Genomic DNA, 54,345 nt, shown 5'->3' with positions numbered 1-54,345 from the left:
GGTGGATGCGATGGTCCACTGCGTCTGGCACGCCCGCCGGATCGACAAGGAACGTCTGAAACGTGCGCTGGAGCTGGCACGCAACACCACGAACATGGACTATTCCATCGAACACATGCGTGAAGCGGCCGAACGCGCGGATCGCATCATCATACCGAATAATTTCAGCTACATGGCCGAGGGTCTGACCCATGCTGAAAAAATGGTCGTCTTCAATTCGTCCGTTTCCGTCATGCTGGCGGATGGTCCGCTGACGATGTCGGATCGCAAGATGCTGCGCACCATTTCACGGGGCCTCAAACTGCGGCACGAGGATCTCAGCTACCTCGGTCGACTGATCCCCGAATAGGGCTATCCCGCCAGCAGACGAAGGCCCTGCGTCACGTCGGCCCGGACGGCCAGGCGCAAGCCCGGCTCGTCCCCCGCGCGCAGGGCCGCCACGATCAACCGATGGTTCTTGGGCAATTCCGTGCGGTTCAACCGCCCGTAAAGCGACCGCATCGTCGGCCCCATCTGCAACCAGACGGTTTCGACCATGGCCAGCATCGCGGGGGCCTGCGCCCGCAGATAGAGCGTGCGGTGAAATTCGAGGTTGGTGCGGATATAGCCGGACGCGTCGTGCTTCACGATCTGCTCGGCGATGGCCACATTCGTAGCCTCCATCCGGTCGATCAGGGCAAGATGCGCGCGTGGCAGGGCACGCACCGCCAGTTCGGGCTCCAAAAGGGATCGTAGGGCCGCCAGTTCCTCGATCCGGTCGTTCGACAGGGCCGGCGTGGCGATACGCCCCGACGCGGACAGCGACAGCGCCCCCTCGGCCACCAGACGTCGCAATGCCTCGCGCACAGGGGTCATCGACAGGCCGTAGTCCCGACCGATCCCCCTGAGGGTCAGCGCCTGCCCCGGCAGCATCTCTCCGTGCATGATGCGGGTGCGCAGGGATCGATACAGGCGTTCATGCGCGGCACCGGTGCCATCGGGGAGAGGGTTGAGCAACATGCCGTCAACTGTCCCCTGCCGAAGGCCCCGGTCAAGCGCCATGTCGTGCCGGGCGCAGGATTAGATCACCGATGACGGCTTTGGGTCGAAGCTGACGGCATGCAAACCCGCGCCGTGCAACCGCAGCCAGTCCCGCCTCGGTCGCCAGTCCGGCATCAGGGCCTCGACCTGCGCCCAGAAGCGCGGCGAATGATCCATGTGACGCAGGTGCGCCACCTCATGCGCCGCGACGTAGTCCAGCACGTCGGGCGGGGCCATGATCAGACGCCACGAGAACATCAGGTCGCCCCGCGACGAACAACTGCCCCAGCGGGAGCGTGTGTCGCGCAAGGTCATCTTCTGCGGATGCCGACCAAGGGCGGTCGCATGACGGTTGACCGCCTCGGACAGATGAGTGCGGGCCAGAACCTGCAACAGGGCCTTGATCCGCGCGCCCGCCCTTTCGTCATCCGCCACCGCGATCTGTCGACCTGTCCAGCGCGCCGCTCGCCCCGTGCCCGGAACGATCGCGACCTCTTGCCCCATCAGGGGCAAGTCGGCGCCAACGGCGACGACGCGCGCGGGTGGCGCGGCGGTCACGTGCCTGATGATCCAATCGGCTTGCTGTGCGATGAAGGCCTGCGCGTCCGACAGGGGCATCCGCGTGGGCATCGACAGCGACACGCGCCCATCGGATCGCCCCACCCGCAGCGACATGCGCCGCGCGCGCGCGGAGCGCCGCACCGCGACCTCGACCCCCGGTGCGCCGGGAACGCAGAGTGTGTCGCCCATGGCGGCCCCTTTCCCCAAGGGCTTGCCACGCGAATTGCGCTGTGGCATGGCACCCCATTCCCCTCCCCGGCGGTGGTGCCGGAGCGATATGAAGGAACCGACATGCCCAAGGAAGAATGGGGCGTCAAGCGGGTCTGCCCGACGACCGGCAAGCGCTTTTATGACCTCAACCGTGATCCGATCGTCAGCCCGTACACGGGCGAGGTCGTAACCGTCGATACCAGCTCCAAGACGCGTGTCCTGGTGGCCGACAAGGACGACGCCGAATCGAAGATCAAGGACGATGAGGATCTGCTGCTGGACGACGATGACGTCGATCTGAGCGATGACGATGCCGATGACGCCGACGCCGATGACGCCGTCCTCGACGACGATGATGACGACACCGTCTCCCTCGAGGAGATCGCCGACGTCGAGGACGGCAAGGACGACGACTGATTATCTGGGGCGCGGGTGGTTTTCCACTTGCGCCCCCCCGGAGGCTGTCTTAGGACGCACTCCAGTTTGGGGCCTTAGCTCAGTTGGTAGAGCGCTTGCATGGCATGCAAGAGGTCAGGGGTTCGACTCCCCTAGGCTCCACCATTACCCCTATCGATGAACTGGCATTGTCACGGCATAGCGATCGCCAGACGTTCTCCCATGCATTCGTTTTGCGTCTGGTTCGCAGACGGCTTACCACCACGATACCCGCTGGCAGGGCCTACCTGCCGTTTCGGCATGCGCGCCTGATTTTGCGAAGCGCTTCGTCGGGTGGTTCGCCCTCAGGGGGCTGACGGGATCGCACCACGCACGATCAAGGCGCGCAGGGATGTCCCGGCGTGGCATTGGATCAGCGTATCACCCGCCAAAGGGCCGCCCTGCCACGGCCATGCGGTCTTGCCAGCCCTGCCGGGACAGGGCCGGCATATCATCCGGTATGAGTCTCAGGCATATTCGAAGCTGATGTCCTGTGCGCCTTGCCAGAGCACGCGGTTGCCGAGGTCCATCAGATGTTCGTGGCCGGACGTCAGCGTGATGAAATGGTTGCCCGCCAGCTGGCCCATCTTGGACGAAAAGTCGACGCCGCCATAGGCCAGCAGGATCTCGGTCTCGCTGATTCCGCCGGGGTAGAGGATCACCTGCCCCGGTGCGGGATGGCTTGTGTGATTCTCGTAGCCAACCCCGAAATCTCGGTCGCCCAGAGGCACCCAGACGCCTTCGCCCGACCAGCGGACGTGGACGATCTGGCCAGTGAAGGGCATGGCCGCCTCGAAGGCCGCGCAGGTCTTGGGCGCGGCGTCCCGTTCCAGCCGGGCATCGAATTCATAGGGGCCTGCCTTGATCTTTAGTGCTGTCATGAGTCTTCCCTTGGTCTGTGGTGTCAGTTGAAGCGGTCCATCGAAAAGGCCGCCAGATCCTGCCGCAGCCGTCCCGACAGGGCCGCGGCCGCGGCCTCCCGGCCCATCAGGGGGCCGAGGGTATAGCCGTTGGCGGTCGCCGCGATCGTCACGCCCGGCAGGCCGGGAATGGCGCCGATCAGGGGGGCGCCGTCGATGTCGATGTTCATGGCGGCCCAGCTGCGGATGACCTGAAGACTGCCGACCTGCGGCACGGTCCGGGCCGCAACCCAGAGGTTGCCCTCCAGGCTTTCGGGCAGGATCTCGGCCTGGCCGGCAGCACCGGTCGCGGCGGGCCAGGCCCCGCCGATGATGACGGATCCGGCGGCGGCCTGCTTCATCGTCAGATGGCGGTCGGCGTGGGCCAGCAGGCAGGGCACGAGGGGCGGGCCGGGCGCAGTGACGACCATCTGCAACGGCGCCCCACGGACCGGCAGGGACGCGCCCAGCATGGCCGACAGCTGGGCCGACCAGCCGCCTGCCGCGATCAGGATGCGTTTTGCAGTCACACGACCGCGCGGGGTATCGACGACATAGCCATCCCCGTCGCGCGTGATGCCGCGCACCGGCGCGTATTCCGCGATATGGGCGCCGGCGGCGCGCGCGGCCTCGGCCAGCGGCGGGGTTGCGGCCAACGGGTTGATCTTGCCTTCGCCCGCGCACCATGCGGCCGCGACGATGTCGTCCGAGACGGCAGGGGCGATCCGGCGCACGGCGTCCCCGTCGATCACCTCGGTATGGATGCCGACACGCGCCTCGGCGGCGGCCTTCGCCTCGAGGAACGTGATCTGCTCGGGGTTTTCCGCGACCATCAGGCCGCCGGTCACCTGCATTTCGAAGTTTGCGCCCAGCTGCCGTTCCAGATCCTGCCAGAGCGCGATGGATTCCTGCTGAAGCGGCAGGGTGCGCAGTTGCAAACCGCCATCGCCCACGGCCTTGCCGCCGAAGTCCCATGACAGAAGCTGCAGGTGCAGGCTGCCCGCGTTGCCGCCCGAGGCCTCGCCGTTTATCCGCCCGCGGTCGAGGCAGATGACCGAGGCCCCCGCCTGCGCGGCGTGTAAGGCGGCGGAGATCCCGGTCACGCCACCCCCGATGATGATCAGGTCGGCGGTGGTGACAGGCAGGGGCGTGCGTGCTTCGTGATCCGGGCGGGCCGCGGGGGCGCTTTCGCGGTGGCCACCCCATTCGGATTTCTCCAGCGCCAATGCGCCGACCGGCACCGGTCGCGCGGGGATCTGGGGGGCGAACAGGGCTGCGGGGGCCGTGGGATGGCCCTCTGCCGCCAGCATCCGCATCACCGTCGGCAAACAGCCACGACCCTGACAACGGCCCATTCCGATCCGGGTCTTGCGTTTGAGCATCGCCGGATCGTCCGCACCTGCGGCGATGGCCGCCGCAACGGTATCGGCGGAAACCTCCTCGCAGCGGCACAGGATCGTCGGCCCCTCGGGCAAGGCACGCGGAGGGGCGTCATACATCGACCAGAGTGCTGTCTGGAAACGTCGCGCGCGCGCCATCCGGGTGCGCGCACCATTGGTGTCGGACCTGTCGGTCATCCCAAGATACGACAGGGCGCCGGCCCCGCTCAACGTTCCCTGGGCCAGAGCAATCTCTGCACCGCCAAGCCCGCCTGCGTCGCCCGCGATCCAGACCCCCGGGACGGGGGTGGCCCCGTCGGGCGCGCGCTGCGGGCGGATATCGCCGGTTTCGGCGTCGCCCGTCAGCGGAACGCCAAGCAGACGCGCGAGGTCGAGCTGTGGCGAAAACCCGTCACCCGCCGCAACGATGTCTGCGTCGAACCGGCGCGTGCGGCCGGTCGCGATTTCGCGCAGCACGGCCCCTTCGGCACGACCTTCGCCTTCCACGTGCGAGACCTCCCACCCGGACAGGACGGGTATGCGGGCGCGAAGCGCGGCCAGGCGATACCGTGCCCCGTCAACGACAAGGCGAGGCGCGGCCACGGCGCTGCGGATCAGCGCGGGCCCGATACCCGGCCGCCCGCGTTCGGCCAGCGCCACGACATGGGTGCCAAGTGCGGTCAATTCGGCAGCCAGTTGCAGGCCAAGCGGCCCGTGCCCCGCGATCAGCACGCGGTGCCCGGGCGGCACACCATAGCGGCGGGCCATCGTCTGGGCCGCGCCGATCGTCATCACGCCGGGCAAGGTCCAGCCGGGAACGATGGCAGGCCGCTCGAATGCGCCGGTGGCAAGAACCACCGCGCGCGCCGAGATGTGCAGGCCGACATCGCCCCCGAGACTGCGCAGATCGAACCCGCCGTCCCGTGCGCGGGCGAACCACAGGGTCTGACCCGTCTCGATCCGGACGCCCGATGCCTGTGCCTGCGCGCGCAGGTCGTCCCCCCGGCGGTGCTGTCGGTCCCGTTCGGTACCGCCACGGTATCCCGCGCTGCGCGGCTTGAAGTACTGCCCGCCCGGCTCACCACGTTCGTCCAGCACCAGAACATTGGCGCCCCCTTGGGCGGCCCGCACGGCGGCCGACAGACCCGCGGGCCCCGCACCCACGATGGCGATGTCGACAGCAACCTGCGCGTGGGCGGGTGCCGTGGGGGGGGTGGTGCCCGGAGATAGCGCGCGCTCATCCTCGCGCTGAACGGTCATTCCGTCCCTGACGGAGACCATGCAGGCGCGCTGTCCGCGCCGACCATCGACCGTCACGAGGCAGTCGTGACAGATCCCCATGCCACAGAATTGTCCGCGCGGCGCCCCGCTGCGCCGTTGCCCCAGTTCGACGTGCCCCGCCGCCGCGAGGGCGGCGGCGATGCTGTCCCCCGGTGCGGCCTCGCAGGGGGTGCCGTCCAGACTGAAGGTCAGGCGGTTCATTCAGGCAGCGTCACGCGGCAGCAGCCCGACGGTTTCAAGCGCATTGGTGACCTCGGCCATCTCGGAGGCGGGCAAGGGCAGGCGCGGCGCGCGCGGGGCGCCCATGGGCTGTCCGATCAGGTTCAGCGCCGCCTTGCTGCCCGAGACGTAGCGGTGCCCCGCCACGAGGCGGATGATCGGCAGGATATCGGCATAGAGCGCGCGGGCGGCCGCATAATCCTGTGCATCGGCGGTCAGGGTGAACAACCTGGCGAGGGCGGCAGGCATGATGTTGGATCCCACGGCGACCCAGCCCTCGGCCCCTTCGACGAAACTCTCGAACCCCATGATGCCGCCGAACACGGTCATCCGGCCGTCGCACATCTCGAGGATGTCGCGGATGCGGGTGACGTCCATCGTCGATTCCTTGATGTAGTCGATCTGCGGCAGGCGCGAGAGTTCGGCCACCAGCGGCGGCGTCAGATCGACATTCGCGGTGGCCGGGTTGTTGTAGATCATGATCGGTTTGGTCGCGGCCTCGCCGATGCGTCCGAAATGGCCGATCAATTCGTCCCATGTCGGGGTGGAATAGAAGGGTGGGATGATCATGGTGCCATCGGCGCCAAGCTCTTCGGCCATGGCGACATTGTCGATCACCTCGTCGGTCCATTCCGCGCCTGCGCCCACGAGGACCGGCACGCGCCCGGCAACGGTATCGATCACGCATTTGGCGACGGCGCGGCGTTCGTCGGGGGTCAGGGACAGGAATTCGCCGGTGGAGCCCAGCGGGATCAGCCCGTGGATGCCTTCGCGCACCTGCCAGTCGGTAAAGCGGGCCTGCGCGTCGAGGTCGAGTTTTCCATCAGCGTCGAACGCGGTGACCATCACGGTATAGGTGCCGCGGAAGGTGTTGGTCATACGAGGGTCTCCTCAAGGGTCAGAAGGCGGATAGGGTTGGCGGACAGAAGGGCGTCGATCAGCGGGACGTCACAGCCCAGACGACGCATCAGGGGAATGACATTGCGCATCAGGTGGCCGTAGCCGTGCCCACCCCAGCGGCGCAGGCGTGTTCTGGTGCAGATGTCCTGCGATACGAGGATGCGGTCTGCATGACCGGCCTCGGCGAAATGCCGGATCAACCGGATGCGATCGCGGTCCATCGGCAAATCGACCTCGCCCATCCAGTAGTGCGATTGCTCGATGCCGAAGAAGTCCCATTCGACGCAGGCGCCCCGGTCCAGCAGGGCGGCAATGCCGGTGCCGTCCGGGTGGGTCCTGTCCATGTGGCACAAGACCGTCCGGGCGGGGTCCAGCCCTTCGCCCTCCGTGATGTCGAGGATCCGGGCGCAGGCTTCGGGCGCCCGGCCGGGATGCACCGACAGGGACGCACCGGTCCGCACGGCCGCCCGTGCGCCGGCCTGCACCGCGCGACGCTCGAATGCGGTCATCGGCCAGGAGCATCCGATCTCTCCGATCAGGCCTGCGCGGATCGTCGTGCCATCCAGCCCCTCCGTCACCTCGGAGACGAACCGGTCGGTCAGCGCATCGGTATCGAGGGCAAGGACGGGCTCCGACAGATAGGCTTCCGTGTAGCATCCCGCCGCCGCGACGACGCGGACACCGCTTTCCTCAGCGGCGCGCGCCAGCCCCGCGGCATCGCGGGCCAAGCCGTGCACGGATTGATCGACGATCAGACTGCCGCCATCCCCGGCGAAACGGCGCAATTCGGTGATCGCGACATCGACATCCGTCTGATGCGCGTTGGCCGGCACCTCGTTGGAGCGGTAGTCGACCTGCCACCGGTCTTCGGGGCCGATGGGGGTGTCCCGGTCCCCGGCGGCACCGGGGGGGACGATATCGAACAGCACATGCTCATGAAACGCCACCTGCCCGATGTGGGCCGGATCGATATCCCCGGTGACGGTCCGCACGCGCGCCATGATCAATGCGACAGGATCTTGGACAGGAACAGGCGGGTATGTTCGCTGTCGGGGTTTCCGAAGAACTTCTCGGGTGGGGCCTCCTCCACGATGTCGCCGCCATGCATCAGGATCACGCGGTCGGCGGCAGCGCGGGCAAACCCCATTTCATGGGTGACGACGATCATGGTCATGCCCTGTTTCGACAGGTCGACCATCACATCCAGCACCTCCGAGATCATCTCGGGGTCGAGCGCGCTCGTCGGTTCGTCGAACAACATGACCTTCGGCTTCATCGCAAGGGCCCGTGCGATGGCGACGCGCTGCTGCTGGCCGCCGGACAGCTGCCTTGGATAGGCGTTTTCCTTGTCGGGCAGGCCGACGCGGGCCAGCAGGGCGCGCGCTTCCTCGCGGACCTCGGCCTTGTTGCGGCCAAGGATGCGCACCGGGCCTATGGTGATGTTGTCGATCACGCTGATATGCGGGAACAGGTTGAAGTTCTGGAACACCATCCCGAGGTCACGCTGCTGCACGGCGATCTCGGATTCCCGCATCGGCACGCGGACACCCTTCTTCTCCTTGAAGCCCATCAGGTGACCGGCCGCGCGGATCGTGCCGCCGTCGATGGACTCCAACTGGTCGATGCAGCGCAGCAACGTGCTCTTGCCGCTGCCCGAGCGGCCGCAGATCACGACCACCTCGCCCTTTTTCACGTTCAGCGAGACATCTCGCAGGACATGATTGTCGCCAAAGGACTTGGTCACGTTCTCGATGGTCACGATGGGCACGTCCGCAGACGCCGAAAGATGGGGGCTGTTGTCTGTCATGGTCTTTCTCCCTCAGGTGGCGCCCGATAGCTGCGTGGCCTTCTCGATGTCTTTCTTGGCATCGGGCGAAACGGCGGCGGCAGGGCCGAAGGGTTTTTCGTAATGCGCTTCGATGCGGGCTTGCACGAGGCCCCAGATCGACACCAGCACGAGGTACCAGACCGCGGCCACGACGTAGGCTTCAAGGACGCGGAACTCGGTCTGGGCGAGCATCTGCGCGCTGCGCATCAGCTCCTCCATCGAGATGACCGAAGCCAGCGATGTCGTCTTGAGCATGCCGTTGAACTGGTTTCCGAGGGGCGGAATGATGGTGCGGGTGGCCTGCGGTATGATCACGAGCCACATGCGCTGTCGCCAGGTCATGCCGATGGCGCGGGACGCATCCGTCTGGCCCTTGTCGACGGACATGATGCCGGATCGCATGACCTCGGCCAGATATGCGCCTTCGTTCAGGGCAAGGCCAAGGATGGCGGATTCGATCACGTTCAGCCGGATGCCCAGCTGCGGCAGGCCGGTGTAGATGATCACCAGCTGAATAAGGATCGGCGTGCCGCGGAACAGCCAGATGTAGAATTCGGCCGTCCAGCGCAGCGCGCGGTTGCCATACATCTTCATCATCGCGGCAACCACGCCCAGGCCCAGCCCGAGGATCATGGATATGACGCTGAGCCAGATCGTGGTCCAGGCACCGCGCATCATCATGCCGTTGGTAAGATAGGCGAAAAAGAACTCCCAGCTCCAGTTCATGGAAGCCTCCGGGTGTCAGGGGATATTGTCGGTTCGGCCAACGACTTGGCCGAACCCGGTTCGCAGGCCGCAGATCACTCCGGCGTGTAGTAGATCGCGATGTCGCCGGTGTAGTCGGCCCAGTGCTGGATCTGGGTCGCGCCGTAGCTGCTCATCATCTCGTCGTAGGTGCCGTCTTCGACCATGTCGCGCAGGACCTGTGCGACGGCTTCGGCCAGGACTTCGCCGGTTTCGCCGTCAAACCCGAAGGAGGAGGGCAGACCGGGGTTGAGGCCAGAGGCGCCGACCTCGAAGGCCCCGCGTTCGGCCAGATACGCAGCCGTGGCATCCGGGCCGAACACGGCCTTGACCTGACCGGCACCCAAGGCGGCAAAGGCATCGCCGAAGGTGTTGAAGGCCTGGATGTCCATCGGCTCCATGCCGTCGGCGACCTGTTCATCGTTGATCGTGCGGATCAGGTTGTCGGCGAACCCCGAGATCTCGGTGCCTACCGGCTGACCGGCAAGATCGGCGTAACCTTCGACACCCAGGGGGTTGTCGCGTTCGACCACGATGGCCAGGGCGTTCACGACATAGGGCACCATGCGCATGATCTTGGCCCGGTCCGGGTTGTAGTACATGCCGGTGTTGACCATGTCCCAGCGCTTGCTGGCGAGGCCGGGGATCTGCACCTCGAAGCCGACGTTCTGATAGACCGGCTCGAGGCACAGGCGCTTGGCGATTTCGTTGCCGAGATCCGGATGAAGGCCCTGCAGGTTGCCCGAGGCATCGAGATACTGCCGAGGTGGCAGCGTCGCGTTGATCGACATCGTCAGCTTGCCCGGCTCGATCGTCGGCAGGTCTTCGGGACACTCCTGCGCGGTCGCCATTCCGGCGGTCAGGGCAAGGGCGATGGTACTTGCTGTCAGATATTTCATGTTACTTCCCTTATGGTTGCTGAGTGACATGGGCCGTTTCCCGGCCTCTGGGTTTCAGGTCGGCGCGGGCGTCCTGCCGCTGCACCAATTGGTGACGATGGCGGTGGTGACGTCGATCATCCGTTGGAAATCGGCGACATCGATCCATTCGTCGTGTCGGTCGTTCTGGGACAGGTCGCCGCCCAGACAGCCCAGACCAACGCAGGGAATGCCTGCCTCGACGATCGGGTTGCGGATGTCGGACGACGTATGCATCGGGTTCACGTGCGGCGCCTCTCCGGTCACCTGCGTCACGGCGGCGGCGGCCGTTCGGTAAAGCGGGTGGTCGGCCGCGACTTCTCCGCCGGTCACACCCGTCAACCAATCGATCCGGGGCGGATTCTCTGCCAGCCAAGGGTCAGCAGCGGCGGCCTGCTGCACGACCTGCGTGATCTCGGCGCAGATGTCGTTCAGGGTTTCGCCCGGCGGGAAGGAAATCGCACAGCCCAGCGTGCATTCTTCGGACATCCGCGCAAAGCGGCGCATCTCTCCGGCGTCGATGCGCGAGACGTTGATGTTCGTCGCGCGCCCGACGACACCTTCGATCAGCGGATGACGCACCCGGGCGGCACGCTCCTCGGCCAGTGTCATCAGGGCGGCACGGATCACCAGCGCCTTGTCGATCGGGTTCACGCCCAGATGCGCAAAGGCGGTGTGCCCCGGTTCGGTCGTATCGGGCGCGCGGCCCGTCACGGTGACGCGAAAGTCGATATGACCCGAGGCGACCGCCTTGATTTCGCGCATCCCGACCCCGGATTCGGCAGGATGCAGATAGAGCGAGGCATCCGCGCGCAGACCGTCATGCAAAAGGGCCGCAACCCCCCGCGCATAGCGTTTCGACGGGGTGGAGGCGAAGACCACCCGCCCCATCGGGACATTGCTGGCCGCCGCCTGTTCAAGCGCAAGAACCGCAGCCGCACATCCCGCCAGATCATCGGCAACACCCCAACCGTAGAAGCGGCCGCCATCGACGGTCCCGGCAAAGGGGTCGTGCGTCCATGCGGACGTATCGAGCGCCGGCTCCCCGTCGGGGTGGGCGAAGATCAGCAGGCTGGGCAGTTCCGGATCACCGGGCAAGGTGCCGACGATGGCGCGGCGCCGTTCATCTGCGCGGGCGGGGTCGAGCGCGAACTCACCGATGATGTCGACATCGGCGGGGGTGTAATCATGTGCCAGCACGTCGCAGCCGGCGTCGGCGAGGCGGCGGGAAATGACGCCCTGCACGGCGACTTCGCCATCGACCTGCGCGGCTACAAGCTCTTTAATCAGGTCTATGGCTCGGTCGTTCATGTCTAGGATACCCCTCGTTCATTTCTGTATACAGTCGGTATACAAACACCCTCGAAGGGATTACCTTCTCAGTGCAAGAGGTTTTTTCGCAATCGTTCGGCCTTGGCCTCGCGGATGGACCCAAACGGCAGGCGAGCGGGGCCGAGCGGCGCAATATCGCGCGGTGACGTCACTAATTTAGGCGAATTTGAAACGAGGACGGCGACCGATTTGAACATGGCAGAAAAACAGACCCACCCGATCCGCCCACCACAGGGAAACACGTCCGATACCCCATCGACCCTGTCCGAGACGGCCTATGTCGCGTTGTCACAGATGATTCAGGAGCGGTCGCTGCCTGTCGGGCGGCCGATCGTCGAAACACAGCTGGCCGACATGCTCGGGGTGTCGCGCACCCCCCTGCGACAGGCGCTTCAGCGGTTGGAGGCCGAGGGCCTGCTGCGCAAGTCCGAGAGCCGGTCCTATGTGGTGCGGCGGGTCGAGCTGCGCGAATATCTGCAAAGCCTCAAGGTGCGGGAGGTTCTGGAGGCCGAGGCCGCCGAGATGGCCATCGGCCGTATCGCGCCGGAGGCCATCTCGCGCGCACGCGCCCATGTTCAGGCGGTCCAGGGGCGTAAACCCTACGACATGCTGGCGCATTGGGCCTCGGACGACGAGATCCACGACCTGTTCATCGACGCCTGCGGCAATCAGGTGATCATCAACATCCTCAAATCGCTTCGCGTGACGACGAAGCTGTTCGAGATCGAACGCCTTTCGGAACGTCTGGAACCCGACAGCAGCCAACACGAGAGCATCCTCGATGCACTCTACAGCGGGAATGCCGTCGCCACGCGTCAGGCGGTGGTCGACCACCTGCGATCGCTCGCGGATTTTGCCGTCCGGGTCCTTTAGCGGGCCCACCCCGAACCTGCCCCGCGGGTCCGCCGATCATGCCCGCGGGAGGATGACCGGTTTTCCGAACCCGCGGGCAGGTTCCGGTGCGCGCCTACACCGTCAGTGCCTCGCCCGACCGCGCCCGCCGCTGATAGGCCCCGACGCCCTTGTCGGCCCGCAACTCCCCATCCGCGACGATCGTCTTCCCGCGCAGCATCGTATGAACAGGCCAACCGGTGACGGCGATCCCTTCGTAGGGCGTATAATCAGCACCGTGATGCAGGATTTCCTGACGCAGCACCTCGGACCGGTTCGGATCCCACAGGACGATATCCGCATCAGACCCCACCGCAATCGTGCCCTTGCGCGGATAGAGGCCATACATCTTGGCATGGTTGGTCGAGCTGAGGGCCACGAAACGGTTCAGGTCGATCCGGCCCTTGCCCACGCCTTCGGAAAACAGGATCGGCAGGCTCGTCTCAACGCCCGGAATCCCGTTCGGCACCCAGCGAAAGCTGCGCAGGCCCTGAGGGTGTTTCTTGCCCTCGGCGTCGTCGTAGCGGAACGGGCAATGGTCCGACGAAAAGACGTCGAAGACCCCGCGTTCGATCCCCGACCAGCAGGCGATCTGGCTGTCCGTGTCGCGGGGCGGCGGGGAACAGACATACTTGGCACCATCGAAGCCGGCCGTGTCCAGATCGTCGGCCGTCAGGACGAGATACTGTGGGCAGGTCTCGGCGTGGACAACACTGCCGCGTGCCCGGCCCGCCTCGATCTCGGAAATGGCGTCCCCGTTCGAGACATGGACGATCATGATCGGAACATCCACGATCTCGGCCAGGGCGATGGCGCGGTGCGTCGCCTCGCGCTCGGCCGGGATCGGGCGGGTCGAGGCATGAAACTTGGGTGCGGTGTCGCCCTGATCGGCCGCGCGATCACGCAGGTATTCTATGGCGTCGTCGTTCTCGGCATGCACCATCGGCAGGGCGCCGCAGGCCTTGGCGGCCTCCAACGTGTCGAGGATTTCGCGGTCGGTCAGCTTCATGCCCTCGTAGGTCATGAAAACCTTGAGAGAGGTATAGCCGTCCTCGACCAACGCGGGCAGGTCCTGATTCAGCGTCTGAGGCGTCGGATCGGTGACGATCAGGTGAAAGCTGACGTCCGTGTAGCAGTTCCCCTCCGCAAGTCCGTGGTACCATGACACCGCATCGCGCAGACCCTGTCCCTTGGCCTGCAGGCAGAACGGCAGAAGGGTCGTCATGCCCCCGAAGGCGGCGGACCGTGTCGCGCTTTCGAAGTCGTCCGCCATCGTCACCCCCTCGCCCGAGGGCTGGGAAATATGGACATGGCTATCGATGCCCCCCGGCAGGACCAGAAGACCGCTTGCGTCGATCGTTTCGGCCGCATCGCCCAAATCCAGCCCAAGTGCCGCAATGCGCCCGTCGCGGATGCCGATATCAGCACGAAAGGTATCAGACGACGTGGCAATAGTGCCGCCCGCGATGATGGTGTCGAAAGGGGTCATGCGGGCACCTCGGCAGAGACCGGACGGCTTCCGGAGCGGTAGGTGGCATGGCAGGCGGCAGAAACGCGGGTCGTGGTTTCGGCGGGTCTTGTGACGGTATCAGTCATGACATCTCTCAGGCTGTCAGAAAAATATTCCTCCCGTGGCGTGACGTTAGGCGGCACGATCACCGGCAGCAAGGGGCGCGATCGCGCCGACATGCGCCGACATGCGCCGACATGCGCCGGTGCGGGAACTCCGGACGGGCGCTGGCGCGACCCTCGCCCGACCGCGGCACCGTCATGTTCGGTTCGGCCGATGCCGGTTCCCGGGCAGGCCCCCATCCGTCGGCGCGACCCTGCCAGCGGCGGAAAACAGCTTGCCGAACCGGTTCTTCCTTCTGACCTGCGTGGAACCGGTTTGGCCCTTGGTGGGTTGTCACTCCAGATATGCAGCGGCCATGCGAAGCCGCCCCACATGCAGGAGATCGAAGATGACCGGCACAACCGCACAGACGTCGAACGCCACGAAGAAAGAACAGGTGTCCGAGACCGTCGACACCGTGAAGGAGCGCGTAGGCGCGATCGGCGACAACGCCAAGGAAGCGGCAAGCGCCGCGGCTGGCAAGGCCCGCGATGCCGCCAGCGAGACCGTAACGGCCAAAAGCAACGAGGCCAAGGCCGCCGTCGCGGACCGCGCCTCGACTACGGCCAGGAACCTGCTGAATGCAGCTGAGCAGATGGAGCCCGGGTCGCCGCAGGCAGAAGCCACCTTCCGCGCCGCCAAGGCAGCAGAGGACGTCGCCGTCGCGATCCACGAAAAGGATCTCAACACGCTGACGAACGACGTGGCGGCGCTTGCACGCAAGCATCCGGGCCCGTTCCTTGCCGTTGCCGCAGTTGCCGGTTTCGCCGTTGGCCGCTTTCTGAAGTCGAGCGCGCGCAACTCCGCATCGCGCTACGAGGCCTGATCCATGATCGATCCGACCCGACCACAGGGCGTAGACCCCTCGCCCGTACAGACCTTGCTGTTTCACCTGCAACGTCTTGTCCAAAAGGAAATCGCCTTGCTGCGGGCCGAGATGTCGGCCCGCATATCCAAGGCGGCCGCCGCCGCGGGGCTGGTCCTGTTCGCGGTCGTCATCGCGCTCACTGCCCTGCACGTTCTGGCAGGTGCCTTGGTCGCGGCGATCGCCGCCACGGGTCTTGCCGCCGGCTGGGCCGCGCTGATCGTGGGTGGCGGCCTTCTGGTCGTGGCATTGATCGCCGCGATGATCGGTATCCGCACCTTGTCGAATATGTCGCTGGCACCGCGGGATACGCTTTCGACCCTGCGCCGCGACGCAGAGACCTTGAAGGAGACTCTCGATGACAAATGACTCAAAACGCGACACCCTCAAGGCCGAAATCAACCGGGAGCGTGCCGCCCTTGCCGACAGCATCGGCGCCTTCGCGTCCGGCTTTTCGTCCCGCCCATTGACAAGCACGGTTTCGGACGCGGTGTCCCCGCATGCGGCGGATATCATGCAGACCGTCGTGGCATCGGCCCGTCGCAATCCGGCCGCCGTCGCGCTGGTCGGTGCGGGCGTGGCCTGGTTGCTGATCGGCGGGCAGTCGTCCCGCAGTGAAACGCCGGTTTCGGTGTCTCCGCGTTCGCGGCAGCCGGTGGCGGGTTTCCGTCATGATGCGCCGAACGCCGGGTCGTTCGAAGCCCGCGTGGCCCAAGCCGAAAGCGTTCATCGACACGAGATGGCACATGATGGCCTCGACGGGGAAACGATGGACATGTCTTCGGCAGAACGCATGCGCGCCACGCTTGCCGCTGGCACCAGCCAATTGACCGAGGCCGCCAAGGCCCGTGTGACCGAAGCCCGCGTAAAGGCAATTGCGGCGCAGGAGAAGCTCGAAGCCCTGTCGGGCGCAACCGTGCGCAAGGTTCGCAAGGCGAAATCCGACGCGGCGGACAATCCTATGCTTCTGGGGATAGGCGCCGCGATCGCCGCGATGGCCGCCGCTTTCGCCCTGCCCCGCACCGAGACGGAGGATACGTATCTGGGCGCACACCGCGACGCCTTGCTGGCCGACGCGGAAATCACGTTGCGCCGCGAAGTGCTCGCCATGGCGCAGGCGCAGGCCGATGCGATCTTTGCCGAAGTGCAAAATGGCATGGAAGACATCGCCGAACCATCAGAGGCGACGAAGCAAAGCGCATCGGACGAACAGGCAACGTCCGCGGCGGACGACGATCGGCGCCCGGTTCAGGCGCCGCCGCCTGCATCGTATGAAGTTTCGGTCTGAAACATGAAAGCGTCAGACCCCGTAGCGGGTCGTGACACAAGTTGATTATGGTCAGGCTGGCGTGGACAACACGCCAGCCTGTTTCGCGTGTCCGAGATGCCCCGAACGCGCCTTTGAAAAGGAAGAAATGATGTCATTGGCCCGTGCGACCTCCGCACCCCTTTGGATACTGGCGGTCGTCGCCCTCGCGTTCCTTCTGCACTCGGCCGCCAGCCTGTTTTCTCCGGTGGTCATGGCGCTTGTCCTTGGCGTCGTCCTGTCGCCCGTGACACGCAGGATCGACCGTCTTGGCGCGCCCCGCGCGCTCAGCGCGTTCCTGACGCTGGCCCTGATGCTCGGTCTCGTGGTCAGCCTTCTGGTCCTCGTGGAACCCGTCCTCAGCAGCCTGATCGCGCGCGCCCCGATCATCTGGTCCGAGATGAGCGACATGATCGCGGCTGTCCGATCGACTGCCGAAGGCCTCGACCGTGTCAGCGATCAGGTCGAGGATGCCCTGCGCGAGCCGGGCGCCAACGCCGTCAGCGACGATGCCGCGCTGATCGTGCCGAAGGTCAGCGACGCCCTGTACCTGGCGCCCGACCTGGCCGCGTGGATCATGATCATGGTCGGAACCTTGTATTTCTTCCTTCTGGCAAGGCGGGACGTCTACAAATGGATGAGCATCAGCCTGTCCCTGACCAGTGAACGCCTGTTGCGCGCCGAACAGGAAGTCAGCCGCTATCTTTTGACGATCACCCTGATCAACGCGGGGTTCGGCGCCCTGCTGGGCGCGATCCTGTGGTTGCTCGGCATGCCCTATCCTGCGTTGTGGGGGTTCGTTGCGTTCCTCGCGAACTATATCCTCTACCTTGGGCCCGCCGGATTTGCGGTCTCGCTGTTCATCGGGGGGGTCGTTGCCTTCGACGGGCCGATCAGCTTCGTACCCGCCGCGATCTACGTCAGCCTGAACCTGACCGAGGGACAGTTCGTGACGCCCAGCCTTGTCGGACGACAGATGGCCGTGAACCCCCTCTTGGTGTTCCTGTCGCTCGTCTTCTGGCTGTGGCTCTGGGGTCCGGTGGGCGGGATCGTCGCCATTCCGCTCCTCGTCTGGAGCCTTGCCCTGCTAGATGACAAGCCGACGTCCGACGCGGCGCAAAGCGGACGGTCTTGAAACCGTCGCACCGGACCGATCTCAGTAGTCTTCGGGTTCCTGTGAAAACGACTCCAGCTTGAAATCGAGGGTGACGCGATAGGCATCCTCGGTTTTCTCTTGCTTGATCGTCCCGCTGAGCTGGCTTGCGAAGGCGCGGATCAGACGTGCCCCGAGGCCACTGCTTTCGGCGCCATCGGCCGTCCCACGATCCGATCCCAGCGAGTTTTCGCAGACGAGCTGCGCATGGCCGGGTTCGGTCATGCGGAAGATGACGTCAATATACCGTTCACCGCTCGATGTCGTTCCGACGTTCTTGATCGCATTCGTTGCCAATTCCGACGCGAGCAAGGACAGCGGCAATGCCTGATCGGGATAGAGCGTGATATCCTCAAGGCTGTGACGGTAGTCGACCTCCTCACCAGCCTCGGAACTGGCGACGACCAGTTCCGCGAACAGGTCCCTCAGCAAACCACCCGCACTCGTGCGGCTCAGGTTCTCGGCCTGGTACAGGTTGCGGTGAACCGTAGCCAGCCCGAGCACACGTTCCTGCACGCGCCGCAGAACGCTGACGGTTTCGGGCTGATGGGCACCGCGGATCTGCATGTTCATAATCGAGGAGATCAGCTGGAGGTTGTTCTTGACCCGATGGTGTATTTCCTTGAGCAGCACGTTCTTTTCGCGCAGCGATCCTTCCAGTTTGGCCTCGTCGCTGATCAGATCGAGCGCCATTTCGGCAAAGCCCTGGCGCAGTTCCCTGATCTCGGTCGACAGGCCACGATGGTCCGTGAAGGCGGGAACGACGCGGCGCTGGGCAAAACTGCGCATGTTCGCGCGCAGGCCGCCGACGTGACGCACGACGAAACGATCCACGGCAAAATACGCCACCGCGATACTGGCAAGCAGCATCAGAAGGGGCGGAAAATAGGGCGGTATGACAAACAGGCCCAGCAAGGAACGTGTTTCCTTCAGCGGCCAGACGCCCAAGGCATAGACCGTCCCCGGAATGATGGACACGAAGGCATAGCTGTATTCCCGGCCATCGGCGCCTTCATCGACAAAGACGTTCCCGTTGGTCCCGAGGATCGAAGCCATTTCGAACCCCTCGGGAAGATACGACTCCATCCTGTCGTCCGCCGAATCGGAAAGCAGGATCTCGGCCTCGCTGTTCAGGGTGATGACCGCCAGTGGGCGCGTATCGGCACCGGCACCGCGATCGTATTCCTCGGCCACGCTGCGCACCGGCACGGAGATCGAGACATACCCGACGAAGACTTCGCTCTCACGAACGGGCAACAGGATGTTGAGGACGGGTTCACTGCTGACGCGGGGCGTCGGCAACAGGTCGATCCAGGCACGCGGATCCTGCAACCGGCTGATGATGCGCTCGTTGTCGGACAGATCCATCCGTTCCGTCGAGGATGAACAGGTTACATCACCATCCAGAGGCACGAATCCGACGAAGGAAAAGCGGCTGGTCGTCTCGAGGTAGTTCTGCAGGTAGGCACGACAGGCGACAGGATCGTCGCGCAACAACTTGAGAACCGGGTTCAACGCCTCGGCCGCGCCAAATCCGCGTTCTATCGCCTGGCGTTCCCGGTAGGTCGCCTTTGTCGTCAGGTCCAGCAGCACAAGCTCGGCCCGACTCGCCACTTCACGTGTCAGGGCCTGCGTCTGGAACACCGCTACCGCGCCAAGCGGCAAAAGTGACAGCGCCAGAAGCGCTGCCACTTGGACGCGAAGTCCGCGAAAGACCGCTGGCAAGCGGACCTTTTGCCCGGACGCGCCAGACATCAAAAAGCGGTGGTGCCGTTCGCCGTGACGACGGCCAGGGTCGCGTTGTCGGTCAGTTCGACCGCTTCATCCTCATTGAGATGCATCAGTTCCGACAGACGCTTGCGCCCGCGGTTCGCCCGGCTCTTGATCGTGCCGACGGCAACGCCGCAGGTTTCGGCCGCCTCTTCATAGGAAAACCCGGAGGCCCCCACGAGGATCAGCGTCTCGCGCTGTTCATCGGGCAGTTGCTGAAACGCCTTCCAGAAATCGTCCATCTGGAGGCGCCCGTCATGGGCAGGTTTTTCGGCCATGCTCTCGGTCATGATGCCGTCGACGTCCGCAACCTCACGCTTCACCTTGCGGCGACTGGAGTAATAGGTGTTGCGAAGGATGGTGAACAACCATGCGCGCAGGTTCGTCCCGACCGCGAATTTGTCGATGTTCGTCCATGCCTTGACGATGGTGTCCTGCACCATGTCGTCCGCGGTCGCGCCATTGCGCGTGAGGCTGAGTGCGAAGGCACGCAGGGCTGGCAGATGATCGACCAGTTCGTCCCGCGGATCGCGATGCGCCTTTTTGACGGTCAAGCTTCACCACCCGACTTTTCGGACCCGTCCGACCCATCCTGCGCGCGCAGTTGATTCAGAAGGGACGTGAACCGATCAGGCAAAGCCTCATCTTCCTTTTCGCGAAACACGCGGCGCAGGTTTTCGTCGATTTCCTGCGTCGTTCGCTTGTTTGGTGTCAGGCCTGTCATGCGATATATATCGTCCTCGGAGCACGAATTAATTCAGCTTTGCTGGAACCGAACGCAAAACCCTGCGTTAGGTTCCCAGGAAATGTGCCTTTGCAGGAAAAAAATGACAATGACCATCGACACGACGGACAGGGACCTCTCCTCTCTTATCGCGAGCAACCTTCCCTACGTCCGCAGGTACGCTCGCGCGCTGACCGGCACACAGGACAGCGGAGATCGCTATGCAGTGGCGACACTGGAAACGATCCTTGCGGATCGTAGCGCTCTCGACCCGACCCTGTCGATAAAGACCGCGCTTTTCAAGGTTTTGCATTCGATCTGGCAAGCCAGCAAAGTCGGATCCGATCCGAATGACGACTTCATGGTCGAAGCCGCGCTCAAGCATCTGTCGCGCCTGACCGACAGCACGCGTGAAGCCCTTCTTCTACATACGATCGAAGAATTCACCTACGAGGAAATCGGTGCAATCATGCAGATCGACGCCAGCGAAGCTGAGCAGCTGGTCTCCATCGCGCATGCCGAGATGGCCGACAGCGTGTCCGGACGCATCCTCATCATCGAAGATGAACCCGTCATCGCCATGGATCTCGAGAATCTCGTCTCCGATCTCGGCCATCAGGTGACCGGGATCGCGCGCACTCGGGACGAGGCCGTCAATCTCGGCGGTCAGGACCGTCCGGACCTGATTCTTGCGGATATCCGCCTTGCCGACAGCTCCTCGGGGATCGATGCGGTGAATGACCTGTTGTCCCAGTTCGGCGAACTGCCGGTGATCTTCATCACCGCCTACCCCGAACGCCTGCTGACCGGTGACCGGCCGGAGCCTGCGTTCCTGATCGCGAAACCCTACAAGGAAGATCAGGTCCGCTCGGCAGTCAGCCAGGCGATGTTCTTCGCCACGACCGCGACACTGCACAGCTGACACACAGGGCTGCCCCTTCGCGGGGCGGCCTTACACCCGGTACGCGGCGAGATGCGTTAGAACCGACTCGTTGGTGAAAGGCGTCTGCAAGAGCCTGTCCGTATCCATCTTGACCGGGTCCCGTGGCAGGGACTGTCCGATCCAGATCACATCAGTCCCGCCAGCACGCAAACGGTCGAACGCCTGCTGATCCGCGGTTTCGGCGGCCTTGATGTCGATCAGGGCGCAGACCAGCCGAGCGATGTCATGGTCCGCAAGGCTGTGATCCTCCAGACACTGGACATACTGGACCTCAGCGTTCGGGACAGCCCCCTCGATGATCTCCCGCAGGTCAGCGGCCGTGAAATCATCGGTATCCGTTATGATGAACAAGGGTGGCATCAGGCACGTCCCAAAGCAAAAATTCTTGACCCCATATGAAACCTTCCGGGTTGGGTGGCATTAAACTATGACATAGGAAGAGAGGTAGTAAACATATGGCGACCGCTTGCGCACACTGCCCTCTCCACCGCAGCTCCCTGTTTCTGGATCATAGTCCCGACGACACGCGTTTCATGCAGCAGTTCAAGGTCGGTGAAATGACAATCGATCCGGGCACGACATTGCTGATGGAGGGATCGAACAGCCCGCAACTCTTTACCGCGCTGCGTGGCATGGGTTTGCGTTACAAGACACTCGCCGACGGCAGGCGCCAGGTCCTGAACCTCGTGTTCCCCGGCGATTTCATCGGGCTGCAAGCGGGCCTGATGGGCGAAATGGGCCATTCGGTTCAGGCGACAAGCGCCATGACCCTTTGCGTTTTCGACCGCGCCGGGTTCTGGAGCTTCTTTCGCTCCCACCCTGAACGGGCCTTCGACCTGACATGGCTTGCCGCCGTCGAGGAACACTTTATGGGCGAGGCGCTGACCTCGATGGGTCAGCGAACGGCGCTCGGCGCGCTGGCCTGGGCATTCGTCAGGATCATGCAGCGCGGTGAATCCATCGGGCTTGCCAAGGACGGCATCATGCCTCTGGCCTATCGCCAGCAGGACATGGCCGATGCCTTGGGATTGTCCCTCGTCCATACGAACAAGACACTTGCCCGCCTGCGATCCCGGCAATTGGCCAATTGGCACGACGGGATCCTGTCGGTGCCGAACCTCGAAAAGCTTGCCGATGTGGCGGGGATGGAACTTGAAAGCCTGCCCAAACGCCCGCTGATGTAGTGCGAGCTTACCCCTTCTTGTCGAGGTCGACGAACGTATCCGCCGCCTCTGCACCGCGTTCGCCCAAAGGCAGGTCCGGCCCCACGGTCGAATCCGGTTTGGTATGCCGTTCCAGTTCGGCGTTCAGCGCTGCGCCGAGAAGCAGCAGGAAGCCCGAGATGAACAGCCACATCATCAGGGCGATCACGGCACCGATGGATCCGTAGACCTCGTTGTAGTTTCCGAATTCCGACAGGTAGATCGAAAACCCGACGGAGGCGATGGCCCACAGGCCGACCGCCATGATCGCGCCGGGCGTCACCCATGCAATGCGCGCATTACGTCGGTTGGGACCGTAGCGATAGACGATGCTGGCCCCCGCCATCAGGACGGCAATCGCAAGCGTCCACCGCACGATGTCGAGGGCCAGACCGGCAAGCTTGCCCAGCGGCACGAACGACATGATGACCGGCGCGATGACGATCGCCCCGATGGCGACAAGGGCGACCAGTATCAGCGAGATGGTCAGCATGTAGGCATAGTAGTACTGCGCAAGCCCGGCGCGGCTCCGCTCTCCGTAGACGGCATTCATGCCTTGCATAAGGGCCGCGACACCGGCGCGGGTCGACCACAGGGCAAGGGCCACCGACAGCCCCGTGGCCCATCCCAATGTCCCCTGATCGGCCAGCGCAAGCGCCGTGATCTGATCGCCCACGATGGTATAGGCCTCGGTCGGCATGATCGCGCGGAAATTGTCCATCTGCGGCAACAGCGAACCGGGGTCGCCGATCAGGCCCCACAGGGCGATGATCGCCGCAATGGCCGGAAAGAGGGCCAGCATTCCGTAAAACGCGATGCCCGCCGCGATCAGGGGCAGGCGCTTGTCCCCGATATCAAGCCACAGTCGGTTGGCGATAGACCACCAAACTCGCCATTTGGGCATATGCATCAACTTCATGGTGCCTCATCCCGGTGACATCCGTCGCAGGTCACAGCTTGCCTAGTCCCCGTGTTCGACTTCGTCCATTACCTGCGCCCAGGCCATCATGGCAAAGACGGCCGTACCGCCGATGATGTTGCCGATCAGCACCGGCAAAAAGAACCCGAACACGGCCTGACCCGGCGCAATCAGACCCTGCACCGCAAGATAGGCCATCTCGACCGAGCCGGCCACCACATGGGTGAAGTCACCGGCCGCGATCAGCCACGCAAAGGTCAGGATGACCCAGAAAGCCGATGCTTCGGCCTGCGGCAGCATCCAGACGATCGCGGCGACAAGAATGCCTGCCGGAATTGCGCGGAAGAAGCTCTCGCTCGCCGGCATGCCCGTTGCATGCTGTGACAGGGCGATCAGCGCGGGCTCCAGCTCGGCGGGCAAGGCGGGCGTATAGACATAGAGCGTGGCCACACTGAAGGCGCCGATCATGTTGGCGCTCAGGACGATTGCCCAAAGACGGGCGACACATCCGAAGTTCCGCCTCGACGGGCGCGCCATCAGGGGCAGGACGGTCGTGATCGTATTTTCGGTGAACAGCTGCATCCGGCCAAGGATCACCATGATGAAGCCCAGCGAATAGCCCAGATTCTCGACAAGGAACCGCCATTCGGCATCTGGCAGATAGGTGCGGAACACCCCCTCTCCCAGAACGGAAAAGCTGATGAGCACGCCAGCCGCGATACCGGACCAGAACAGCGACCGCTTGGGGCGTTCGAGTTCCTCTTCGCCGTCGCGGCGGATGACCTCGTAGATCATCTTGGGGGCAAGCTTGCCCGCCTCTTCGATGGATTGTTCGGCGATCTCGGCGTGATACTCGTCAGCGCGGTCCTTCGTCATTCGGCTTTCTCTCCAGAGGCACTAGCGGTCTCAACGCTCGGCGGTGTCTCCGGGTTCCCGAAATCCATCTCGATCAGGCGGGCACCCAGGCCATCGCCTCGACCTCGACCAGGAATTCTGGCCGGGTAAAGCCACCGACGATCATGAGGGTGGAGGCCGGCTTGACGACAACATCCGTCAGCCACTCGTCGCGCACGGCCATGTAGGCGGCGAAATCATCCCGTTTCGTGACATAGGCGTTCAGTCGCAGAATGCAGGACCGCGTGGCGCCCGCCTCCTGCAGGATCGCATCGATCGTCGCGAGGCAGATCCGGGCCTGTTCGCCAATCCCGGCAGGGCACTGCCCGTCCGCGGCAACACCCAACTGGCCGGACGTTACAAGAAGCCGTCCGTCGGATCCGGCAAGAATACCATGGGAGTAGGCCCCGAAGGGAGCTGCGACATGGGCGGGCGACAGGGCGGTCTTGTGATCAATCATGGGGCACAAGGTGCGCGCGTCGACCCGCAAAGGTCCAGCGCCCCGCCCGGATCGACGCAGGGTTTGCGCTGAAGTCAGGCAGACTGCTGATTTTTTGACCAAATGCCCGGCGATCTTGCAAAGCCGCGCGATAGAACGAAGCCGCCATCTTTCAATTCATCGCCGGACGGAAAGGCTGGCCCCCGTGATGACGAACAGATGGATGGAGACGGGGATGATTCTCAGAAAAACGCTTCTCGCCACGACGCTGGCAGGTCTGCCCGGTGTCCTGTTGGCAGATGGCCACCTGACGCCAGTGGTCTTCGGAACCAATTGGCTCGCCCAAGCGGAACATGGCGGTTATTATCAATCGGTTGCCGATGGCACCTACGCGGAATGCGGTCTGGACGTCGAAATCATTTCGGGCGGTCCGCAGGTCAACAACCGGGCCCTGATGCTGGCGGGTCGCATTCAGTTCCACATGGGCGGGGACATGCTTCAGGCGTTCAACGCCGTGAACGAGGATATCCCGGTCGTCGCCGTCGCCGCCACGTTCCAAAAGCACCCCCAGGTCCTGGTCGCGCATCCGGACGTCGAGACATGGGAAGACCTGAAGGACAAGACCCTCCTGATCGGGGACAACGGCTTTACAAGCTACTACCAGTGGATGATCGCCGCCCATGGCTTCACCGTGGAACAGCGGCAGCCCTATACCTTCAACCCGGCGCCCTTCCTTGCGGACACCGGTCTTGCGATGCAGGGCTATCTGTCGTCGGAACCCTATGTCGTCGAAAAGGAAGGCGGCTTCAAACCGAACGTCTTCCTGATCGCGGACAACGGCTATTCCTCCTACGCGACGACGATCGAGACGATGCAGCAGACCATCGACGAAAGCCCCGAGGTGGTGGAATGCTTCGTCGATGGATCGGCCATCGGCTGGTACAACTTCCTCTATGGTGACAACGCCGCCGCGGATGAGCTGATCAAGGCCGCGAACCCCGACATGACGCAGGACAAGATCGATTTCGCACGCGAGATGATGATTTCGCAGGGGATCGTCGATTCCGGCGAGGCGCTGGAAAACGGTATCGGCGCCATGTCCGACGCCACCATCGAGGATTTCTTCGACAAGATGGTCGATGCGGGCGTCATCGATGCCGAAACCGATTGGCAGGCGTCCTACACGCTGGACTTCGTCAACAAGGGCGTCGGCATGGACCTCAAGCCCGAGTAACCGCCAGCCCTCAGAACATCGGCGGGGCCTATCCCGGCCCCGTCAAAGCCTACCGTCCGAGACCAGATGCCCAAAGTCGCCCCCTTCGACAGCCGCGCCGAACTGATGCGCGTCTCTTCCGTGGACAAGGTGTTCCCCGGAAACGTCCAGGCCCTGAAAGACATGTCGCTGGCCGTGCGCGAGGGGGATTTCATCTCCCTGCTCGGCCCATCCGGCTGCGGCAAGTCGACGGCCCTGCGCCTGATGGCCGATCTGTCGCGCCCGACATCCGGCAGCATCGAATGGGCGCAACCGCGCGGCAAGGGCGACCTTGGCGTCGTGTTCCAGGAACCGACCTTGATGCCCTGGACCACCGTGGCACAGAACGTGTTCCTTCCCTTCAGGCTCGAGGGGAAATCCTATGCCGAGGTGAAGGATGACATCCTCGATGTCCTGAAACTGGTCGGTCTCGACAAGTTTCAGAACGCCTACCCCCGTGAACTTTCGGGCGGCATGAAGATGCGCGTCGCCATCGCCCGCGCGATGGTCACCCAGCCAAAACTGATCCTGATGGATGAACCCTTTGCGGCCTTGGATGAAATCACCCGGTTCAAACTGAACAACGATCTGCTGGCCATGCAGGCCCGGATCGGCTGCACCGTGATCTTCGTTACCCATTCCGTCTTCGAGAGCGTGTTCCTGTCGGATCGGATCGTGGTCATGGCCGCCCGCCCCGGCCGCGTGATCGAAGAGGTGCGCGTCGATGCCCCCTATCCGCGCACCGAGGATTTCCGCACCTCGGCCGAATACGCCGCGCATTGCCGCGCCGCGTCCCGCGCCCTGGAAAAAGCCATGGAGGCCGCATGACCGCCGACATCAATGGCCCCGCCGGGCCCAGCGCGCCCCTGTCCCCGGTCGTCGATGCCGAGGAAGCGCGGCGCCTGCGGCGACAGAAGACCGAGCGCATCGCCCGCTGGGCCCTGCCCGTCGTGATGATGGCGCTGACCATCTGGCTTTGGGATCGGATCGTGGTCTGGAACGAGATTCCGCACTACATCCTGCCATCGCCTGCGCGTGTCTGGGCCTCGCTGACCGGGGACTGGGCGATGCTGGTCGAGGCGGCGCAACTGACCGGGCGCATCACCCTGCTGGCCCTGCTGGTTGCGGTGATCGGGGGGGCGGGTCTTGCGATCCTGTTCAACCAGTCCAAGATGGTCGAACTCAGCTTCTATCCCTATGCCGTGATCCTGCAGGTGACGCCGGTCGTCGCCATCGCGCCGCTGATCTTCATCTACGTCGAATCCAAGACCGTCGGGATGTTGCTCTGCGCCTGGATCGTGGCGTTCTTTCCGGTGCTGTCATCCACGACGCTCGGCCTGAACTCCGTCGATCACAACCTGCGCGACCTGTTCCGCATCTACGGCGCCTCGCGGTGGCAGCGGCTTTACATGCTGCAACTGCCGTCTGCCCTGCCGTACTTCCTCGGGGGTCTGAAAATCGCGGGCGGCCTGTCCCTGATCGGGGCCGTGGTTGCCGAACTGGTCGCGGGCACCGGCGGTGTCGGGGCCGGCCTTGCCTTTCGCATACAGGAGGCGGGATATCGCCTGAACATCGCGCGCATGTTCGCGGCGCTCGCCATGGTGGCGGCGATGGGCGTCTTCATCTTCGCGGCCTTGTCTCTGCTGTCTCACATGTTGCTGCGCAAGTGGCACGAATCCGCCCTCAAACGGGAGAATTGATGGACTTTCGCGCCCTGCCCAGCGGCTCTGTCACCCTATCCAACGTCACCGTTCCCGCGCATCTGCTGGGTCAGACGGGCGACCTGATCACCACCGACCTGCACATTTCGGACGGCAAACTGACCGGAACCCCCGGCACGATCGTCGACATGGCCCGCGCAATGGTCCTGCCGTGTTTCACGGACATGCACACGCATCTGGACAAGGGTCATATCTGGCCCCGCGCAGCCAACCCGGACGGCAGCTTCATGGGCGCCTTGAACACGGTCCGCGCCGACCACGCGAACTGGAACGCCGATGACCTCAGGGCGCGGATGACGTTCTCGCTCAAATGCGCCTATGCCCATGGGACGCGGGCAATCCGCACCCACCTCGACAGCATTCCGCCGCAACCCGACATCTCATGGCCCGTGTTCGATGAGATCCGTGCGGACTGGGCAGACCGGATCGACCTGCAGGCCGTCTGCCTGATCGGCTGCGACGGCTTTTCCGAGGATGGCGACTTTGCCCATACCGCCGACCTCGTGGCGCAATACGGCGGTGTGCTGGGCATGGTGACCTATCCGGTGCCCGACCTGAAGGATCGCCTGCTGGGGTTCTTCCGCATGGCGACCGCGCGCGGGCTGGCGGCGGATTTCCACGTGGACGAGACGATGGACGCGTCATCCGAAACCCTGCGTATGATTGCCGAGACGGTGATCGAGACCGGTTTCGACGCCCCCGTCACGGTTGGCCATTGCTGTTCGCTGTCCACGCAGGACGAGGCACGGGCGTTCGGCACGCTCGACCTTGTGGCGAAGGCGGGGATCAGCGTCGTGTCCCTGCCGATGTGCAACCTCTACCTGCAGGACCGCGGCCCCGGCACGCCGCGCCGTCGGGGTGTCACGCTGGTGCATGAGATGAAGGCGCGGGGCATTCCCGTCAGCTTCGCCTCCGACAACACGCGCGATCCGTTCTATGCCTACGGCGACCTCGACATGCTGGAGGTGATGCGACAGGCGACGCGCATCGCGCACCTCGACCACAGTCGGCCCGATTGGTGCGATGCCTTCGCCGCGACACCCGCCGCAACCTGCGGTTTCGCGGCGCAGGGCCTGCGCGCAGGCGACCCCGCCGACCTCGTGATCTTCAACGCGCGCGACTGGACGGAGCTTTACGCCCGCCCCCAGACCGACCGCATCGTTTTGCGCAAGGGGGCGGCCATCGACCGCCGCCTGCCCGATTATTCCGAACTCGACCACCTGATGAGGCCCTGATGCAACCGAACGTCGCCGCCGCCAAAGAGGCACTCTCCCACCTCGACATCGAGCAGTCGCAGGCCGCGATCCGCGCCAAGTCGCGCGATTTCTTCTGGTATTCGCCGGTTCTGAAGGCACGCCTCGACCACGTCGAGGCGGATTTCGTCGTCTCTCCGCGTAGCGAAGCCGAGGTGATCGAGGTTCTGCGCACCTGCTATGCCCATGATGTCCCCGTCACGACCCGTGGCGCGGGCACCGGAAACTATGGACAGGCGATGCCGCTGGCCGGCGGCTGCGTCATGCACCTGCACCACATGAACGCGGTGCAGGAGATCGCCCCCGGTCGCGTCGTGACCCAGCCGGGGATCCTGCTGAAGGATCTGGATGCCGCGACCAAGGCGCATTCCGGGCAGGAACTGCGGATGTTCAGCTCCACCTGGGCCACGGCAACCATCGGCGGCTTTATCGCGGGCGGGTCCGGCGGCGTCGGGTCCTGCACCTGGGGCAGCCTGCGCGATCTGGGCAACATCATCCGCCTGCGCGTCGTGACGATGGAGGAGGAGCCCCGCGTGCTGGAGTTCCGGGGCGAGGAACTGGCCCGTGTCAGCCACGCCTACGGCACGAACGGCATCATCACCGAGATCGAGGTTCCCCTCGCCCCTGCCTACGACTGGGTCGAGATGTTCCTGACCGCCAGGGATTTCATGCAGGCGGCGCGGTTTGCCGAAGGTCTTGCCAACCTGGACGGGGTGCTGATCAAGCTGGCCACCGTGTTCGAGGCGCCGATCGCCAAGGATTACTTTCAGCGCGTCGCCCCTCACGTGGAGGCCGAGGACAACGTCATCGGTCTGATGGTCGCGCCGCAGTCGATGGACGGATTCCTGACATTCCTGTCGCGCAATCCGGGTGTCGAGATGATCTATCGCAATGACGATCATGATTGGGCACGGGGCCCCGGCGCGGTGTTCGAATACGGCTGGAACCACACCACCCTGCGCGCCCTCAAGGTCGATCCGTCGATCACCTACCTGCAGGTCCGGTATGGGTTCCCCGAACATCTGCCCCTGATCGAGAAGATGCGCGATGCGCTGTCGCCCGAAGTGCTCCAACACCTCGAAGTGCTGCGCGAGAACGGCAAGGTGATGTTCGCGGGGCTGTCGCTGGTGAAGTTCACCACCGAGGAACGGCTCGATGAGATCGTGAAGATGCACGAGGACGCGGGCGCGATGATCTTCAACCCCCACCGCTATACCCTCGAGGAAGGCGGACGGCAGTCGGTCGATGATCGTCAGCTGTCCTTCAAGCGCGAGGCGGATCCGAAGGGCCTGCTGAACCCCGGCAAGATGATCGCCTGGGATGATCCGTCCTTCGGGTTCGACGAAATGTATGCCTATCCGAAGATGCAGGCGGCGGAATAGGTCAGCCAGCCGGAAGGGGGCCCTGCCTCCCCCCTCGCAAGCCCGCCCCCCAAGGTATTTTTGGCCAGAGTAAGGAAGACAGACGTGACACGTGCATTGGTGCTTGCGGCCCATCCCGTCCCCGACAGCTTCAACGCAGCCCTGCACCACAAGGTTGTCGAGACGTTGGAAAGCCGGGGGTGGGATGTCGACGATTGCGACCTTTATGCCGAAGGGTTCGACCCGGTCCTGAGCGAGGCGGAGCGGCGCAGCTATCACGAGGAGCCCGACAACATCGCGCCGGTGGCCGATTATGTCGCCCGTGTACGGGCCGCGGATGCCCTTGTGATGGTGTTTCCGGTCTGGAACTTCGGCTATCCGGCGATGCTGAAGGGATTTCTGGACCGCGTCTTCCTGCCCGGTGTCTCGTTTCGCCTTGAAGACGGGAAGGTAAAACCGAACCTGACCAAAATCACGCGACTGGCCGCCGTGACGACCTATGGGGGCACGCGGTTGCGGGCGATGCTGGTGGGTGACCCGCCGCGCAAATGCGTGACCCGCGCGGTCTGGCATGTCTGTCGTCCCCGAACGACGAAATATCTGGCCCTGTACGACATGAACCGGGCCACCGATGCCGATCGGGGGGCCTTCGTCGGCAGGGTCGGTCAGGAACTGAGGAATTGGTAATGCGCGCATTGATCGTATTCTGTCACCCCAAGGAAGACAGCTTCAACGCATCGATCCTGTCGCTGGTGACATCAAAGCTGGAGGCGGCGCAGGCGGAATACCGCGTCCGTGACCTGTATCGGTCGGGCTTCTCTCCGATCCTGACGTCACAGGAACTGACGGATTATCTGGACGAAACGAAGAACAGCGTCCGCGTCGCACAGGATGTGGCCGACCTGACGTGGGCCGATACCCTGATCTTCGTCTACCCGACGTGGTGGTATGGCCTACCCGCCATGCTCAAGGGGTGGTTGGACCGCGTGATGGTGCCGGGCGTCGCCTTCATCATGCCGCAGGAGGGCGAGACCATCCGCCCCGGCCTGACGCATATCACGCGCATGGGCGTCTTCACGACCTGCGGGGCGTCGCGCCTGTTGACCGCGATGATCGGAGCACCCGGCAAGCGCACGTTGACGCGCGGCGTGCGGGCCATCTGCGCCAAGCGGTGCCGCACCGTCTTCGCGGCACATTACCTGATGGACAGTTCAACCCCGGACAGCCGCGCGGCGCATCTGAAGCGTGTCGCGACAAAAATGGATAGGCTCTGCGCATGATTCCCGTTCTCGACTGGACCCGCCATCATTCCGACCCCGAAGGGTTCACAGCCGACCTTGGTGACGCAGTGCGGGACACCGGCTTTTTCCTGCTTTCGAACCCACAGGTTCCCTCTGACCTTCGGGACGGCGTCCTGCGACAGGCCGGGGCGCTGTTCGACCTGCCGGAGGCGGACAAGCAGGCGATTTCCATCCTCAACACGCCGCATTTCCGGGGGTGGGGCAAACCCGGTGACGAAAGCCTCGATGAGACCCAGCCCGAGGTCGACACCAAGCAGACCTTCAACATCGGCTTCGACATCGCCCCCGACGATCCGCGTCTGGGCGAGCCGTTTCGCGGCCTGAACCAATGGCCCGACCTGCCCGGATTCCGCGATACGATGCTGGCCTATTACGATGCGGCACAGGCGCAGGGGATCGCGATCCTGTCGCACCTTGCGCGTGATCTGGGGCTGGCGTCCGATCACTTCGCCCCGCTGTTTCAGGCCCCGCTGTCGGCGCTTCGGCTGCTGCATTATCCCCCGGCCACGGGTGCGCAGGGCGAGATCGGCGCCGGGGCGCATACCGACTATGGCGCAATCACGCTGTTGATGACGGACGGGGAGCCGGGCTTGCAGGTCCGCCCGAGGGGGGGCGACTGGATGGATGTGCCCCATGTTCCGGGGGCATATGTCGTCAACATCGGCGACTGCCTGATGCGCTGGACCAACGACATCTATGTTTCGACCCCGCACCGGGTATTGCCGCCCAAGCATCAGCGCCGGTCCGTCGCCTTCTTCGTCGAGGCGAACCCGGACGCGATGGTCGCCGCCCTGCCAGGGACGGGTGAGCCGAAATACCCGCCGATCCGGGCCGCCGACTATCTGCAATCGCGGCTGGACGCGACCTATGCCCCGAAGGAGCCGACATGAGCTATCGTGACTGGGCCGACCTGCGCGCGCCTGATTTCAACGACGTGGATCCCATGAAGACGGTCGCCGTCCTGCCGACGGCGGCCATCGAACAGCACGGGCCGCATCTACCCACGGGGACCGATACGCTGATCGCGCGCGGGATGCTGGACGCGGTGCGCGCGGCCTGTCCGGGTGATCTGGACCTGCGCGTTCTGCCCATTCAGGCGGTCGGAAAATCCAATGAACACCTGTGGGCCGCCGGCACCCTGACCCTGACCGCCGAAACCGCCCTGCGCGCCTGGACCGAGATCGGCCTGTCGGTGGCGCGGGCGGGCATTCGCAAGCTGATCATCGTCAACAGCCACGGCGGAAACCTCGACCTCGTGTCGATCCTGTCACGCGAACTGCGGGTGCAGGCCGACATGCTGGCGGTGAAATGCCAATGGATGAGCTTTGGCGCACCCGAAGCGATGTTCAGCCCGCAGGAGGCGAATTTCGGCATCCACGGCGGCGACAGGGAAACCTCGCTGATGCTGGCCTTCCGGCCCGATACCGTCGACATGGCCGCAGCACAGGATTTCCGCAGCACCGCCGAGGCGGCGACCATCCCGCCGATCGGGCCGACATCCTATGGGTGGATCGCCTCTGACCTGTCGGAGCACGGCGTGGTCGGGGAAGCGCATCTGGCGACGGCCGACAAGGGCGCACGACTGGCGGCGCATCAGGCCGCTGGTTTCATCGACCTCGCACGCGCCGTCGTGGCCCAGCCACTGTTCGCACAACCCTGACGGGCGGGATCAGGCGCGGCGCTGAACCTGTGCCAACAGGGCATCGACGATCGCCTCCGGCGTCTGGTCGATATCCACACGCCGGGAATCTTCGTCCGGGCCGGGCGGCTCCAACGTGGCGAGTTGCGAGTCCAGCAAGCCGGGCGGCATGAAATGCCCGGTGCGCGCGCCCATCCGCGCGGCCAGCACATCATAGCTGCCATCAAGGAACAGGAACGTCACCGGCACGCCCGCCGCCCCGGTGATCCGCTGCCGGTACGACCGTTTGAGCGCACTACAGGCGACGACCTGCGCCGCGCCACTGGCCAGACGTCGTCCGACCCGGTCCAGCCAAGGCCCCCGATCCCGATCCGTCAGAGGGGTGCCCGCGGCCATCTTGGCGATATTCTCGTCGGAATGCAGGCTGTCGCCATCCAGCCACGCCACGCCCAGGCGCTCGGCGAACATCTCGGCGATGGTGCTCTTGCCACAGCCGGACACCCCCATGACGACGAAGCCACGATTCATAGGGAGGCCGTGATCCCGCCGTCCACGTAGACGACCGTTCCGTTCACGAAGCTGGACGCCTCGGAGGACAGGAAGATGCAGGTGCCGACCAATTCCTCGACGTTGCCCCAGCGGCCCGCCGGCGTGCGGTTCGACAGCCACTCCGTGAACTTCGGATCCTCGACCAGCGCCTTGTTCAGCGGGGTGTCGAAATAGCCCGGGGCCAGACCGTTGCATTGCAGGCCATGCTTGGCCCAATCGGTTGCCATCCCCTTGGTCAGGTTCGCCACGGCCCCCTTGGTTGCGGTGTAGGGGGCGATGCCGGGGCGGGCCAATGCAGTCTGGACCGAACAGATGTTCACGATCTTGCCGGCGCCGCGTCCGATCATGTGCCGGGCAACCGCCTGCCCGACGTGAAACACGCTGGCGACATTGGTCTGCAACAAGCGTTCGAAGGCATCGGCGGGAAAATCTTCCAACGGGGTGCGGTGCTGCATCCCGGCGTTGTTGACCAGGATGTCGATCGCGCCCTTTTCCGCCTCGAAGGTATCGACGGCGCTGCGCACGGCGTCGTGGTCCGTGGCATCGAAGGCCAGTGTTTCGACCGCCGCCCCCTCGGCGCGCAGGGTCTCGGCGGCTGCGTCCAGCTTGGTCGCGTCGCGCCCGTTCAGGACAACCGAAGCCCCCGCTGCCGCAAGACCGCGTGCCAACGCAAAGCCGATGCCTTGCGACGATCCGGTGATCAGGGCGCGTTTGCCGGTCAGGTCGAACAGTTGAAGGCTCATCGTGTTTCCTTGAATATCGCCTCGACTTCGCCGGGGCCCCTGCATAAAGTTATCGCTAACATTTCCAGCCTGTGCAAGACGCCAACCCGAGGCAAGAAGATGACCACTGCAAACACCGCCATCGTCATTCACGCCGCCCGAGACCTGAGACTGGAGGATCGCCCGGTCGAGACCCCCGGCCCCGGTCAGGTCGCCATCGCGATGGAGGCGGGCGGAATCTGCGGCTCGGATCTGCACTACTACCAGCACGGCGGCATCGGGACGGCCATTCGCGTCAGGGAACCACTGGTTCTGGGCCACGAGGTTTCCGGTCGCATCACGGCCCTCGGCGACGGGGTCGAGGGCCTGACCGAGGGACAGTTGGTCGCCGTCTCGCCGTCCCGACCGTGCCGGGCCTGCAAGTTCTGTCTGTCCGGGCAGCCGAACCAGTGCCTCAACATGCGCTTCTACGGCTCCGCCATGCCTTTCCCGCATATTCAGGGCGCCTTCCGTCAGCACCTCGTCGCGGATGCCAGTCAATGCGCGGACGCCACGGGCCTGACCGCGGGCGAGGCCGCGATGGCGGAACCGCTTGCGGTTTGCCTGCACGGGATGCGGCAGGCGGGCGATCTGGTCGGCAAGTCCGTGCTCGTCACCGGGTGCGGTCCCATTGGCACGCTCTCGATCCTTGCGGCGCGGCGGGCCGGGGCCGATCTGGTGGTTGCGACCGACCTGAGCGATTTCACCCTTGGCCTTGCCCGGCAGGTCGGGGCCGATGCCACGGTCAACATGCGCAGCGGCGATCTGGAGGCCTATACCGCCGACAAGGGCACCTTCGACGTGCTGTTCGAATGTTCCGGTGCGGCCCCGGCCCTTGCCGCCGCCGTGCCCGCGATGAAGCCGGGCGGCCGGATCGTGCAACTGGGCATGGGCGGTGACATGACCCTGCCGACACAGATGATGACCGCCAAGGAACTGTCGCATGTCGGGTCGTTCCGCTTCCATCCGGAGTTCCGGACAGGCGTCAGCCTGATGCAGAAGGGGCTGATCGACGTGAAGCCCCTGATCACCCAGACCTATCCACTGGCCGATGCCCTGACCGCCTTCGAGGCGGCAGGGGACCGCAGTCGTGCGATGAAGGCGCAGATCAACTTTACCGCCTGACACAGGAGCCGCGCCCATGTCCTTCTTCGAAAGTCACGATCCTGTCTTCGACCGCTTCGTTCTGGGCAACGCGCCGGTCAAGCAACTGGCCACGGGTTTCGACTGGGTCGAGGGGCCGGTCTGGTTCGGCGATCATGATTGCCTGCTGTTCAGCGACATTCCCAGCCACCGCATCCTGCGCTGGTCCGAACGCGACGGCATCAGCGTGTTTCGACAGCAATCGAATTATGCCAACGGCCACACGCGCGACCGGCAGGGGCGGTTGATCAGCTGCGAACACGGGCTTCGCCGTGTCACGCGGACCGAACATGACGGGACCATCACCGTCATTGCGGATGCATACGGGGGGCGACGCCTGAACTCGCCCAACGACGTCGTGGTGAAGTCGGACGGCACGATCTGGTTCAGCGACCCGCACTACGGGATCATGACCGACTACGAAGGATTCCGGGCGCCATCCGAAAACCCCCTCGTGGTCTACCGTGCCGATCCGGATACCGGCGCGCTGGATGTCATGGTCGACGACATGAATGCGCCCAACGGCCTCGCATTCTCGCCGGACGAGACACGGCTCTACGTCGCGGACACCGGGCGGATGTTCCTGAACGATCCGACGCATATCCGGGTGTACGACATCTCGGACGACGGCAGGTGTCGAAACGGTCGACACTTTCATACGATCGACAACGGCATGGCCGACGGCTTTCGGGTCGATACCGATGGCAACCTATGGTCCTCAGCCGCCGATGGGGTGCATTGCATCGCGCCGGATGGCCGCCTGCTGGGCAAGATCCTCGTGCCGGAACTGGTGTCGAACGTCTGCTTTGGCGGGCGCGCAAAACATCAGCTGTTCATCACGGCCACGACCAGCCTTTATCGCGTCACGCTGGTCCGCAACGGGGCCCAATGGCCCTGATATCATGATGATCGGCTGAAGGGTGCGAATGGCGAGCCGTGGAGGACTCGAACCCCCGACCTGAGAATTAGAAGTTCCCTGCTCTAATCCAGCTGAGCTAACGGCCCGTCGCGCCCTCATGCCTGCCTGCGGGCGATCCCGTCAAGATGGCAGGTACCGTGGCGGGACCTTCAGTGGGTCCAGGCGCCGCGCCGGTTGGTCGCAAAGTTGTCGCCGTAGCCGCCGGGCCGGACATTGGCCTTGCGCGACTGGGCACGCAGAACGACCACGTCGATACCGTGATCGCGGGCGTATTCCTCCGCGTCGGCCTGGCTCTCGAAGCGCAGCTTTACCTGCGCCTGCGTGTCACGCGATCCCGTCCACCCGGTCAGGGGGTCGATCTCGCGGGCGGTGTCCTGAATGAACTCCAAAACCCAATCACGGGTTTTTGCCGTCCCCGAGGACATGGCAGTCTTGGCTGGCTTGTAGATACGCGCGCGCATGGGGGCCTCGGACGTCGGAACAACTGTTGCGTCTTTATCGGTCTCGCACCGCGTCGCGCAAGGGGTCTGGTGTCGCATCCCGGTGCGTGGCCGCGCGATCCCTGCTGACATCGACGGGTTGATCCGGCGCGCGCAAGGGTCACATGTAGGGTTGCCGACGATCCGAGGTGCACCATGGCCCACAACAATACCAATCAGCCCAAGGGCGATGTTCTGACGCTGCCGCCACGCAATGTCGACGACCTGCCCATGATGCAGCGTGCCCCCGCCGCCCGCCCCAAGATGGAAGGCGGCATCAGGTTCCGCATGGCAACCGAATTCGAACCGGCTGGCGATCAGCCCACCGCGATCATGGAACTGTCGCAAGGTGTGCGCGACGGGGAACGCGATCAGGTCCTGCTGGGCGCGACCGGCACCGGCAAGACCTTTACCATGGCCAAGATCATCGAAGAGACGCAGCGCCCCGCGATTATCCTTGCTCCCAACAAGACGCTGGCAGCGCAGTTGTATGGCGAGTTCAAGGGCTTCTTCCCCGACAACGCCGTCGAATACTTCGTCAGCTACTACGACTATTATCAGCCCGAGGCCTACGTTCCGCGATCCGACACCTTCATCGAGAAGGAGTCGCAGATCAACGAACAGATCGACCGGATGCGCCACTCGGCCACCCGCGCCCTGCTGGAGCGCGACGACGTGATCATCGTCGCCTCCGTCTCCTGCATCTACGGCATCGGGTCGGTCGAAACATACGGCGCGATGACCCAGGACCTGTTCGTCGGGCAGGAATACGATCAGCGCAAGGTCATGGCCGACCTCATCGCCCAGCAGTACCGCCGCAACGATGCGGCCTTCGCGCGCGGGTCGTTCCGGGTGCGCGGCGACAGCCTGGAGATCTGGCCCGCCCACCTGGACGATGCGGCATGGCGCCTGTCCTTCTTCGGTGAGGAGTTGGAGAGCATCGTGCAGTTCGACCCCCTCACCGGGGCCAAAGTGGCCGACATGGACAAGATCCGCGTCTATGCCAACAGCCACTACGTCACGCCCCGCCCGACGATGCAGAGCGCGATCAAGAACATCAAGGCGGAGCTCGAGGTGCGCCTCAAGCAGCTGGTCGATGACGGCAAGCTGCTGGAAGCTCAGCGTCTGGAACAGCGCACCAAGTTCGATATCGAGATGCTGGAGGCCACGGGCGTCTGCAACGGGATCGAGAACTACTCCCGCTATCTGACGGGGCGCGCGCCGGGCGAACCGCCCCCCACCCTGTTCGAATACATCCCCGACAATGCCATCGTCTTCGCGGACGAAAGCCACGTGTCGGTCCCGCAGATCGGCGGCATGTACAAGGGCGACTTCCGTCGCAAGATGACGCTGGCCGAACACGGGTTCCGCCTGCCGTCCTGCATGGACAACCGCCCGCTGAAATTCGAGGAATGGGACGCCATGCGACCCCAGTCCGTCTTCGTCAGCGCCACGCCCGCCGCGTGGGAGCTGGAGCAGACCGGCGGTGTGTTTACCGAACAGGTGATCCGCCCGACCGGCCTTCTGGACCCCGAGATCGAAATCCGCCCGGTTGGGATGCAGGTCGATGATTTGCTGGACGAGATCCGCAAGGTGAACGCCCGGGGCATGCGCACGCTGTGCACCACCCTGACCAAGCGGATGGCCGAGGACCTGACCGAATATCTGCACGAGCAGGGTATCAAGGTCCGCTACATGCACTCGGACATCGACACGATCGAGCGGATCGAGATCCTGCGCGACCTGCGTCTGGGGGCCTTCGACGTGCTGATCGGGATCAACCTGCTGCGCGAGGGGCTCGATATTCCCGAATGCGGGCTGGTCGCCATTCTGGATGCCGACAAGGAAGGGTTCCTGCGCTCGGAGACATCGCTGGTGCAGACCATCGGCCGGGCGGCGCGGAACGCCGATGGCCGCGTCATCATGTATGCCGACCGCATCACGGGGTCGATGGAACGCGCCATGGGCGAGACGGAGCGGCGCCGTCAGAAGCAGATCGCCTACAACGAGGAACACGGGATCACCCCGGCGACGGTCAAGAAGAACGTCGAGGATATCCTTGCCGGGCTCTACAAGGGCGACGTGGACATGAACCGCGTCACCGCCAAGATCGACAAGCCGATGGCGGGTGCGAACCTGATGGCCCACCTCGATGCCCTGCGCGATCAGATGCGCAAGGCCGCCGAGAACCTGGAGTTCGAGGAAGCCGCGCGCCTTCGCGACGAGGTCAAACGTCTGGAGGCGGTGGACCTTGCGGTGTCGGACGATCCGCTTGCGCGGCAGTCTGCGGTGGAACAGGCCGTCGAAGACGCCCGCAAGGCGGAAGGCCGCTCCACCGCCGGTCGACCGGGGCAACGGGGCGGCAACGTATCGCGTCGCAAGAAACGCTAGATCCGCCGCAGGGGCGCGCGGCGGGTGTCCGGGCGATACACCATATCGCCCGGTTCCGGGGCCTCAGCCGCGACTGCTGAGCGCCCGCACCGCGATGACGACGACGACCGCGCCGACAAGGCCGGTCACTGCGACAAGAAGAACCCCGCCGGCGGCAAGGATTCCGACCCCGAGGGCCGCGAGGATGAACGGTGTGGCCATCGCCGCGGCGGCCCCCACGATCGCATAAAGCGCCTTGCTGTGCCCCGTCACGGCACCCGCAAGAAGGCCGACCGCCAAACCGACGACCGCCAGTATCACGAGCGCGACAACGCCGAGCCCTTCGAAAAAACCTTCCATCATATTCTCCTGCATTTGAGGTGCCTGACTTTGCCCTGCCCTGCAGGCCAACAAAGTTATCCTTAACTATCGGTTAACTCTTGGGCTTGCCTGATGGGTCCATGCGATTCCTTCTGGCCCTGCTTCTTTTCACACATCCCGCCATTGCCGGGCCATGGGTCCGCCCCTCGGATGAGACCTATGTCTTCGTGGGACATGAGGAAGGCCTCTCTGGCTGGACATCCGTCTACGCGGAACGTGGGGGGCCGCGGAACCTGACCTTCGGCCTTGATACGGGCGGGCACGTGGCCGCGGGAATGATGGGGATGGTGGATCCCCCGCTGGACGGGCGCATACGCACCTTCGTACGGATCCCAGTCCTCTCCGGTGATGACCAGAGGGCGAAACGGCCCGACTGGGTATCGCCATGGTTGGTGGCGGTCGAGGTCGGGATCGGTCTGGACCGCGAAGGCACCGGCGAAACCGCCGTCAGATACACCGCCGGCCTGACCGTCGGGCGCCCCCTGTCAACGGCGCTCGGCGATGGCTGGACCACCTTCGACCTGCGCGGCACCGCCGGTGGCGGCAAGATCCGCAGGTTGAATGCCCAGTATGTTGTCGGGGTCAAACCGACGGACCGCCTGACGCTGGAGCTTGGCCTGTTCGCGGAGCAGGAAACCGACATCAGCTATGCCGTGGCGCCCACGGTCCAGATCGGGCTGGGCGACCTCGGCGCAGCCCGCTTCGGGGTGTCCCTGAAGGATGGGGGCAACACGATCCTTCGGGTCGGATGGGCGCGAATCTTCTGATCCTTGCAACCTTTACGATTGGCCTCCGGTACAGGCCGGTGGCCGTGGGTGCATGCACGCGCATCGTGCAGGCGGACCTGTTGCGCAGCCGCCTTTCGGTTCACGAAAGCATGGAGCGCAGGGCAAGATAGGCGGCGGCTGTCGCGGCGTTGGCAAGGTTCAGGGACCGGATGTGCGGGGATCGCATCGGCAGACGGATCAGATGATCCGGATAGGCATCCAGAATCGGGGCCGGAAGACCCGTCGTTTCCCGCCCGAAAACCAGATGCACGTCACCCGGAAAGGTCACGTCATAGGCGCTGCGGCTTCCGAAATCCTCCAGCAGGAACAGGGCATCGGCACGCGGGGCCCGGCGCACCAAGAAGTCGTCCCAGCTGTCGAACTCGAAAAGGCTGACATGTTTCCAGTAGTCCAGGCCAGCGCGGCGCACCGTCCGGTCGCTCAACTCGAACCCGTAGGGCCGGATCAGGCACAGGTCGATGTCGAGCGCGACGCAGGTCCGCCCGATGCTGCCGGTGTTGCCCGGTATCTCGGGCTGGAACAACACGATGGCCGGGCGCTGAACTGTGCCCGCGTCGAGCGTCGGTGAGGTGCTGCTCACGTATGCACGCGTTCCCAACGCTCGATCAGGTCGAACTGCAGGCTACGCGCACGACGGCCCCATGCGATCCCGCCCTCCGGGCGTTCCCGCTGGGCCAGTGTCAGGCGGTTGCGACGGTCGACATCGGCGCAGAAGGTCGCGAAGGCCAGCTCCCGACCGCCCCGGGCCTGAAAATACCCGACAAGGGCCGACACGAAATTCAGGGTGCCGGTCTTGGCCTGAACCGGAATACGAACATCGCCCTCGATCGTCAGCTCTCGCATCACGGGGCGCAGCCGGGGGGCCGCGCCGCGCGCCGTCAGGGCCGTGACCATATCGGCGGCGGTGATGCGCGTCGTGCCGTTCAGGCCGGAATGATCGTCGAAATCCGGTTTGCGCGCACCCGTCCGTTCCTGCAGCCACGCGGACATCGCATCTGCCGAGGCGTTGAGCGTGCGCACCGATTGCCCACGGGCCTGACTGGCCGACAGGCCCAGAACCTCGGCCGTCAGGTTGGTCGAAAACCGCAGCATGTTGCGCGCGATCCGGTCGAGCGGCGCACTCTGCACACGCGCGACCTCGGTTCCCGAAGGCACGCTGCCGACGTGACGGGCGGCATCGACGACGATCCCGTTCGACCGCAACATCGTCCGCATCACATCACCCGCATACAGCGCCGGGTTGCGCACTGGCAGCCAACGCGACCCGCTGCCCCCCAGTTGGCCCCGCGCGACCGTCCAGGCATCCACATCCCCATCGCGGGCGTAGGTATAGACCGGCAGGGACCGGTCCGCGATCTGCATCCGGGACGACGTGACCGCGGGGCGAAACCGGTCCGTGCGGGCATCCATGTCGATCCCGTAAGACGATCCGGCGCGCTGCCATTGAAAGTGGACGCGGTTGAAGTTCAGGTTCAGACCGCCGACAGCCGGATTGTAGCCGACGTATTCCGGCTGGCTTCGGTCGATCCGTTCGAATACCGGCAATGCCCCGTCAGCAACGAGGAACCGCCCGGACACGGAGGTGATGCCGGCCGCGCGTGCGGCCACGGCAAGGTCATGCAGGCCGTCGGTGTCGAGCGCAGGATCCCCACCACCGACCAGCACGAGATCACCATTGACCCGCCCGCCCGACACGGGCCCGGTCGCGATCAGGCGCGTGACGAACCGATGATCCGCACCGAGCGTTTCCAATGCGTAGAGCGCCGTCAGCGCCTTGGCCGAGGACGCGGGCGGCAGGGGGCGGATGGGATTGTATGTCTCCAACACCTCGCCTGTCCGCGCATCGGCGACCACGAAGCCGACGCGCCCGCCAAGGCCCGCTTCCTCGACCAGCCGATTGGCCGCAGGGGCCGAGCGCGCCAGCGCATCCGCAGGTTTGTAGGCCGGACGGGAGGAATTGGCCGGAGCATTGGCACAGGCCGGCAGGGCCGTTGCCGCCGCAAGGCTGGCCGTCAGGAAAGTGCGCCGTTGCATCGTGGTAAAACCTCCGTCGGAATAGGCACTTGATGCCCCCCCGACGTCGGAAAGTGAACCCTGCTCTGGGCGTGATCGCGCGGGGGTGATACCGGCAGGCATGGATCGCACGCTTCTCACCTCCGTCGGCCTGATGTTCGTGGCCATGTCCCTGATCCCGATGGGCGATACGGCCGGCAAGCTTCTGACGACGCAGCACGGCGTGACCCCCTTCTTCGTCGCCTTCAGCCGCTTTGCCGTCGGGGCCGTCATGATCCTTGTCGTGGTCGGTGGCCGGGTGCACTGGCCGCTGTATCGCGACTGGCGCGTCTGGCTGCGTGCCGCAATGGTATCGGGCGGCATCGCCTGCATGCTGACGGCCCTGCGCACCGCCGACATCGCGACGGTGTTCGGCGCCTTTTTCGTGGGCCCGATCTTCAGTTACGCCCTGTCGATCCTGCTGCTGGGGGAACGAGTCACATGGTTGCAGACCGTGCTTCTGCTGATCGGGTTCTGCGGCGTCCTTCTGGTGGTGCAACCGGGGGCGGACATGGACCCGGGCCTGATCTGGGCCTTCATGGGCGGGTTGTTCTATGGCGCCTACCTCACCGCATCCCGCTGGCTGTCGGCTCTGGCACCGCCTCGCCAGCTGATGCTGACGCAGACGGCGCTGGGCACGCTGATCCTTGCGCCCCTCGGCGCCCTGCAGGTTCCGGTGTTCGATGCGACGGTCTGGGGCCTCGTCATCTTTTCGGGCCTGTCATCGGCGACGGGGAACCTGCTGCTGGTGCTGGCCTATCGGCGCAGCGATGCAACCGTACTGGCCCCATTCGTCTACTTTCAGCTGTTGTCGGCCACGGTCCTCGGCTGGACGATCTTCGGCACCTTTCCGGATGCCGTCGCCTTGTGTGGCCTCGCCATCCTGATCACGGCAGGCGTGGGAACCGTCCTTCTGAAACGCTAGGACCAGCCGCCGCCCGCGCGGATCGCCGTGCTGGAGGCCGTGTGCATCGGCACGTTGACGAAGGCCCATGCCGGGGCCTCGATCCATCCCAGGCGATGCGCCGCGGCGGCCGGCACCCTGTGCTGACGGTAGGTTTTCGCGGCACGGGACGTGCGGGCGGCAATGCGGTCGCCGGGACGGGCCAGAACACCGACCGGGACGGCACCCATGATGCTTTGCCAATCTTCCCAGCGGTGCAACTGCGCAAGGTTGTCGGCCCCCATCAGCCAGACGAACCGCACCCCCGGATAGTGGCGTTGCAACCGCGCGATCGTCTGGGCGGTGTAGCGGGTGCCGAGGCGCGCCTCGATGTCGGTGACGGTGACGCGCGGGTGCCGCATGACCTCGCGCGCCCGGTCCAGTCGCCGTCCGATCGGGGCCGGCCCGCGTGCCTTCAGCGGATTGCCGGGGCTGACCAGCCACCACACCCGATCCAGCCCGAAACGGCGCAGCGCCTCGCGCGTGATATGAACGTGACCCGCATGGGCAGGATCGAAGGAACCGCCCAGAAGGCCGATGGTCTGGCCGGGAACGGCAAGGGGAAAGCCGGTACGCATGGCGCGCACCCTTCCGCGCCCTGCCCCGGACGCGCAAGCCCCGATCTGACCGCTGCCGATTGCCCCGGCGCGCCTGCCGCGATACACGAAGCGCCAAATCCCCAAACCACGAGCGGAGTCCGAGCGATGGCCAGCTATCAGTACGTCTATCACATGGACGGCGTGTCCAAACAGTATCCCGGCGGCAAGAAGGTGTTCGAGAACATCCGCCTGTCCTTCCTGCCGGGCGTCAAGATCGGCGTCGTCGGCGTCAACGGCACGGGTAAATCCTCGCTCATGCGGATCATGGCCGGCATCGACAAGGATTTCCAGGGAGAGGCCTGGGCCGCAGAAGGCGCCAAGATCGGCTATCTCAGCCAGGAACCCGAACTCGACGACAGCAAGACCGTGCGCGAGAACGTCATGGAAGGCGTGGCCGAGAAGAAGGCGATCCTCGACCGCTACAATGAACTTGCCATGAACTACTCGGACGAGACCGCCGAGGAGATGGCCAAGCTTCAGGACGAGATCGACGCCCAGAACCTGTGGGATCTGGACAGCCAGGTCGACATCGCCCTCGAGGCGCTGCGCTGCCCCCCCGATGACGCCTCCCCCGCGAACCTTTCGGGGGGTGAGCGTCGCCGCGTCGCGCTGTGCAAGTTGCTGCTCGAAGCGCCGGACATGCTGCTGCTCGACGAGCCGACCAACCACCTCGATGCGGAAACCATCGCCTGGCTGCAAAAGCACCTGATCGACTACAAGGGCACGATCCTGATCGTCACCCACGATCGCTATTTCCTCGATGATATCACGTCCTGGATTCTGGAGCTGGAGCGTGGGCGCGGCATCCCGTGGGAAGGCAATTATTCCTCGTGGATCGAGCAGAAGGCCAAGCGGCTGGAGCAGGAAGCCAAGGAAGACAAGTCGCGCAAGAAGACGCTGGAGCGGGAACTGGAATGGATGCGGTCCGGGGCCAAGGCCCGTCAGACCAAGTCCAAGGCCCGGATCGCGGCCTATCACGAAATGGCGGACCGGTCGGAGAAGGAACTGGTCGGCAAGGCGCAGATCATCATCCCAAACGGCCCCCGTCTGGGCGCCAAGGTGATCGAGGTCGAGGGCCTGTCCAAGGCCTACGGCGACCGCCTGCTGGTCGACAACCTGTCGTTCTCCCTGCCGCCGGGCGGGATCGTCGGCGTGATCGGGCCGAACGGCGCGGGCAAATCCACCCTGTTCCGCATGCTGACCGGGCAGGAACAGCCCGATTCCGGCACGGTGGAATACGGTGATACGGTCAAGCTGTCCTACGTCGACCAGACACGCGATGACCTGAACCCCGACGACAACGTCTGGCAGGCGATTTCGGGCGGGGCCGAGTTGATCAAGCTGGGCGATGCAGAAGTGGCCAGCCGCGCCTATTGCGGGGCTTTCAACTTCAAGGGCGCTGACCAGCAGAAGAAGGTCGGCATCCTGTCGGGCGGTGAGCGTAACCGTGTCCACATGGCCCGCCTTTTGAAAGACGGCGGCAACGTTCTTCTGCTCGACGAGCCGACCAACGACCTCGACGTCGAAACCCTGCGCGCGCTCGAGGATGCCATTGCCGATTTTGCCGGTTGCGCCGTCGTCATCAGCCACGACCGTTTCTTCCTCGACCGTCTGTGCACACACATCCTTGCGTTCGAAGGCGACAGCCACGTGGAATGGTTCGAGGGCAACTTCGAGGCCTACGAAGCAGACAAGGCCCGCCGTCTTGGCGCAGATGCGCTTGAGCCGAAGCGCGTGAAATACAAGAAGTTCACACGTTAGGAACGGACGTGCTGCGCGGATCCCGGATCCGACCCGCGCAGCACCCTTCCGGTCGGGCTGACGTCAGGGGCTCAGGCCCTTCGGGATCACTCCGCAGCCATCGCCTCCAGAACGCGCAGGGCACGGTGAACCGACCGCACCTGACCGCGCGGCAACAGGCGCAGGGCGGCTGCCTGTTCCAACGGGGCACGGTCGAGCAGGGTCAGGGCGATGACGCTCGGATGTTCCTGCGCGGGCCGGCCGCCATCCAACCCCTCCTCGATCAGACGCCGCACTTCCGCCGGGGAATGGATGGGGGCCTTGCGCCGCTCCGCCTGCTGACCCTGTGGCAGCGTCATGGCAACCGGCGGCACCGGGCCGGAAGGGGCCTCAAGCCGCATCCGGCCCAAGGGCGCGCGGGAACTGAAGACGGACCGACGCGCCACCGGCGACCGATCTTCCTGCGCGGGCGCAGGCGTGGCCGACGTGTCGGCGGTAGACTCGTCATGTATTGCCGCAGGCTTGGCTGCGGCGCTCGGGCCGTCCTCCCGGACAGCAGGCTTTGCGCCCCGCTCCTCGACCTGCGCGATCAGATCACGGGCGAGGGTCCGCAAACGGTCATCGGACAGCTTGCCGGCACCACCCGCCCCCCGGTTCAGTCCGAGGGCCGCAGCGTCATCACCCAGCATCGCCAGAAGCGCCTGAATTCGTTCGTCCGGCGCGGTGGGGGCCGTGGTCGACTGTGACGGCTGTGGTTGCGCAACAGCACGGGGAGACTTGCGAAAACTCAGCATGGGAGATCTTTCATCAGGCGTAGCTGCGGACAAGCGCGCCCGCCACGAGGGTCCAGCCATCGACGACGACGAAGAAGGCCAGCTTGAATGGAAGTGATACGATGGCAGGCGGGACCATCATCATGCCCATCGACATCAGAACCGCCGCGGCAACCATGTCGATGATCAGGAATGGCATGAACACGAGAAACCCGATCTGAAACGCGCGACTGATTTCGGACAACAGGAACGACGGGACGAGAACCGAGAGGGCATCCGCTTCGGCTTCGGGGCGCAGGGCGCGCAGATGTTCCAGTGTCTCGACATCGACGCGGGCCGACATGAAGGCGCGAAACGGCTCCAAGGTGGCAAGGAACGCCTCCTCCATGGGCATGGTCCCCTCGGCAAGCGGGGCAAGTCCCATGGCGTAGGCTTCGGTAAAGACAGGCTCCATGACGAAGTACGTCAGAAACATCGCAAGGCTGATGATCAGCATGTTCGGCGGCGAAGCCTGCAAGCCGATTGCCTGTCGCAGGATCGACAGCACGGTCACGATGAACGGAAAACAGGTGACCGTGATCGCGATGCCCGGCGCCAGGCTCAGCACGGTCAGCAGGGCGATAAGCTGCATCGACCGAAGTGTCAGGGACCCTTCGTCGCCAAACGTCACCGACAGATCCTGAGCCCCCGCCTGATTGGCCATCAGGGCGAGCAGGGGCAGGCAAACGGCCAGTATCGCAGATCGGGGAACGGAACGTATCACGCAACGGCATCCGGTTCCGATACTTCGGTCAGACGCACGGCAAGACGGCCTTCCCCGCCCTCCACCTCCTGCAACTGCCCGCGCGCGATCAATCGATCCCCGGCATAGAGCTCCACCGGGTCATCGACACCGCGATCCAGCGTCAGGACGGCGTCGCGGCGCAACGACAACAGCTCCGCCACCGTCGGATGGGCCCGACCGACCGAGATCGTGATCTCGACCGGTACGCGGGCAAGGGCATTGTTCGTATCGGAGGTGCGATCAGTCATCGACGGGTTCCACTTTTACAGATGCAAGAAAGGTTTCGAGGGCCTCGTCCATGACGGCGAGAACAGCCTCCAGATCGATGCGCCGCTCCTGATCGTCCCACCGCACGAGCGCCTGGGATATGGCAAGCGCCGGTTCGGCCCGGATGGTCACCTGATCCGGGGTCAGGCCGGCCCGTTCGACCAACCTGGCCAGCGGTGCGGTTTCCTCCGGTGCGACCTGAAGCATCAGCTTGCCCGCCCCATCGGAAAGCAAGGTCTGAAGTTCTTCGAGAAGGACCCCGATGAAGGCGCGTTCGGCCGCACGCGGCAGCAGCTTGTCGAACACCTCGTGCAGCATAGGCTCCAGCGCGGCGATGGCAGAAACGACGGCGCTCTGCTGATCCCGCTCCAGCACCATGAGACGATCGGCGAGCTTCTCTCCGATGCGGCCCTGCTCCTCATCGACCTGGGCCATGGCGTCGTCCCAACCGGCGTTGTAGGCCGTGTCGAAGTCGTCGTTGCCCACCGACAGTTCCGGGGGCACAGCCGGTGGCAGGACCTTCGGCCTGCCGAAATCCTCAAGCGACAATCGCGTCATCTTGCGTCCTCCGGCGTCTCATCCATCCAGCCGCGCAGCACTTCGATCGTCTCTTCGCGCCGTTCGGAGATGAGCTGCCTCAGACGATCTACCGGGTCCTCCGTCTCTGCGGCATCGGGGGTGTCATCGTCATAGGCAGACAGGGATCCAAGGTTCGACAGGTCCGACAGGTCGGGGAGGGCGTCTTCGGCCGCGGGGTCTTCGGGCGCGGCCATCGGGCTGGGCAGCTCCATGGGTTTAGGGGCCTCCTGCGCGGCACCCCCCATCAGGTTGTCGGATACGGGGTCCGGTACAGGCAGAGCCTGAGGAAGCAGCAGGCCACGCAAGGTCGGCCGCACGAAGAAGGCGAGCGCGGCGATGGCGACAAGTGCCAGAAGGCCTGCTGTCACCATCTGCGTGATCTGCCCGCCGGACAGCCAGGGCAGAGACAGATTCGGGGCCGCTCCCGGATCCGGCGGCAGGTCGAATTCCATCGATCTGACCGTCACGACATCACCGCGATCTTCGCGGAACCCGACAGCCGACTGCACGAGGTCGCGCAGGGTCGCAAGCTCCTCCTCGCCACGCGGGGTCCATTCCGGTGCCCCGTCCTCGCCCGGCACGCGCAGCCCGTCGACCATGACGGCCACCGTCACCCGTTCAATGCTGCCGGGACCACGCTCGATCTGACGTTCGGTCGCGGAAAAATCGTAGTTCACGCGTTCCCGGGTTTCGGCGTTGCTTGCCTCGCTGTCGCCACCACCGGCATCTCCGTCGGGCAGATTGCTGGCGACGGTCACACCGGCCCCCGCAGCGCCCCGCTCGCTGCTCGAACGTTCCTCGGTATCGGTCGAGATGACGACGCGGCTGTCCGGGTCCAGAACCCGTTCAGTGATCACTTCGCGATCGGCGCGCGTCTCGACCGCCAGTTCCACGACATATCGCCCCTCGCCGACCCGGGCCGACAGGAGGTTCTCGACGGACATCCGCATCTCTGCGACGCGGTTGTCGCGCGCTTCCCGTTCCGTCCCCATCATGTCGCCGCTGACGACGCGGCCGCTGCTCGAATCGATGACCGTCACCGCTTCGGGCAGAAGGTTGGGAACGGCACCCGCGACAAGGGATTGAACGGATTGCGCCAGCGACGCCCCGACCGCGCCCGAAACCATCTGAATTGTGACGGAGGCGCTGGCCTCACGTTCCCGACTGAACGGCGAGGCATCCGCCGTGGCGATATGGACCCGCGCCATCCTGACCCCGTTTCCAGCAAGGATCGTACGCGTCAACTCCCCTTCCCGGGCACGCCAATAGGCGGCGTCGAACATCTGCGACGTGGTACCAAACCCGCTGAGCCCGTCGAGAAGCTCGTAACCCGATCCATCAGTGCGCGGCAGTCCCTCTCCGGCCAGTTGCAGACGCAGGCCGTCACGCTCGGCCTCGCTTACGTAGATGGCATCGCCGCGCACCTCGTGGTCGATGCCGCGCGCCTCCAGGCTCGAGATGACCTCACCGGCGGCCGCCGGGTCGAGGCGGGAGTACAGCAGCTCCATTCTGGGGGCGGTGGCAATCCGGGTCAGAAACAGAACGGCAAGAAATGCCACCAATGTCGCGGTCGCCAGGACCGCCAGCCTGCGCTTGTCCTGAGCCTGCCAATAGGCTGCGAAAGTTTCCAAAACTCATCCTCCGGGAAGGTCGGCCCGTTCTGGGCGTCGGGGCCAAGATTCCCGATTCACATTAAGAAACGGTTAGCCACCGATCAGTTAGGAAGGCCCCCGCAACATGAGGGTGGCGAAATGGCCGATGCTACGGAAGAACCTGAGGAAAAGAAGGCCGGCTTAGGTCTGAAGGGCTGGGCCGCGGCTGCGATTCTATCGCTTGTTCTCGGGGGCGGCGGATTCTACGCCGCCTATTCCGGAATGGTTGCGAATGCCCTGACCCCGAAAGAAGCGCCGCATCCCGTCGCAGAGGCGCGCGGCCCCGAGTTTCTCGAACTGGAACCGATGCTGGTCTCGGTCGGTGGCGAAGGATCGATCAAGCAACTCCGTTTTCGCGCCTTTCTTCAGGTTCCCTATCAAGGGGCCGACCATGTCGAAGCGTTGCAACCCAGGATCCTCGACATTTTCGCAACGTATCTTCGCGCGGTGGGAACAGACACCTTGGAGAACCCGGCGGCCCTCCTGCGGATCCGGGCACAGCTTTTGCGGCGTGTGCAACTCCTCGCCGGTCCCGAAGCCGTCTCCGACCTGCTCATCATCGACTTTGTGATAACCTGACATGAATATTCTCAGCCTGCTCTCGGACATCCTTCTCGTCGTCGCGACCCTTGGCCTCGCGGGTTATTGCTGGGCCCTGTCGCGCCGCTTGCGAAAGTTCGACACCATCGACAGCAACGAAGAGCGTCGGATCAACGATCTGTCCGAGCAAATCGACGACCTGACTGCCTCTCTGGCCGCCGCACGAGAAGAGAAGGACGACCGGGCCGAGCGGCTGAGGGCGGAGATCGAGGCCGCGGATGATCGCATCGGCCGGCTCGAGGTTCTGCTTGCCGGTCTGGAGGACATCGAAGCCGATGTAGCCGACCGCATGGATCGCATCGAAGAACCTGTTCCTCACGATGAGGCGATCGTCATGCCCACCTTTCGCAGCCGTCCCGCGCCAGAAGGAAAGTTCATTCGATGAGAATCATGTTCGGTAAGATGAAGACCTTGGCCTTCGGTGGCGTGATCGTCCTCCTGACCCTGTCGGCCTTGTCCCGAATCGTTTCAGCCAGTCTGTCGGACGATGGCGATGCAGCGCAGGAAGACATGCATCTGGTCTCCTCCGAATTGCTATGCCCCCCATCGCAGGAAGTCGGGAACCTCCTTCGACAGATCGCGCAACGCGATGCCGAGCTGGAGGAACGGGAGGCCGCCATCGCCCTGCGCGAGCAGGATATGCGCGTCGCCCGACAGGAGATCGGCGCCTCTCTCGCTGCCCTGACGGAAGCGGAAGCGCGTCTGGAAGCGCGCATGTATCAGTCTGATCAGGCTTCGGAAACGGACATCGCGCGCCTGACGGAGGTCTACGAGGGGATGAAACCAAAGGAAGCGGCCATCCTGTTCGAAGCAATGGAGGCCGGCTTCGCGTCGGGCTTCTTGGCTCGCATGCGACCTGACGCCGCTTCGGCCGTCTTTTCCAATCTCTCACCCGAGAAAGCCTATGCGCTCAGCGTCGTGATGGCCGGACGCAATGCCTCTGCCGCGACCGGAGGTGCACAATGACCGGTCTCGTCGGTGTCGGCGTCATCTTCGTCATGGTGTTCGGCGGGTACCTTCTGGCTGGTGGCAAGATGGGCATCATCCTGAAGGCCCTTCCGTTCGAGTTCATGATGATCGGTGGCGCGGCCTTTGGCGCGTTCCTTGTCGGGAACAGCATGTCCGAAGCGAAACATACGATGAAGGAACTGGGGAAGGTCTTCAAAGGACCCAGGTGGAAACCGGACGACTATCGCGATCTCCTTTGCCTGCTGTTCGAGCTTGTTCGCCTTGGCCGGCAGAACCCGGTCGCCTTGGAAGAACACATCGAAAACCCGCCCGAGTCCTCGATCTTCAGCAACTATCCGAGGGTTCTTGGTGACGGCGAAGCAATTGCGATGATCTGCGATACGCTTCGCGCCATGTCGATGAACTACGATGATCCCCACCAGGTGGAGGAGGTTCTCGGCAAGCGGATAGAGGAGAACATCCACCACGCGATGCATCCAAGCCATGCCTTGCAGACAACTGCGGATGCCTTGCCGGCCCTCGGAATCGTGGCTGCCGTTCTCGGCGTCATCAAGACGATGGCCTCCATCGATCAACCACCGGAGGTCCTTGGCAAGCTGATCGGCGGCGCGCTGGTCGGAACCTTCCTCGGGGTCTTTCTGGCGTATGGCATCGTTGGCCCCTTCGCGACCCGGTTAAAAGCCATCGCCGAACAGGACGCGCATTTCTACGCGCTTATCCAAGAGGTTCTCGTCGCCAACCTGCACAACCATGCAACGAACATCTGTATCGAAGTCGGACGGCAGAACACACCCACCCATATCCGGCCCTCCTACAGCGCTCTGGAAGAGGCGTTGAAAGCACGCAAGGCCGCGTGATGCTGGGTCGTTGTCTAGCGATAGCGGTGCTGTTCCTGATGGTTCGGCCCGAACCGATCCTGGCGCAGATCGTCGAAGTCCGGTCGGGCGAACATGCGGAGTTTTCGCGCCTTGTCTTCCCGGCCCCACGGGGAACCGAATGGGTCGTGGAACAGGCCAGCGACCGTGAGGTACGCCTTGCCTTCGACGTGCCGGGTCTGCGCTTCGATTTGGGCCGGGTCTTCGACTTCATTCCCAAGGACCGGCTTTCCGACCTTCGGGCGGACGGGGCCAACCTGGAGATTGCGCTGGGATGTGACTGCACCATCGGGGTGGAGCAGATTGCATCTGGACATATGGTCATCGATATCCGCAACCGAGTAGAGCCTGCTGCCCCGCCCGCCCCGCGCCCCGAGCCGGATGTCGTAGCAACTGAGACCACCGCGCAGGTGCCAGTTCTGCCCCTACAGCTTTCACCGGTTTCGACGCTTGCGGCAGGCCTGCGCCTGCCAATGCGCGCCGCCGACATGCTAGATCCAGGCATCCGGGACCCTGTTCAGCGTGCAAATGCCACTCTTCCGGAACAGCCGCGCGCAAATGATGCGCCACGCCCCCAGATCACGATCCGGGAACATCGCCGTAGTGGACTTGTCACGAGTCAGGACTCTCGGAACAGACAGGCCGACGGACTTCCGAAATGCAGCCTCGAAACCGTTGCCACCTCCATCTTGATGGAGCCGCCATCAACAGCCCTGGCTGACCTGCCGGCTGCCCGCATGGCCACGCTGGACGATGCGGACGGGCTTTCGGCCCCCGGCCTGACCGCCTTGGCCAGAACGTATCTGACACTGGGTTGGGGGACAGAGGCGCGACAAGCGTTGACGCTCGCCGGAGTCTTCGACGGCGACCTGATCCAGATGGCGATCGCGATGGATGGCGACCCCAACATGGCGAACGCGACACTTGATGCTGATCCCGCCTGTGGACCTGCGACGACTTTGCTTTTGCTCGTCGCGGGTCAGTTTGCGGGGGATTGGGGGTCCGTGGACGAGGAAACCTTCGTCCGCTTCATCGACAGACTGCCCGATGAACGACGAACGGATCTCGAGACCCGGTTGAACGACGGCTTGGCCCGCCTCGGGCAGAGCGACCTCATGGGGCGCCTGATACCCTTGCCCGCCCCCCTGATGCCATACACTCCTCCATCGTCCGAAATCTCCTCTGCCGGAACGGGAACGGACGCAATCCGGGCCAGTATGGACCTGCTCATGGAGCAACAGGACGGGACCGTCCCGACTGAACCGATCCATCTGCAGAATGCGCTTGCTCTGCGCCTGTCGATTCCCGCGGGGCCACTGCGGGATGAGTTCGACGACCTGCTTGCACGCCGGCTTTTGCTGTCGGGGCATGTGGCCGAAGCAATTTCCGTCGTGCAGGAGAGACCGGATTTAGCCGATGCCCTGCTGACCGTCGCTTTGCAGGAACTGCCGGAGGCGGACCTGTTGGAGGTCGCGATCAGGCTACGTCCGTTCATCCCAAGCGATGCCCCCCAGATAGAAGACGTAGCCGAGATCATGCGCGGGTTCGGCCTGTCGTCGGCCGCACGCGATTTCGTTGCAATCAGAACCGGCGAAGGTCTTCCGAAACGGCCCACACTTTGGCGGCGCCCAGCGTCCATGGACGGAACCCGCGCGGTCGAGCGTTTGTCGGAGGAGGATCGCGCGTGGCTTGACCGCGACTTCAACCTGATCGCACAAGCCGATGGCATGCCGCCCGAAACACCCAGACAGCGTGCGGCGGCACTGATCGCGGCGCGAAACACGGACGATCCGCCGGTCGACGACTTCGATCGGGCCGAAATGGCGTTGGAGACGAGCCGTCGGGTTTCCGACGTCATGCAACGCCTTCTGGATCAGCCAGGCTGAGGTCTTCGTAACGGCGCATTAACCCCGTTTGGCTAGCCTGCGATTCATGGGCAGAACGCCCCGGAGGCTCCTGCATGCGCGCGCTGTTTCAACCAACCGTCCTGATGGCGCTGGCCTTGATGTCGATCATCCTCATGATGATCCTGCCGATGCCGTCCTGGGTGCTCGACCTCGGGTTGTCTGCGTCCTTCGCCATAGCGATCCTGATCTTCACCACCACACTCTTCATCGAACGTCCGCTGGAATTCTCGGCCTTTCCGACGATC

The 54,345-nt window shown here is 64.4% G+C and carries 60 protein-coding genes and 2 tRNA genes (2 of these 62 cut by a window edge); 31 read left to right on the top strand and 31 right to left on the bottom strand.

Annotated elements, in window-relative coordinates; translation table 11 throughout:
- Window positions 1–349 carry the 3' portion of a hypothetical protein gene (locus V6N07_RS10865; RefSeq protein WP_371156319.1) on the top strand. The gene continues 281 nt to the left of window position 1, outside the view, so 349 of the gene's 630 nt are visible here — the last part of the coding sequence; the start codon falls outside the window, past its left edge; its stop codon occupies window positions 347–349.
- 2 nt (window positions 350–351) lie between these two features.
- Here V6N07_RS10865 and V6N07_RS10860 read toward each other — a convergent pair whose 3' ends face one another.
- Entirely contained in the window at window positions 352–999 is a 648-nt protein-coding gene (locus V6N07_RS10860; protein WP_371156317.1) for a GntR family transcriptional regulator, read from the bottom strand.
- Window positions 1,000–1,059: 60 nt separating this feature from the next.
- On the bottom strand, window positions 1,060–1,770 hold the full coding sequence (locus V6N07_RS10855; RefSeq protein WP_371156315.1) for a M48 family metallopeptidase: 711 nt from the start codon (window positions 1,768–1,770) through the stop codon (window positions 1,060–1,062).
- Window positions 1,771–1,872: 102 nt separating this feature from the next.
- Here V6N07_RS10855 and V6N07_RS10850 point away from each other — a divergent pair, with 102 nt between their 5' ends.
- Both V6N07_RS10850 and V6N07_RS10845 read left to right on the top strand, forming a co-directional pair.
- Window positions 1,873–2,208 carry a TIGR02300 family protein gene (locus V6N07_RS10850; protein ID WP_371156313.1) on the top strand — a complete coding sequence of 112 codons (336 nt, stop codon included), beginning with the start codon at window positions 1,873–1,875 and terminating at the stop codon, window positions 2,206–2,208.
- A 68-nt stretch (window positions 2,209–2,276) separates the two neighbouring features.
- Window positions 2,277–2,352 (top strand) — tRNA-Ala (locus tag V6N07_RS10845).
- A 341-nt stretch (window positions 2,353–2,693) separates the two neighbouring features.
- Here V6N07_RS10845 and V6N07_RS10840 read toward each other — a convergent pair.
- The 8 genes from V6N07_RS10840 to V6N07_RS10805 form a co-directional block, all read right to left on the bottom strand.
- Entirely contained in the window at window positions 2,694–3,107 is a 414-nt protein-coding gene (locus tag V6N07_RS10840) for a DUF3830 family protein (protein ID WP_371156312.1), read from the bottom strand.
- Between the two features lie 23 nt (window positions 3,108–3,130).
- Window positions 3,131–5,986 (bottom strand): FAD-dependent oxidoreductase, encoded by a 2,856-nt coding sequence (locus V6N07_RS10835; protein WP_371156311.1) that lies wholly within the window; start codon window positions 5,984–5,986, stop codon window positions 3,131–3,133.
- The gene (locus V6N07_RS10830; RefSeq protein WP_371156309.1) at window positions 5,987–6,883 is read right to left on the bottom strand and encodes a dihydrodipicolinate synthase family protein; all 897 of its coding nucleotides are present in this window, start codon (window positions 6,881–6,883) and stop codon (window positions 5,987–5,989) included.
- Window positions 6,880–7,905: a phosphotriesterase gene (locus V6N07_RS10825; protein ID WP_371156308.1), complete on the bottom strand. Its 1,026-nt coding sequence runs from the start codon at window positions 7,903–7,905 to the stop codon at window positions 6,880–6,882. Before V6N07_RS10825 ends, V6N07_RS10830 begins: the two co-directional genes overlap by 4 nt.
- Window positions 7,906–7,907: 2 nt before the next feature.
- The gene (locus V6N07_RS10820; RefSeq protein ID WP_371156306.1) at window positions 7,908–8,711 is read right to left on the bottom strand and encodes an amino acid ABC transporter ATP-binding protein; all 804 of its coding nucleotides are present in this window, start codon (window positions 8,709–8,711) and stop codon (window positions 7,908–7,910) included.
- A 12-nt stretch (window positions 8,712–8,723) separates the two neighbouring features.
- Window positions 8,724–9,458, bottom strand: a complete 735-nt coding sequence (locus tag V6N07_RS10815; protein WP_371156305.1) for an amino acid ABC transporter permease — start codon at window positions 9,456–9,458, stop codon at window positions 8,724–8,726.
- Between the two features lie 74 nt (window positions 9,459–9,532).
- Entirely contained in the window at window positions 9,533–10,375 is an 843-nt protein-coding gene (locus tag V6N07_RS10810; RefSeq protein ID WP_371156304.1) for an ABC transporter substrate-binding protein, read from the bottom strand.
- Between the two features lie 54 nt (window positions 10,376–10,429).
- Window positions 10,430–11,704, bottom strand: coding sequence for a M20 family metallopeptidase (locus V6N07_RS10805; RefSeq protein ID WP_371156302.1), 1,275 nt, complete (start codon window positions 11,702–11,704; stop codon window positions 10,430–10,432).
- Window positions 11,705–11,920: 216 nt separating this feature from the next.
- Between V6N07_RS10805 and V6N07_RS10800 the strand changes: the two genes are divergently transcribed.
- Window positions 11,921–12,598 (top strand): GntR family transcriptional regulator, encoded by a 678-nt coding sequence (locus V6N07_RS10800; RefSeq protein WP_371156300.1) that lies wholly within the window; start codon window positions 11,921–11,923, stop codon window positions 12,596–12,598.
- A 94-nt stretch (window positions 12,599–12,692) separates the two neighbouring features.
- On the opposite strand, the gene hydA is transcribed toward V6N07_RS10800, so the two are convergent.
- A complete protein-coding gene (gene hydA / locus V6N07_RS10795; RefSeq protein WP_371156298.1) occupies window positions 12,693–14,105 on the bottom strand; it encodes a dihydropyrimidinase in 1,413 nt (470 codons plus the stop codon).
- 472 nt (window positions 14,106–14,577) lie between these two features.
- Between hydA and V6N07_RS10790 the strand changes: the two genes are divergently transcribed.
- The 4 genes from V6N07_RS10790 to V6N07_RS10775 all read left to right on the top strand — a co-directional run bounded on the left by V6N07_RS10790 (window position 14,578) and on the right by V6N07_RS10775 (window position 17,534).
- Complete coding sequence (locus V6N07_RS10790) at window positions 14,578–15,054, top strand: hypothetical protein (RefSeq protein ID WP_371156296.1); 477 nt, start codon at window positions 14,578–14,580, stop codon at window positions 15,052–15,054.
- A 3-nt stretch (window positions 15,055–15,057) separates the two neighbouring features.
- A complete protein-coding gene (locus V6N07_RS10785) occupies window positions 15,058–15,462 on the top strand; it encodes a phage holin family protein (RefSeq protein ID WP_371156294.1) in 405 nt (134 codons plus the stop codon).
- Window positions 15,452–16,381 (top strand): hypothetical protein, encoded by a 930-nt coding sequence (locus tag V6N07_RS10780; protein WP_371156293.1) that lies wholly within the window; start codon window positions 15,452–15,454, stop codon window positions 16,379–16,381. The genes V6N07_RS10785 and V6N07_RS10780 overlap by 11 nt, the downstream gene beginning before the upstream one ends.
- A 130-nt stretch (window positions 16,382–16,511) precedes the next feature.
- Window positions 16,512–17,534 (top strand): AI-2E family transporter, encoded by a 1,023-nt coding sequence (locus V6N07_RS10775; protein WP_371156291.1) that lies wholly within the window; start codon window positions 16,512–16,514, stop codon window positions 17,532–17,534.
- A gap of 21 nt (window positions 17,535–17,555) precedes the next feature.
- On the opposite strand, the gene V6N07_RS10770 is transcribed toward V6N07_RS10775, so the two are convergent.
- From V6N07_RS10770 to V6N07_RS10760, 3 genes are all read right to left on the bottom strand, one after another.
- The gene (locus tag V6N07_RS10770; RefSeq protein WP_371156290.1) at window positions 17,556–19,244 is read right to left on the bottom strand and encodes a sensor histidine kinase; all 1,689 of its coding nucleotides are present in this window, start codon (window positions 19,242–19,244) and stop codon (window positions 17,556–17,558) included.
- Window positions 19,245–19,306: 62 nt separating this feature from the next.
- Complete coding sequence (locus V6N07_RS10765) at window positions 19,307–19,876, bottom strand: RNA polymerase sigma factor (RefSeq protein ID WP_371156289.1); 570 nt, start codon at window positions 19,874–19,876, stop codon at window positions 19,307–19,309.
- On the bottom strand, window positions 19,873–20,046 hold the full coding sequence (locus V6N07_RS10760) for a NepR family anti-sigma factor (RefSeq protein WP_371156287.1): 174 nt from the start codon (window positions 20,044–20,046) through the stop codon (window positions 19,873–19,875). The genes V6N07_RS10765 and V6N07_RS10760 overlap by 4 nt, the downstream gene beginning before the upstream one ends.
- A 109-nt stretch (window positions 20,047–20,155) precedes the next feature.
- On the opposite strand from V6N07_RS10760, the gene V6N07_RS10755 reads away from it, so the two are divergent.
- Window positions 20,156–20,968 carry a response regulator gene (locus tag V6N07_RS10755; RefSeq protein WP_371156808.1) on the top strand — a complete coding sequence of 271 codons (813 nt, stop codon included), beginning with the start codon at window positions 20,156–20,158 and terminating at the stop codon, window positions 20,966–20,968.
- Between the two features lie 30 nt (window positions 20,969–20,998).
- Here V6N07_RS10755 and V6N07_RS10750 read toward each other — a convergent pair whose 3' ends face one another.
- Window positions 20,999–21,349 (bottom strand): hypothetical protein, encoded by a 351-nt coding sequence (locus V6N07_RS10750; RefSeq protein WP_371156286.1) that lies wholly within the window; start codon window positions 21,347–21,349, stop codon window positions 20,999–21,001.
- A gap of 95 nt (window positions 21,350–21,444) precedes the next feature.
- Between V6N07_RS10750 and V6N07_RS10745 the strand changes: the two genes are divergently transcribed.
- Entirely contained in the window at window positions 21,445–22,173 is a 729-nt protein-coding gene (locus V6N07_RS10745; RefSeq protein ID WP_371156285.1) for a Crp/Fnr family transcriptional regulator, read from the top strand.
- 7 nt (window positions 22,174–22,180) lie between these two features.
- Here the strand turns inward: V6N07_RS10745 and V6N07_RS10740 are convergent, their stop codons facing one another.
- The 3 genes from V6N07_RS10740 to V6N07_RS10730 all read right to left on the bottom strand — a co-directional run bounded on the left by V6N07_RS10740 (window position 22,181) and on the right by V6N07_RS10730 (window position 24,464).
- Complete coding sequence (locus V6N07_RS10740; RefSeq protein WP_371156284.1) at window positions 22,181–23,110, bottom strand: YihY/virulence factor BrkB family protein; 930 nt, start codon at window positions 23,108–23,110, stop codon at window positions 22,181–22,183.
- Between the two features lie 42 nt (window positions 23,111–23,152).
- Window positions 23,153–23,986: a formate/nitrite transporter family protein gene (locus V6N07_RS10735; protein WP_371156283.1), complete on the bottom strand. Its 834-nt coding sequence runs from the start codon at window positions 23,984–23,986 to the stop codon at window positions 23,153–23,155.
- A gap of 73 nt (window positions 23,987–24,059) precedes the next feature.
- Window positions 24,060–24,464 carry a RidA family protein gene (locus V6N07_RS10730; protein ID WP_371156282.1) on the bottom strand — a complete coding sequence of 135 codons (405 nt, stop codon included), beginning with the start codon at window positions 24,462–24,464 and terminating at the stop codon, window positions 24,060–24,062.
- 214 nt (window positions 24,465–24,678) lie between these two features.
- On the opposite strand from V6N07_RS10730, the gene V6N07_RS10725 reads away from it, so the two are divergent.
- From V6N07_RS10725 to V6N07_RS10685, 9 genes are all read left to right on the top strand, one after another.
- Complete coding sequence (locus V6N07_RS10725) at window positions 24,679–25,677, top strand: ABC transporter substrate-binding protein (protein WP_371156280.1); 999 nt, start codon at window positions 24,679–24,681, stop codon at window positions 25,675–25,677.
- Window positions 25,678–25,743: 66 nt separating this feature from the next.
- The gene (locus V6N07_RS10720) at window positions 25,744–26,523 is read left to right on the top strand and encodes an ABC transporter ATP-binding protein (protein ID WP_371156278.1); all 780 of its coding nucleotides are present in this window, start codon (window positions 25,744–25,746) and stop codon (window positions 26,521–26,523) included.
- Entirely contained in the window at window positions 26,520–27,395 is an 876-nt protein-coding gene (locus V6N07_RS10715) for an ABC transporter permease (protein ID WP_371156276.1), read from the top strand. The genes V6N07_RS10720 and V6N07_RS10715 overlap by 4 nt, the downstream gene beginning before the upstream one ends.
- Window positions 27,395–28,651, top strand: coding sequence for a cytosine deaminase (locus V6N07_RS10710; protein ID WP_371156274.1), 1,257 nt, complete (start codon window positions 27,395–27,397; stop codon window positions 28,649–28,651). Before V6N07_RS10715 ends, V6N07_RS10710 begins: the two co-directional genes overlap by 1 nt.
- Window positions 28,651–30,051, top strand: a complete 1,401-nt coding sequence (locus tag V6N07_RS10705; protein ID WP_371156272.1) for an FAD-binding oxidoreductase — start codon at window positions 28,651–28,653, stop codon at window positions 30,049–30,051. Before V6N07_RS10710 ends, V6N07_RS10705 begins: the two co-directional genes overlap by 1 nt.
- Before the next feature lie 84 nt (window positions 30,052–30,135).
- Window positions 30,136–30,717 (top strand): NAD(P)H-dependent oxidoreductase, encoded by a 582-nt coding sequence (locus V6N07_RS10700; RefSeq protein ID WP_371156270.1) that lies wholly within the window; start codon window positions 30,136–30,138, stop codon window positions 30,715–30,717.
- Window positions 30,717–31,310, top strand: a complete 594-nt coding sequence (locus V6N07_RS10695) for an NAD(P)H-dependent oxidoreductase (RefSeq protein ID WP_371156268.1) — start codon at window positions 30,717–30,719, stop codon at window positions 31,308–31,310. Before V6N07_RS10700 ends, V6N07_RS10695 begins: the two co-directional genes overlap by 1 nt.
- Complete coding sequence (locus V6N07_RS10690) at window positions 31,307–32,221, top strand: isopenicillin N synthase family dioxygenase (protein ID WP_371156266.1); 915 nt, start codon at window positions 31,307–31,309, stop codon at window positions 32,219–32,221. Before V6N07_RS10695 ends, V6N07_RS10690 begins: the two co-directional genes overlap by 4 nt.
- Complete coding sequence (locus V6N07_RS10685) at window positions 32,218–32,991, top strand: creatininase family protein (RefSeq protein ID WP_371156264.1); 774 nt, start codon at window positions 32,218–32,220, stop codon at window positions 32,989–32,991. Before V6N07_RS10690 ends, V6N07_RS10685 begins: the two co-directional genes overlap by 4 nt.
- A 9-nt stretch (window positions 32,992–33,000) precedes the next feature.
- Here the strand turns inward: V6N07_RS10685 and V6N07_RS10680 are convergent, their stop codons facing one another.
- Both V6N07_RS10680 and V6N07_RS10675 read right to left on the bottom strand, forming a co-directional pair.
- Window positions 33,001–33,498, bottom strand: a complete 498-nt coding sequence (locus V6N07_RS10680) for a gluconokinase (RefSeq protein ID WP_371156262.1) — start codon at window positions 33,496–33,498, stop codon at window positions 33,001–33,003.
- Complete coding sequence (locus V6N07_RS10675) at window positions 33,495–34,262, bottom strand: SDR family oxidoreductase (protein ID WP_371156261.1); 768 nt, start codon at window positions 34,260–34,262, stop codon at window positions 33,495–33,497. The genes V6N07_RS10680 and V6N07_RS10675 overlap by 4 nt, the downstream gene beginning before the upstream one ends.
- A 99-nt stretch (window positions 34,263–34,361) precedes the next feature.
- Between V6N07_RS10675 and V6N07_RS10670 the strand changes: the two genes are divergently transcribed.
- Both V6N07_RS10670 and V6N07_RS10665 read left to right on the top strand, forming a co-directional pair.
- Complete coding sequence (locus V6N07_RS10670) at window positions 34,362–35,405, top strand: L-idonate 5-dehydrogenase (protein WP_371156259.1); 1,044 nt, start codon at window positions 34,362–34,364, stop codon at window positions 35,403–35,405.
- Window positions 35,406–35,421: 16 nt separating this feature from the next.
- On the top strand, window positions 35,422–36,321 hold the full coding sequence (locus V6N07_RS10665; protein WP_371156258.1) for an SMP-30/gluconolactonase/LRE family protein: 900 nt from the start codon (window positions 35,422–35,424) through the stop codon (window positions 36,319–36,321).
- Window positions 36,322–36,350: 29 nt separating this feature from the next.
- Here V6N07_RS10665 and V6N07_RS10660 read toward each other — a convergent pair.
- Window positions 36,351–36,428, bottom strand: a tRNA-Arg gene (locus V6N07_RS10660).
- Window positions 36,429–36,491: 63 nt separating this feature from the next.
- Window positions 36,492–36,803 carry an ETC complex I subunit gene (locus V6N07_RS10655; RefSeq protein WP_371156257.1) on the bottom strand — a complete coding sequence of 104 codons (312 nt, stop codon included), beginning with the start codon at window positions 36,801–36,803 and terminating at the stop codon, window positions 36,492–36,494.
- A gap of 249 nt (window positions 36,804–37,052) precedes the next feature.
- On the opposite strand from V6N07_RS10655, the gene uvrB reads away from it, so the two are divergent.
- Window positions 37,053–39,212 (top strand): excinuclease ABC subunit UvrB, encoded by a 2,160-nt coding sequence (uvrB, locus tag V6N07_RS10650; protein WP_371156807.1) that lies wholly within the window; start codon window positions 37,053–37,055, stop codon window positions 39,210–39,212.
- A gap of 63 nt (window positions 39,213–39,275) precedes the next feature.
- On the opposite strand, the gene V6N07_RS10645 is transcribed toward uvrB, so the two are convergent.
- On the bottom strand, window positions 39,276–39,551 hold the full coding sequence (locus V6N07_RS10645; RefSeq protein ID WP_371156255.1) for a GlsB/YeaQ/YmgE family stress response membrane protein: 276 nt from the start codon (window positions 39,549–39,551) through the stop codon (window positions 39,276–39,278).
- Window positions 39,552–39,652: 101 nt separating this feature from the next.
- Here V6N07_RS10645 and V6N07_RS10640 point away from each other — a divergent pair, with 101 nt between their 5' ends.
- Window positions 39,653–40,339, top strand: a complete 687-nt coding sequence (locus V6N07_RS10640; RefSeq protein WP_371156253.1) for a hypothetical protein — start codon at window positions 39,653–39,655, stop codon at window positions 40,337–40,339.
- Window positions 40,340–40,439: 100 nt separating this feature from the next.
- On the opposite strand, the gene V6N07_RS10635 is transcribed toward V6N07_RS10640, so the two are convergent.
- Window positions 40,440–40,940 (bottom strand): tRNA (cytidine(34)-2'-O)-methyltransferase, encoded by a 501-nt coding sequence (locus tag V6N07_RS10635; protein ID WP_371156251.1) that lies wholly within the window; start codon window positions 40,938–40,940, stop codon window positions 40,440–40,442.
- A complete protein-coding gene (gene dacB / locus V6N07_RS10630) occupies window positions 40,937–42,394 on the bottom strand; it encodes a D-alanyl-D-alanine carboxypeptidase/D-alanyl-D-alanine-endopeptidase (RefSeq protein ID WP_371156249.1) in 1,458 nt (485 codons plus the stop codon). The genes V6N07_RS10635 and dacB overlap by 4 nt, the downstream gene beginning before the upstream one ends.
- Before the next feature lie 100 nt (window positions 42,395–42,494).
- Here dacB and V6N07_RS10625 point away from each other — a divergent pair, with 100 nt between their 5' ends.
- Complete coding sequence (locus tag V6N07_RS10625; RefSeq protein ID WP_371156248.1) at window positions 42,495–43,337, top strand: DMT family transporter; 843 nt, start codon at window positions 42,495–42,497, stop codon at window positions 43,335–43,337.
- On the opposite strand, the gene V6N07_RS10620 is transcribed toward V6N07_RS10625, so the two are convergent.
- A complete protein-coding gene (locus V6N07_RS10620) occupies window positions 43,334–43,933 on the bottom strand; it encodes a nicotinate-nucleotide adenylyltransferase (protein WP_371156247.1) in 600 nt (199 codons plus the stop codon). The genes V6N07_RS10625 and V6N07_RS10620 overlap by 4 nt on opposite strands.
- A gap of 126 nt (window positions 43,934–44,059) precedes the next feature.
- Between V6N07_RS10620 and ettA the strand changes: the two genes are divergently transcribed.
- Window positions 44,060–45,715: an energy-dependent translational throttle protein EttA gene (ettA, locus tag V6N07_RS10615; RefSeq protein WP_371156246.1), complete on the top strand. Its 1,656-nt coding sequence runs from the start codon at window positions 44,060–44,062 to the stop codon at window positions 45,713–45,715.
- 86 nt (window positions 45,716–45,801) lie between these two features.
- Here ettA and V6N07_RS10610 read toward each other — a convergent pair whose 3' ends face one another.
- From V6N07_RS10610 to fliF, 5 genes are read right to left on the bottom strand one after another with little or no spacing between them, the layout of a single operon-like run.
- Window positions 45,802–46,488: a hypothetical protein gene (locus V6N07_RS10610; RefSeq protein WP_371156244.1), complete on the bottom strand. Its 687-nt coding sequence runs from the start codon at window positions 46,486–46,488 to the stop codon at window positions 45,802–45,804.
- Between the two features lie 13 nt (window positions 46,489–46,501).
- On the bottom strand, window positions 46,502–47,170 hold the full coding sequence (gene fliP, locus V6N07_RS10605; RefSeq protein ID WP_371156806.1) for a flagellar type III secretion system pore protein FliP: 669 nt from the start codon (window positions 47,168–47,170) through the stop codon (window positions 46,502–46,504).
- A 56-nt stretch (window positions 47,171–47,226) separates the two neighbouring features.
- Window positions 47,227–47,499 carry a FliM/FliN family flagellar motor switch protein gene (locus V6N07_RS10600; RefSeq protein ID WP_371156243.1) on the bottom strand — a complete coding sequence of 91 codons (273 nt, stop codon included), beginning with the start codon at window positions 47,497–47,499 and terminating at the stop codon, window positions 47,227–47,229.
- The gene (locus V6N07_RS10595) at window positions 47,492–48,076 is read right to left on the bottom strand and encodes a hypothetical protein (RefSeq protein ID WP_371156242.1); all 585 of its coding nucleotides are present in this window, start codon (window positions 48,074–48,076) and stop codon (window positions 47,492–47,494) included. The genes V6N07_RS10600 and V6N07_RS10595 overlap by 8 nt, the downstream gene beginning before the upstream one ends.
- Window positions 48,073–49,728, bottom strand: a complete 1,656-nt coding sequence (gene fliF / locus V6N07_RS10590) for a flagellar basal-body MS-ring/collar protein FliF (RefSeq protein ID WP_371156240.1) — start codon at window positions 49,726–49,728, stop codon at window positions 48,073–48,075. Before fliF ends, V6N07_RS10595 begins: the two co-directional genes overlap by 4 nt.
- A 120-nt stretch (window positions 49,729–49,848) precedes the next feature.
- Here fliF and fliL point away from each other — a divergent pair, with 120 nt between their 5' ends.
- The 6 genes from fliL to V6N07_RS10560 all read left to right on the top strand — a co-directional run.
- Window positions 49,849–50,328: a flagellar basal body-associated protein FliL gene (gene fliL, locus V6N07_RS10585; protein WP_371156239.1), complete on the top strand. Its 480-nt coding sequence runs from the start codon at window positions 49,849–49,851 to the stop codon at window positions 50,326–50,328.
- A 1-nt stretch (window position 50,329) separates the two neighbouring features.
- Complete coding sequence (locus V6N07_RS10580) at window positions 50,330–50,734, top strand: hypothetical protein (protein ID WP_371156238.1); 405 nt, start codon at window positions 50,330–50,332, stop codon at window positions 50,732–50,734.
- A gap of 17 nt (window positions 50,735–50,751) precedes the next feature.
- On the top strand, window positions 50,752–51,315 hold the full coding sequence (locus V6N07_RS10575; protein ID WP_371156237.1) for a MotE family protein: 564 nt from the start codon (window positions 50,752–50,754) through the stop codon (window positions 51,313–51,315).
- Window positions 51,312–52,175, top strand: coding sequence for a flagellar motor stator protein MotA (gene motA, locus V6N07_RS10570; RefSeq protein ID WP_371156236.1), 864 nt, complete (start codon window positions 51,312–51,314; stop codon window positions 52,173–52,175). Before V6N07_RS10575 ends, motA begins: the two co-directional genes overlap by 4 nt.
- Window positions 52,175–54,079, top strand: a complete 1,905-nt coding sequence (locus tag V6N07_RS10565; RefSeq protein WP_371156235.1) for a hypothetical protein — start codon at window positions 52,175–52,177, stop codon at window positions 54,077–54,079. The genes motA and V6N07_RS10565 overlap by 1 nt, the downstream gene beginning before the upstream one ends.
- Before the next feature lie 74 nt (window positions 54,080–54,153).
- Window positions 54,154–54,345, top strand: partial view of a flagellar biosynthesis protein FlhA gene (locus V6N07_RS10560; RefSeq protein WP_371156233.1) — the start only. 1,866 nt of this gene lie beyond the right edge of the window; only the first 192 of its 2,058 coding nucleotides appear in the window; it begins with the start codon at window positions 54,154–54,156; the stop codon falls past the right edge of the window.

This window comes from Jannaschia sp. 2305UL9-9, from assembly GCF_041403465.1.
In the GTDB taxonomy this organism is placed as follows: Bacteria; Pseudomonadota; Alphaproteobacteria; order Rhodobacterales; family Rhodobacteraceae; genus Jannaschia.
The sequence above is the reverse complement of the archived record's forward strand: the minus strand, read 5'-3'. Positions and strand labels throughout refer to the sequence as shown.

Excerpts from the sequence above, each read along its gene's own strand:
- V6N07_RS10860 (WP_371156317.1), bottom strand. The coding sequence starts at position 999 with ATGTTGCTCAACCCTCTCCCCGATGGCACCGGTGCCGCGCATGAACGC.
- V6N07_RS10855 (WP_371156315.1), bottom strand. The coding sequence starts at position 1,770 with ATGGGCGACACACTCTGCGTTCCCGGCGCACCGGGGGTCGAGGTCGCG.
- V6N07_RS10850 (WP_371156313.1), top strand. The coding sequence starts at position 1,873 with ATGCCCAAGGAAGAATGGGGCGTCAAGCGGGTCTGCCCGACGACCGGC.
- V6N07_RS10840 (WP_371156312.1), bottom strand. The coding sequence starts at position 3,107 with ATGACAGCACTAAAGATCAAGGCAGGCCCCTATGAATTCGATGCCCGG.
- V6N07_RS10835 (WP_371156311.1), bottom strand. The coding sequence starts at position 5,986 with ATGAACCGCCTGACCTTCAGTCTGGACGGCACCCCCTGCGAGGCCGCA.
- V6N07_RS10830 (WP_371156309.1), bottom strand. The coding sequence starts at position 6,883 with ATGACCAACACCTTCCGCGGCACCTATACCGTGATGGTCACCGCGTTC.
- V6N07_RS10825 (WP_371156308.1), bottom strand. The coding sequence starts at position 7,905 with ATGGCGCGCGTGCGGACCGTCACCGGGGATATCGATCCGGCCCACATC.
- V6N07_RS10820 (WP_371156306.1), bottom strand. The coding sequence starts at position 8,711 with ATGACAGACAACAGCCCCCATCTTTCGGCGTCTGCGGACGTGCCCATC.
- V6N07_RS10815 (WP_371156305.1), bottom strand. The coding sequence starts at position 9,458 with ATGAACTGGAGCTGGGAGTTCTTTTTCGCCTATCTTACCAACGGCATG.
- V6N07_RS10810 (WP_371156304.1), bottom strand. The coding sequence starts at position 10,375 with ATGAAATATCTGACAGCAAGTACCATCGCCCTTGCCCTGACCGCCGGA.
- V6N07_RS10805 (WP_371156302.1), bottom strand. The coding sequence starts at position 11,704 with ATGAACGACCGAGCCATAGACCTGATTAAAGAGCTTGTAGCCGCGCAG.
- V6N07_RS10800 (WP_371156300.1), top strand. The coding sequence starts at position 11,921 with ATGGCAGAAAAACAGACCCACCCGATCCGCCCACCACAGGGAAACACG.
- hydA (WP_371156298.1), bottom strand. The coding sequence starts at position 14,105 with ATGACCCCTTTCGACACCATCATCGCGGGCGGCACTATTGCCACGTCG.
- V6N07_RS10790 (WP_371156296.1), top strand. The coding sequence starts at position 14,578 with ATGACCGGCACAACCGCACAGACGTCGAACGCCACGAAGAAAGAACAG.
- V6N07_RS10785 (WP_371156294.1), top strand. The coding sequence starts at position 15,058 with ATGATCGATCCGACCCGACCACAGGGCGTAGACCCCTCGCCCGTACAG.
- V6N07_RS10780 (WP_371156293.1), top strand. The coding sequence starts at position 15,452 with ATGACAAATGACTCAAAACGCGACACCCTCAAGGCCGAAATCAACCGG.
- V6N07_RS10775 (WP_371156291.1), top strand. The coding sequence starts at position 16,512 with ATGTCATTGGCCCGTGCGACCTCCGCACCCCTTTGGATACTGGCGGTC.
- V6N07_RS10760 (WP_371156287.1), bottom strand. The coding sequence starts at position 20,046 with ATGACAGGCCTGACACCAAACAAGCGAACGACGCAGGAAATCGACGAA.
- V6N07_RS10755 (WP_371156808.1), top strand. The coding sequence starts at position 20,156 with ATGACCATCGACACGACGGACAGGGACCTCTCCTCTCTTATCGCGAGC.
- V6N07_RS10750 (WP_371156286.1), bottom strand. The coding sequence starts at position 21,349 with ATGCCACCCTTGTTCATCATAACGGATACCGATGATTTCACGGCCGCT.
- V6N07_RS10745 (WP_371156285.1), top strand. The coding sequence starts at position 21,445 with ATGGCGACCGCTTGCGCACACTGCCCTCTCCACCGCAGCTCCCTGTTT.
- V6N07_RS10740 (WP_371156284.1), bottom strand. The coding sequence starts at position 23,110 with ATGAAGTTGATGCATATGCCCAAATGGCGAGTTTGGTGGTCTATCGCC.
- V6N07_RS10735 (WP_371156283.1), bottom strand. The coding sequence starts at position 23,986 with ATGACGAAGGACCGCGCTGACGAGTATCACGCCGAGATCGCCGAACAA.
- V6N07_RS10730 (WP_371156282.1), bottom strand. The coding sequence starts at position 24,464 with ATGATTGATCACAAGACCGCCCTGTCGCCCGCCCATGTCGCAGCTCCC.
- V6N07_RS10725 (WP_371156280.1), top strand. The coding sequence starts at position 24,679 with ATGATTCTCAGAAAAACGCTTCTCGCCACGACGCTGGCAGGTCTGCCC.
- V6N07_RS10720 (WP_371156278.1), top strand. The coding sequence starts at position 25,744 with ATGCCCAAAGTCGCCCCCTTCGACAGCCGCGCCGAACTGATGCGCGTC.
- V6N07_RS10715 (WP_371156276.1), top strand. The coding sequence starts at position 26,520 with ATGACCGCCGACATCAATGGCCCCGCCGGGCCCAGCGCGCCCCTGTCC.
- V6N07_RS10710 (WP_371156274.1), top strand. The coding sequence starts at position 27,395 with ATGGACTTTCGCGCCCTGCCCAGCGGCTCTGTCACCCTATCCAACGTC.
- V6N07_RS10705 (WP_371156272.1), top strand. The coding sequence starts at position 28,651 with ATGCAACCGAACGTCGCCGCCGCCAAAGAGGCACTCTCCCACCTCGAC.
- V6N07_RS10695 (WP_371156268.1), top strand. The coding sequence starts at position 30,717 with ATGCGCGCATTGATCGTATTCTGTCACCCCAAGGAAGACAGCTTCAAC.
- V6N07_RS10690 (WP_371156266.1), top strand. The coding sequence starts at position 31,307 with ATGATTCCCGTTCTCGACTGGACCCGCCATCATTCCGACCCCGAAGGG.
- V6N07_RS10685 (WP_371156264.1), top strand. The coding sequence starts at position 32,218 with ATGAGCTATCGTGACTGGGCCGACCTGCGCGCGCCTGATTTCAACGAC.
- V6N07_RS10680 (WP_371156262.1), bottom strand. The coding sequence starts at position 33,498 with ATGAATCGTGGCTTCGTCGTCATGGGGGTGTCCGGCTGTGGCAAGAGC.
- V6N07_RS10675 (WP_371156261.1), bottom strand. The coding sequence starts at position 34,262 with ATGAGCCTTCAACTGTTCGACCTGACCGGCAAACGCGCCCTGATCACC.
- V6N07_RS10670 (WP_371156259.1), top strand. The coding sequence starts at position 34,362 with ATGACCACTGCAAACACCGCCATCGTCATTCACGCCGCCCGAGACCTG.
- V6N07_RS10665 (WP_371156258.1), top strand. The coding sequence starts at position 35,422 with ATGTCCTTCTTCGAAAGTCACGATCCTGTCTTCGACCGCTTCGTTCTG.
- V6N07_RS10655 (WP_371156257.1), bottom strand. The coding sequence starts at position 36,803 with ATGCGCGCGCGTATCTACAAGCCAGCCAAGACTGCCATGTCCTCGGGG.
- uvrB (WP_371156807.1), top strand. The coding sequence starts at position 37,053 with ATGATGCAGCGTGCCCCCGCCGCCCGCCCCAAGATGGAAGGCGGCATC.
- V6N07_RS10645 (WP_371156255.1), bottom strand. The coding sequence starts at position 39,551 with ATGGAAGGTTTTTTCGAAGGGCTCGGCGTTGTCGCGCTCGTGATACTG.
- V6N07_RS10640 (WP_371156253.1), top strand. The coding sequence starts at position 39,653 with ATGCGATTCCTTCTGGCCCTGCTTCTTTTCACACATCCCGCCATTGCC.
- dacB (WP_371156249.1), bottom strand. The coding sequence starts at position 42,394 with ATGCAACGGCGCACTTTCCTGACGGCCAGCCTTGCGGCGGCAACGGCC.
- V6N07_RS10625 (WP_371156248.1), top strand. The coding sequence starts at position 42,495 with ATGGATCGCACGCTTCTCACCTCCGTCGGCCTGATGTTCGTGGCCATG.
- V6N07_RS10620 (WP_371156247.1), bottom strand. The coding sequence starts at position 43,933 with ATGCGTACCGGCTTTCCCCTTGCCGTTCCCGGCCAGACCATCGGCCTT.
- ettA (WP_371156246.1), top strand. The coding sequence starts at position 44,060 with ATGGCCAGCTATCAGTACGTCTATCACATGGACGGCGTGTCCAAACAG.
- V6N07_RS10610 (WP_371156244.1), bottom strand. The coding sequence starts at position 46,488 with ATGCTGAGTTTTCGCAAGTCTCCCCGTGCTGTTGCGCAACCACAGCCG.
- fliP (WP_371156806.1), bottom strand. The coding sequence starts at position 47,170 with ATGGCCAATCAGGCGGGGGCTCAGGATCTGTCGGTGACGTTTGGCGAC.
- V6N07_RS10600 (WP_371156243.1), bottom strand. The coding sequence starts at position 47,499 with ATGACTGATCGCACCTCCGATACGAACAATGCCCTTGCCCGCGTACCG.
- V6N07_RS10595 (WP_371156242.1), bottom strand. The coding sequence starts at position 48,076 with ATGACGCGATTGTCGCTTGAGGATTTCGGCAGGCCGAAGGTCCTGCCA.
- fliL (WP_371156239.1), top strand. The coding sequence starts at position 49,849 with ATGGCCGATGCTACGGAAGAACCTGAGGAAAAGAAGGCCGGCTTAGGT.
- V6N07_RS10580 (WP_371156238.1), top strand. The coding sequence starts at position 50,330 with ATGAATATTCTCAGCCTGCTCTCGGACATCCTTCTCGTCGTCGCGACC.
- V6N07_RS10575 (WP_371156237.1), top strand. The coding sequence starts at position 50,752 with ATGAAGACCTTGGCCTTCGGTGGCGTGATCGTCCTCCTGACCCTGTCG.
- motA (WP_371156236.1), top strand. The coding sequence starts at position 51,312 with ATGACCGGTCTCGTCGGTGTCGGCGTCATCTTCGTCATGGTGTTCGGC.
- V6N07_RS10565 (WP_371156235.1), top strand. The coding sequence starts at position 52,175 with ATGCTGGGTCGTTGTCTAGCGATAGCGGTGCTGTTCCTGATGGTTCGG.